At 62.6% G+C, this 49863-nt stretch carries 51 protein-coding genes; 28 read left to right on the forward strand and 23 right to left on the reverse strand.

Features of this window, described 5'->3' with window-relative positions; translation table 11 throughout:
- From JHD07_RS01145 to JHD07_RS01165, 5 genes are all read right to left on the reverse strand, one after another.
- Positions 1-864: NRAMP family divalent metal transporter (locus tag JHD07_RS01145; RefSeq protein ID WP_291618231.1), on the reverse strand; the 864-nt coding region annotated here is incomplete at its 3' end.
- 191 nt (positions 865-1055) lie between these two features.
- Complete coding sequence (locus JHD07_RS01150; RefSeq protein WP_291618117.1) at positions 1056-1241, reverse strand: hypothetical protein; 186 nt, start codon at positions 1239-1241, stop codon at positions 1056-1058.
- Positions 1242-1470: 229 nt separating this feature from the next.
- Entirely contained in the window at positions 1471-2097 is a 627-nt protein-coding gene (locus JHD07_RS01155) for a general stress protein (RefSeq protein WP_291618119.1), read from the reverse strand.
- Between the two features lie 36 nt (positions 2098-2133).
- Positions 2134-2454, reverse strand: coding sequence for a hypothetical protein (locus JHD07_RS01160; protein ID WP_291618121.1), 321 nt, complete (start codon positions 2452-2454; stop codon positions 2134-2136).
- 174 nt (positions 2455-2628) lie between these two features.
- Complete coding sequence (locus tag JHD07_RS01165) at positions 2629-2979, reverse strand: hypothetical protein (RefSeq protein WP_291618123.1); 351 nt, start codon at positions 2977-2979, stop codon at positions 2629-2631.
- On the opposite strand from JHD07_RS01165, the gene JHD07_RS01170 reads away from it, so the two are divergent.
- Complete coding sequence (locus JHD07_RS01170) at positions 2960-3187, forward strand: hypothetical protein (protein ID WP_291618125.1); 228 nt, start codon at positions 2960-2962, stop codon at positions 3185-3187. The genes JHD07_RS01165 and JHD07_RS01170 overlap by 20 nt on opposite strands.
- Before the next feature lie 380 nt (positions 3188-3567).
- On the opposite strand, the gene JHD07_RS01175 is transcribed toward JHD07_RS01170, so the two are convergent.
- A complete protein-coding gene (locus JHD07_RS01175; protein WP_291618127.1) occupies positions 3568-4338 on the reverse strand; it encodes an EAL domain-containing protein in 771 nt (256 codons plus the stop codon).
- Between the two features lie 338 nt (positions 4339-4676).
- Between JHD07_RS01175 and JHD07_RS01180 the strand changes: the two genes are divergently transcribed.
- The gene (locus tag JHD07_RS01180) at positions 4677-4925 is read left to right on the forward strand and encodes a hypothetical protein (protein ID WP_291618129.1); all 249 of its coding nucleotides are present in this window, start codon (positions 4677-4679) and stop codon (positions 4923-4925) included.
- Between the two features lie 264 nt (positions 4926-5189).
- Here the strand turns inward: JHD07_RS01180 and JHD07_RS01185 are convergent, their stop codons facing one another.
- Together JHD07_RS01185 and JHD07_RS01190 are read right to left on the reverse strand one after the other, a co-directional pair.
- Positions 5190-5417, reverse strand: coding sequence for a hypothetical protein (locus JHD07_RS01185; RefSeq protein WP_291618131.1), 228 nt, complete (start codon positions 5415-5417; stop codon positions 5190-5192).
- Complete coding sequence (locus JHD07_RS01190) at positions 5414-5614, reverse strand: hypothetical protein (RefSeq protein WP_291618133.1); 201 nt, start codon at positions 5612-5614, stop codon at positions 5414-5416. The genes JHD07_RS01185 and JHD07_RS01190 overlap by 4 nt, the downstream gene beginning before the upstream one ends.
- A gap of 331 nt (positions 5615-5945) precedes the next feature.
- On the opposite strand from JHD07_RS01190, the gene JHD07_RS01195 reads away from it, so the two are divergent.
- Together JHD07_RS01195 and JHD07_RS01200 are read left to right on the forward strand one after the other, a co-directional pair.
- A complete protein-coding gene (locus JHD07_RS01195) occupies positions 5946-6104 on the forward strand; it encodes a hypothetical protein (RefSeq protein WP_291618135.1) in 159 nt (52 codons plus the stop codon).
- A 324-nt stretch (positions 6105-6428) separates the two neighbouring features.
- Positions 6429-7178 (forward strand): DUF4261 domain-containing protein, encoded by a 750-nt coding sequence (locus JHD07_RS01200; RefSeq protein ID WP_291618137.1) that lies wholly within the window; start codon positions 6429-6431, stop codon positions 7176-7178.
- 157 nt (positions 7179-7335) lie between these two features.
- On the opposite strand, the gene JHD07_RS01205 is transcribed toward JHD07_RS01200, so the two are convergent.
- Positions 7336-8859, reverse strand: coding sequence for an FAD-dependent monooxygenase (locus tag JHD07_RS01205; protein WP_291618139.1), 1524 nt, complete (start codon positions 8857-8859; stop codon positions 7336-7338).
- Between the two features lie 185 nt (positions 8860-9044).
- Complete coding sequence (locus JHD07_RS01210; protein WP_291618141.1) at positions 9045-9260, reverse strand: hypothetical protein; 216 nt, start codon at positions 9258-9260, stop codon at positions 9045-9047.
- A 563-nt stretch (positions 9261-9823) separates the two neighbouring features.
- Here JHD07_RS01210 and JHD07_RS01215 point away from each other — a divergent pair.
- From JHD07_RS01215 to JHD07_RS01230, 4 genes are all read left to right on the forward strand, one after another.
- Entirely contained in the window at positions 9824-10225 is a 402-nt protein-coding gene (locus JHD07_RS01215) for a hypothetical protein (RefSeq protein ID WP_291618143.1), read from the forward strand.
- 355 nt (positions 10226-10580) lie between these two features.
- Positions 10581-10733: a hypothetical protein gene (locus JHD07_RS01220; protein ID WP_291618145.1), complete on the forward strand. Its 153-nt coding sequence runs from the start codon at positions 10581-10583 to the stop codon at positions 10731-10733.
- Positions 10734-11144: 411 nt separating this feature from the next.
- Positions 11145-11525 (forward strand): hypothetical protein, encoded by a 381-nt coding sequence (locus JHD07_RS01225; RefSeq protein WP_291618147.1) that lies wholly within the window; start codon positions 11145-11147, stop codon positions 11523-11525.
- A 145-nt stretch (positions 11526-11670) separates the two neighbouring features.
- Positions 11671-12552 carry a hypothetical protein gene (locus JHD07_RS01230; protein ID WP_291618149.1) on the forward strand — a complete coding sequence of 294 codons (882 nt, stop codon included), beginning with the start codon at positions 11671-11673 and terminating at the stop codon, positions 12550-12552.
- A 562-nt stretch (positions 12553-13114) separates the two neighbouring features.
- On the opposite strand, the gene JHD07_RS01235 is transcribed toward JHD07_RS01230, so the two are convergent.
- A complete protein-coding gene (locus JHD07_RS01235) occupies positions 13115-13990 on the reverse strand; it encodes a hypothetical protein (RefSeq protein WP_291618151.1) in 876 nt (291 codons plus the stop codon).
- 277 nt (positions 13991-14267) lie between these two features.
- On the opposite strand from JHD07_RS01235, the gene JHD07_RS01240 reads away from it, so the two are divergent.
- The gene (locus JHD07_RS01240) at positions 14268-15089 is read left to right on the forward strand and encodes a M23 family metallopeptidase (RefSeq protein ID WP_291618153.1); all 822 of its coding nucleotides are present in this window, start codon (positions 14268-14270) and stop codon (positions 15087-15089) included.
- A gap of 257 nt (positions 15090-15346) precedes the next feature.
- On the opposite strand, the gene JHD07_RS01245 is transcribed toward JHD07_RS01240, so the two are convergent.
- Positions 15347-16207 (reverse strand): hypothetical protein, encoded by an 861-nt coding sequence (locus JHD07_RS01245; protein WP_291618155.1) that lies wholly within the window; start codon positions 16205-16207, stop codon positions 15347-15349.
- A 285-nt stretch (positions 16208-16492) separates the two neighbouring features.
- On the opposite strand from JHD07_RS01245, the gene JHD07_RS39645 reads away from it, so the two are divergent.
- From JHD07_RS39645 to JHD07_RS01270, 5 genes are all read left to right on the forward strand, one after another.
- Entirely contained in the window at positions 16493-17317 is an 825-nt protein-coding gene (locus tag JHD07_RS39645; RefSeq protein WP_366863930.1) for a peptidoglycan DD-metalloendopeptidase family protein, read from the forward strand.
- Positions 17318-17345: 28 nt separating this feature from the next.
- A complete protein-coding gene (locus tag JHD07_RS01255; protein ID WP_291618233.1) occupies positions 17346-17951 on the forward strand; it encodes a phage terminase large subunit in 606 nt (201 codons plus the stop codon).
- 228 nt (positions 17952-18179) lie between these two features.
- Complete coding sequence (locus tag JHD07_RS01260) at positions 18180-19448, forward strand: CoA transferase (protein ID WP_291618159.1); 1269 nt, start codon at positions 18180-18182, stop codon at positions 19446-19448.
- Positions 19449-19536: 88 nt separating this feature from the next.
- Positions 19537-20742 (forward strand): acyl-CoA dehydrogenase family protein, encoded by a 1206-nt coding sequence (locus JHD07_RS01265; RefSeq protein WP_291618161.1) that lies wholly within the window; start codon positions 19537-19539, stop codon positions 20740-20742.
- A gap of 10 nt (positions 20743-20752) precedes the next feature.
- Positions 20753-21316, forward strand: coding sequence for a flavin reductase family protein (locus tag JHD07_RS01270; RefSeq protein WP_291618163.1), 564 nt, complete (start codon positions 20753-20755; stop codon positions 21314-21316).
- Between the two features lie 6 nt (positions 21317-21322).
- Here the strand turns inward: JHD07_RS01270 and JHD07_RS01275 are convergent, their stop codons facing one another.
- Positions 21323-22246, reverse strand: coding sequence for an NAD(P)-dependent oxidoreductase (locus JHD07_RS01275; RefSeq protein WP_291618165.1), 924 nt, complete (start codon positions 22244-22246; stop codon positions 21323-21325).
- A gap of 165 nt (positions 22247-22411) precedes the next feature.
- Between JHD07_RS01275 and JHD07_RS01280 the strand changes: the two genes are divergently transcribed.
- From JHD07_RS01280 to JHD07_RS01305, 6 genes are all read left to right on the forward strand, one after another.
- The gene (locus JHD07_RS01280; protein WP_291618167.1) at positions 22412-23395 is read left to right on the forward strand and encodes an ABC transporter substrate-binding protein; all 984 of its coding nucleotides are present in this window, start codon (positions 22412-22414) and stop codon (positions 23393-23395) included.
- A 74-nt stretch (positions 23396-23469) separates the two neighbouring features.
- Positions 23470-25164 carry a dihydroxy-acid dehydratase gene (ilvD, locus tag JHD07_RS01285; RefSeq protein WP_291618169.1) on the forward strand — a complete coding sequence of 565 codons (1695 nt, stop codon included), beginning with the start codon at positions 23470-23472 and terminating at the stop codon, positions 25162-25164.
- Positions 25165-25258: 94 nt separating this feature from the next.
- A complete protein-coding gene (locus JHD07_RS01290; protein ID WP_291618172.1) occupies positions 25259-26104 on the forward strand; it encodes an ABC transporter ATP-binding protein in 846 nt (281 codons plus the stop codon).
- Positions 26101-26886 carry an ABC transporter permease gene (locus JHD07_RS01295; protein WP_291618174.1) on the forward strand — a complete coding sequence of 262 codons (786 nt, stop codon included), beginning with the start codon at positions 26101-26103 and terminating at the stop codon, positions 26884-26886. Before JHD07_RS01290 ends, JHD07_RS01295 begins: the two co-directional genes overlap by 4 nt.
- Positions 26883-27650 (forward strand): ABC transporter permease subunit, encoded by a 768-nt coding sequence (locus JHD07_RS01300; RefSeq protein ID WP_291618175.1) that lies wholly within the window; start codon positions 26883-26885, stop codon positions 27648-27650. The genes JHD07_RS01295 and JHD07_RS01300 overlap by 4 nt, the downstream gene beginning before the upstream one ends.
- Before the next feature lie 36 nt (positions 27651-27686).
- Positions 27687-28733: a peptidase M29 gene (locus tag JHD07_RS01305; RefSeq protein WP_291618177.1), complete on the forward strand. Its 1047-nt coding sequence runs from the start codon at positions 27687-27689 to the stop codon at positions 28731-28733.
- Here JHD07_RS01305 and JHD07_RS01310 read toward each other — a convergent pair.
- Genes JHD07_RS01310 through JHD07_RS01330 form a run of 5 tightly spaced genes read right to left on the reverse strand, consistent with a single transcriptional unit; the run spans position 28730 to position 34447 of the window.
- Positions 28730-29722, reverse strand: a complete 993-nt coding sequence (locus tag JHD07_RS01310; RefSeq protein WP_291618179.1) for a 3-hydroxybutyryl-CoA dehydrogenase — start codon at positions 29720-29722, stop codon at positions 28730-28732. The genes JHD07_RS01305 and JHD07_RS01310 overlap by 4 nt on opposite strands.
- Positions 29719-30813 (reverse strand): NAD/NADP-dependent octopine/nopaline dehydrogenase family protein, encoded by a 1095-nt coding sequence (locus JHD07_RS01315; protein ID WP_291618181.1) that lies wholly within the window; start codon positions 30811-30813, stop codon positions 29719-29721. Before JHD07_RS01315 ends, JHD07_RS01310 begins: the two co-directional genes overlap by 4 nt.
- Positions 30810-32345: a class I adenylate-forming enzyme family protein gene (locus JHD07_RS01320; RefSeq protein ID WP_291618184.1), complete on the reverse strand. Its 1536-nt coding sequence runs from the start codon at positions 32343-32345 to the stop codon at positions 30810-30812. Before JHD07_RS01320 ends, JHD07_RS01315 begins: the two co-directional genes overlap by 4 nt.
- Positions 32346-32347: 2 nt before the next feature.
- Entirely contained in the window at positions 32348-33637 is a 1290-nt protein-coding gene (locus tag JHD07_RS01325) for an acyl-CoA dehydrogenase family protein (RefSeq protein WP_291618186.1), read from the reverse strand.
- 12 nt (positions 33638-33649) lie between these two features.
- Positions 33650-34447, reverse strand: coding sequence for an alpha/beta hydrolase (locus JHD07_RS01330; protein WP_291618188.1), 798 nt, complete (start codon positions 34445-34447; stop codon positions 33650-33652).
- Positions 34448-34649: 202 nt separating this feature from the next.
- Between JHD07_RS01330 and JHD07_RS01335 the strand changes: the two genes are divergently transcribed.
- The 4 genes from JHD07_RS01335 to JHD07_RS01350 all read left to right on the forward strand — a co-directional run bounded on the left by JHD07_RS01335 (position 34650) and on the right by JHD07_RS01350 (position 40043).
- Positions 34650-35411, forward strand: coding sequence for an SDR family oxidoreductase (locus tag JHD07_RS01335; protein WP_291618190.1), 762 nt, complete (start codon positions 34650-34652; stop codon positions 35409-35411).
- A 42-nt stretch (positions 35412-35453) separates the two neighbouring features.
- Positions 35454-36290, forward strand: a complete 837-nt coding sequence (locus tag JHD07_RS01340; RefSeq protein WP_291618192.1) for an enoyl-CoA hydratase family protein — start codon at positions 35454-35456, stop codon at positions 36288-36290.
- Positions 36291-36389: 99 nt separating this feature from the next.
- On the forward strand, positions 36390-38741 hold the full coding sequence (locus tag JHD07_RS01345; protein WP_291618194.1) for a bifunctional salicylyl-CoA 5-hydroxylase/oxidoreductase: 2352 nt from the start codon (positions 36390-36392) through the stop codon (positions 38739-38741).
- Positions 38742-38792: 51 nt separating this feature from the next.
- Complete coding sequence (locus tag JHD07_RS01350; RefSeq protein ID WP_291618196.1) at positions 38793-40043, forward strand: flavin-dependent oxidoreductase; 1251 nt, start codon at positions 38793-38795, stop codon at positions 40041-40043.
- A gap of 9 nt (positions 40044-40052) precedes the next feature.
- On the opposite strand, the gene JHD07_RS01355 is transcribed toward JHD07_RS01350, so the two are convergent.
- Positions 40053-40511 (reverse strand): cupin domain-containing protein, encoded by a 459-nt coding sequence (locus JHD07_RS01355; protein ID WP_291618198.1) that lies wholly within the window; start codon positions 40509-40511, stop codon positions 40053-40055.
- Positions 40512-40540: 29 nt separating this feature from the next.
- A complete protein-coding gene (locus tag JHD07_RS01360) occupies positions 40541-41716 on the reverse strand; it encodes an ABC transporter substrate-binding protein (RefSeq protein ID WP_291618200.1) in 1176 nt (391 codons plus the stop codon).
- 278 nt (positions 41717-41994) lie between these two features.
- On the opposite strand from JHD07_RS01360, the gene JHD07_RS01365 reads away from it, so the two are divergent.
- The 3 genes from JHD07_RS01365 (at position 41995) to JHD07_RS01375 (ending at position 44797) form a co-directional block, all read left to right on the forward strand.
- Positions 41995-42486, forward strand: coding sequence for a MarR family transcriptional regulator (locus JHD07_RS01365; protein ID WP_100232950.1), 492 nt, complete (start codon positions 41995-41997; stop codon positions 42484-42486).
- 139 nt (positions 42487-42625) lie between these two features.
- The gene (locus JHD07_RS01370) at positions 42626-44317 is read left to right on the forward strand and encodes a benzoate-CoA ligase family protein (protein WP_291618205.1); all 1692 of its coding nucleotides are present in this window, start codon (positions 42626-42628) and stop codon (positions 44315-44317) included.
- Between the two features lie 21 nt (positions 44318-44338).
- Entirely contained in the window at positions 44339-44797 is a 459-nt protein-coding gene (locus JHD07_RS01375) for a RidA family protein (RefSeq protein ID WP_291618207.1), read from the forward strand.
- 40 nt (positions 44798-44837) lie between these two features.
- Here the strand turns inward: JHD07_RS01375 and JHD07_RS01380 are convergent, their stop codons facing one another.
- Positions 44838-45566, reverse strand: coding sequence for a CBS domain-containing protein (locus JHD07_RS01380; protein WP_291618210.1), 729 nt, complete (start codon positions 45564-45566; stop codon positions 44838-44840).
- 204 nt (positions 45567-45770) lie between these two features.
- On the opposite strand from JHD07_RS01380, the gene JHD07_RS01385 reads away from it, so the two are divergent.
- Positions 45771-47621, forward strand: coding sequence for an alpha/beta fold hydrolase (locus JHD07_RS01385; RefSeq protein ID WP_291618212.1), 1851 nt, complete (start codon positions 45771-45773; stop codon positions 47619-47621).
- Here the strand turns inward: JHD07_RS01385 and JHD07_RS01390 are convergent.
- Entirely contained in the window at positions 47618-48586 is a 969-nt protein-coding gene (locus tag JHD07_RS01390; RefSeq protein WP_291618214.1) for a CHAD domain-containing protein, read from the reverse strand. The two genes, JHD07_RS01385 and JHD07_RS01390, sit on opposite strands and share 4 nt — an antisense overlap.
- A gap of 35 nt (positions 48587-48621) precedes the next feature.
- On the reverse strand, positions 48622-49863 hold a 1242-nt coding region (locus JHD07_RS01395; protein ID WP_291618216.1), incomplete at its 5' end, for a bifunctional aminoglycoside phosphotransferase/ATP-binding protein.

Below are 49863 nucleotides of genomic sequence, written 5' to 3' on the forward strand. Positions count from 1 at the left end.
CGGCCGTAGCGCTTCGGCCGCTTCCGTCGCCGAATTGATCTTGGTGACGCCGTTGGCGTGCAGGACCGTGGCGGTGGTCAGGATGATGAAGAAGGCGATACCGTTGGAGAGCAGCATGCCGGAGATGGTGTCAGTCTTGATGCGGCCGAGCTCGTGCTGGCCGCCGCGCTTGAGGTCGCGGAGCGGCTTGTCGCGTTTGCCCTGGTTCATCTCCTCGACCTCCTGCGAGGCCTGCCAGAAGAACAGGTAGGGGCTGATCGTGGTGCCGAGCACGGCGACCACCATCAGGAGATAGTCGCCGCTGACGTTCGGCGTCGGCCACACCGCGGCGAGCAGCGCCGTGCTCCAGGGAATCTGCACCGTGAAGGCGGTCGCGACATAGGCGAACAGCGCGAGTGTGAGGAATTTCAGCAACGGAGAATAGCGGCGATAAGGCAGGAACACCTGGAGCAGGGCCGAGCCGGCCGCGAAGATCAGGGCGTGCTCGTGGTTGAGACCGCCAATGACGAGCGAGAGCGCCTCGGCCATCGCGGCGATGTCGGCGGCGATGTTGAAGGTGTTCGCGGCAACCAGCATCGCGACCAGCGCCAGCACCGCCCATCGCGGCGCGATCTGCATGACGTTGGCGGCGATGCCCTTGCCGGTGACCCGCCCGATCTGCGCGCTGACGAGCTGGATCGCGATCATGAAAGGCGTGGTCAAAAACACGGTCCACAGCAGGCCGAACCCGAATTGCGCGCCGGCCTGCGAATAGGTGGCGATCCCCGACGGATCGTCGTCGGCAGCTCCAGTGACGAGGCCTGGCCCCAACCGTTGCAGCAGCGTCGGCGCGGACTTCGTCTCGGTAAGGGCGCCTTCGCGCATGAAGCGGGCCTCGAATGAGGTGAGCATTTTAGCAAATACGAGTCGGGGAACATAAGTTCCACTGCCGGCACCCCACCGGCAAGTTCGATGCTCAACCGCCTCAAAGCGGCCAAAGCAGGAAGATCGCTATCATCCCGTGGTTGATATGGTCACCTCGCCGCGAGGCCTGCAGGTGCGCGGGACGAAAGCGGCTACTTGATGCTGACGAACATACCCCAGGCGGCGGCCAGCGCCGCGCCGGTGAAGAGGACCACCGGGTTGTCGCAGAACGTGCCGCCATAGCTGCACACGCTCGCTCCGAATTGGCCGAGCTCATGACGGCTCGCGGAATAGAACAGTCCCGACAGCACCAGCAATGCAGCGGCGACGTAGTACATGGGAGGTCTCTCCGGCTTGCCCCCGTCCAGGCGACATGTCTCAGCATGGTGCGAACAGTTTTCGTTTCGCCGAATCCACTCTGCGGCATTTAAGGTAAAGTTGACCCGCCCGGTAAAACACCTGCAGGATGACGCCCTTGACCAGGTCGGGATCGCGATGATGATGGCGTTCGACATCAAAAAGGCCCCGCATCGCGGGGCCTTTGTCGTGTTCATTCGCTCTTGGTGCCTATCGCCGCGAGCCTGTGCCGTACAGCTCGCGCTCGCGGCCGATATCCTCGGGCGATAAGGGCGGGCTTGCGGCGTCGAAGTCGGTCCAGCCGGACTTCTGCCACGCGGCGCTGCGCTCTTGCAGGTTGACCGATCGCTCATGCAGGAGTGCATCGAGGCGCGCGCGGTCCTGGTCCGGCACCCTCGCGGTCACCAGCGTGCCGCCGCGGCGGACGCCTTCGGCATAACGCGATGCGTCTTCCTTCGAGACACCGGTCTCGGTCAGGGCGCCGATGATTCCGCCCGTGGCCGCGCCGGCCGCCGCGCCTGCCGCGGTCGCTGCGAGCCATCCGGCCGCGACCACCGGGCCGAGGCCGGGAATGGCCAGCAGGCCCAGGCCTGCCAGCAGGCCGGCAGCGCCGCCGAGCCCGGCGCCGATACCTGCACCCGTGCCCGCCCCTTCGGCGCGGTCATCGGTGCCGTCGCGGTCACGGTCGACCTTACCGGACGACGAGCCGTACCAATTGTCCGAATTGTTGGCGACGATGCTGATCTCGGAGTGCGGTACGCCGGCGCTTTCAAGCCGCGTGACGGCCTGCTGCGCATCGGAATAATTGTCGTACAGGCGAGAGATGGTGGTGGTCATTTAGATCTCCTTGCTTCTCGGAATGACTTGCGCCGATTACTTGGTGGGGTTCACGTTGCCCTGGAAGTCGACGCTGACGTCGGCTTTGGTGCCGGCCTTGTCGGCCTTGCCGCGCCAGACGCCCTCGTTGTCCTTCTGCAGGCCGGAAACGTTGGAATAACCCGCGTCCTCGATCCGCGATTTCGCCTGTCCTTCAGTGAAGCTGTTGCGGCCAGCGACCGGCGCGTTGGAGTTGTTTTGGTCGGAGCTGTTGACGGCGTTGTTGCCCGGACCGCTTTGCGCCGGCTGCGATTGAGCGCCCGCGGATACCGAACCGAGCGTCAGCAAAGCTGCGGCCAGCACAGTTAGTCGTGACATGTTGTTGTCTCCCTTGAAGTGATTGTGCGGGCGACAACAAGCAAGTTTCGGATTGGTTGCTATTTGTTTCGAGGAGTTTGCTGCGGCTCATTGGTCGCGACTGTTTGCCTGCGACCATCTCGCACGTGCTGCACCCGTCCCGCAGCCGCCGCAATTGCGTGTGTCCGTCGCCTGCTACTTCGAAGATTGCGCGGACTCGGCCTGACCCTTCGTAGGCTCCCAAGGCGCGGGAAGGATCACGCGGATGGGGCGGACTTCGGGGGCGCCTTGAAGGCCGGGTGCAGGCTGATCCTTGACGGGCTCAGCCAGCGCCACGCTCATCAGCGCCGCCATCATCGCCAGAGAAGTCGTCACGAGCCGCATGTCGAGCATCGAAGCCTCCTGTTTGCTGTTGCGCACCAACGCGGTCCACGCCGGTTGGTTCGGCTCAGAACCGGGAACAAGTGGCAATTTGTGACGTTTGCAGGAGACAAGCCCGCTAACCGGGCCATTGGAGGAGGAAACCATGAATATCAAAGCGATCATTGCTGCCGCCGTGCTGACGTCAGTTGCGGCTCCCGCCTTTGCGCAATCGTTCTACGTTGTGCAGGACGTCAAGACCAAGAAGTGCACCATCACCGAGTCGAAGCCGACGACCACGGAGACGACCGTCGTCAGCGGCGATACGATCTACAAGACGAGAGCGGAAGCCGAAACCGGCATGAAGACCGTCAAGGTCTGCACGTCGAACTAAGGAAGATACGATACCCATATCGCTGCTGTGGCCGCCCGGCCGTGATCGTTATCGGTGGCGGCATCTAGCTGATCGGCCACATGCAGTGAGTCGTGGGGAGGTTGAAGGCCTCGTCGCGATGGCGCCAAAGCAGCCCGCGCGGAGCGATCCGTCGCGGGCTGAGATTTCGAGGACGCCGTCATTGTCGGCAAACGAACATGAGAAGCTGAAAGTCATGGCCGACGCGGGGCGCCGACCCGATGAGTCGCAGCCGAACTCGACCGGGGCGAAGCGGCCGTGCGGGTGCCGGGCTGGCAGCACGGCATCGTGCTGCGCACCGTCCCGCCAAGCGCGGCAAACAGCCCTGCGCTGGTTCGAGGGACGCAGCTTGTCCGTGATCCTCAACCGGCGAGCGACACCTCGAGCGGCTCAAGTCCGCGCACCGCCGGAAGCGACATGAAGCCGGGCTTGGCGAAATAATAGCCTTGGAACAGCCTGATGCCCGCGGCGCGCAGGGTGATGAGTTCGGCTTCGCTCTCGACGCCCTCGGCGAGGAGGGTGATGTCCAGCTCGCGCGCGATCGCGGCCAGTGCGGACACGATTACCTGCTTCGGATGGCTGGCATCGATGCCGCGGAGCAGCTCCATGTCGATCTTGATCAGGTTCGGCTGCAGCCGGGCAAGCAAGGTGAGGCCGGCATAGCCGGCGCCGAAATCATCAAGCGCGGTCCAGAACCCCAACGCCTTGTATGCTCGCACGATGTTCTCGACATGCGCCGGATCGCTCATCCGCTCGTTTTCGGTGAATTCGAACATCAGGTTCTCTGCCGGAAAGTTCGCGCGCCGCGCCGCCGCGAGCGATTGCTGAATGCACGCGCGCGGCTCGTACACGGCATTCGGCATGAAATTGATGGACAGACGCGCCTGCGGATCGTCGAACAGCTTGCCGGCCGTCTCAATTGCCATGACGCGGGCGGCCTGGTCGAAGCGGTAGAGCTGATCGTCGGTGAGCTGGCCCAGCACGCTGTGCGCACCTTCGCCGTTGGGGCCGCGCACCAGGGCCTCATAGCCCCAGACGCGGTGCTCCATGACGTCGACGATCGGCTGGAACGCCATCTTGAATTCGAACGGCAGCTCCGCACCGTCCCTGCATCCCGCGCACGTCACCGCCATCACGCAACCCCCTGCCTTGCGGCCGCAACCGTAGAGGACGCGGGGTTAAGGAAGAGAGAAGTGGGCCGCGATCGATGAACGCAGAGCGTTCAGTTGTGCACACAACCGGCCCGTCCGGCGAATGCAGCCGGGCGACGAAACGAACTTGAAACCGTACTGAAACCATATCGTCCTGAACTCGGCGGGGCTGGTGCCCGACCAACGGATCGAACAGGAGAGACAATCATGATCCAGATCGGTTCGAAGGAAGAAGTCGCGTTGCTGCTGGCGCTGTTCGGCACCCATACCCAGCCCGTCAGGCGGCCGAAGCCGAAGTCGCAGCAGAGGTGAGCGACGCCATGCCCGGTTTGGCCGAATGCCAGAGCCTGCTCAGGCTCCTGATTGCCAAGGGCGATCCCAAGGCCATCCCGCTTGCCAAGGGTGCCATCGACCAGTTCCTGAACACGGTGCCGGCGAGCGCCCGCGGGCGGGGCCTGCGCGTGCTCCAGCGCGACGCACTCGACCAGCAGGATGTCGCGGTCGGCGTGCAGCGCTCGTTCGCCGAGACGGTGGACGCCTATATCGAGGGCAAGCTTACGGAGGAGTAGGCCGGCCCAGTCCGGCCTGCCGCGGGTCCGAGGTGTTCCAGGAGCGCATGGATTTCCGAAACTCGTTTTCGGCCCCGGCGAAACGTCTGTTCACTCCCCGGCCTATAAGGCCCAAAGGTCGCCGACATGGTGCGCGATGCGGTGCTCTCCGCGCCGCTGACCGGCAAGAGATGGTGATAGACGTTCGCGACGCTGGCGGTCCGTGATGCAGGTGAGGTTCTGCTTCGAGATCGAAGATCTCAGGTCGCGATCCGCATCCCGCGATCACTGACGCGTCAGCGTCGGCCGGGATGGCACGGGCGGTGGCGGCAGAGACTGCTCGGAATCAAGCACGGCGACCTTGCGGTCGAGCTGCCAGACCTCGACCTTGCCCCGCCGCGTGAACTGCCGGGCAAAGGTGAGGGCGGAGGAATCGGACGGGGCTTCGAAAGCTTCGGTGGAGCGGAAGACGCCGTTCTCACCGACGAGATAAGCGCGATATGGCTGCGTCATGTCGGCGCCCTCAGCCCGGGCGAGCGCAGCCAGGCCTCGATCTGCATGGCGGTCTCGTCGCGCCGCGCCTCGCGCAGCAGCATGTCGCGGCGGTGCCCCGGCGCCAGCTGGCGCGCTTCGTCACGGCAGCGCGCGGCCTCGTCCGCCAGTCTTTCGGTCAGGGTCTTGATCTGTTTGATACGACGCCGCTTCGGCATGGCGTGCTCCCTCATACGAGTAAGGCGGGAGCGCAATCGGCGTTCTCATCACCGATCTCTGCCACGGGCCTTGCGGTGATGGATTAAGTCTACGCCCCCTGGCAGTGGAGAGTCACATCAATTGATAACGGGCGCGGGGATTATTTTCGTGGCGAAGCGTGAGCATCTTGAGCCACTTACTCACCTCGCGCGGCTAGATCCCAAAGTTCACTATTGAACAAAAGCGACTTCAGATCGTTTGCAAGGCATCACCGGCCGAGGCTTTGCCCGTAGGCGTCGGTGGCTGAGAGACCGAGCGTGCTCCCGCCTATAGAGCGAAGGGAGCCGCACCATGCCGGTGTTTCGGCCGTTGCCTGTCGACCATGAGCAGGCCGAGTACATGCGTCAAATCGTGCGCCAATGCCGCGAACTGCTGAAGCAGCCGCCGCCCGATACGTTTCTGGGGCGGAAGACGCAGGACGCGCCTCCGAAGGCGGAGGATCACTGGTAAGGGCATGCGTGTGACATCCTCGCGTTGCGCTGGGATCAAAGCACGACGTCGAGCGAACCGTCCAAAAGGCTACGCATCATCACTGTCGCTGACGCCGAAACGCCGTGTTGCTCGGCCGGCCCTGCTTCGCTCTGCCACGATGGGCACGACTCCAACTCGGCCGGCAGCAGTTAGGAAGCAGGCGCGGGTTGACATTGTTCCTGTTTTGTTCTAGCGTGCGACCTCAACCTTAAGACGAAAAGCCGGAGCAATTGGCTCGTTTGCGTTCGCTCTTATTTTTTTGCAAGGTGGTCGATGAGTACCTCGCCTCTCGCATTTGTCTTGTTGAACAAGTGGTCGACGCCGGACACGTCGGCGATCGCCAGGGTCCTTCAGGAGCGGCATCCCGAGTTGGCAACGGAGCCGGTGGACAGTGGAGAAGAGCAACCTTCTCACGCGAATTCGCCGCTCATCCGCTGCGGCAACGAGTTGGTTGCGGTCATGTCGATGCCGGCACCGATTCCGCAAGACCCGGGACTGTGGGCGCGCGCTGCGCGAACCTGGCCGGAAAGCGAGGCCGTGGCAACGGGCCATCAAGGTCACATCATCGTCTCGCTGCTTGGAAAAGCTGAGCAGCCGTTGGTCGCCGCCCGCCTTACGACTGCAGTGATCGGTGCGTTGATTGCCACCGTGCCGGAATGTTGCGGCGTGGTGTGGGCTGGCCGAGTGGCGCGGCCGGCTGACTTATGGCTGGAGGAGTCTCGCTGGTCGCTCGCACCATATCCGGACTATCCTTTCAGGTTATGGGTCGACATCCTTCCATTTCGGTCAGGCGCAATGGTCGGGGTTATCACGATGGGATTGGCGGCCTTCGTTGGCCGTGAGATCGAGTTCGTGACCGCTAAGCTCGCGCTTCCGGCGTTGTTCGAGAAGGTAGCAGGGCTTTCCGTATATCTGATCGAGCACGGAAGCGTGGTGAAGGACGGCGATACAATGGGAGCAAGTGCGAGCGAGCGGATTGCAGTGCGCTACAAGAACTCTGATATTTTTGAAGGGCCGCCGGTGTTTCATTGTACGGATGAACTCGCGCACTAATTTCTCGAGGGCGCATCGACTGTTAGTTGCACCAATGGAAGATCGCTTTGACACGTCGGGCAAAACACTGGCAGAATGGCATCATCGAAGAACTCGAAACAGGGCTGCGGATCTGCCGCAGTCTTGTTTGTTTTGGCGGCGCAGAGATGTCCGTGCGTTACGCGCCACCCGGCCCGAACCACCGTTTCAACGCATCAGCAAGTCCGCGCTGGCTCCCGTCTCCTACCCAGGCCACATGTCCATCCGGCCGCACCAGCACGGCGCTCGGCGCAGGGACCGCTCCGATGGCCGGAAGCTGCAAGTCGCCGTCGTAATCGGCGTCGACTCTTTGCAGGCGGTCCGCCCAGGGCGTGATGTCGATGCCGCCGCGTTTGCCGAAATGGAGCAGCACGCCGCGCGCGCCGTGCAGAAGCGTGAACAGACGCAGCTTCTGTCCGTCGACCACGAGATCGAGATCGGGCATGCGGCGTCCTAGCAACGCGTGGCCTTCGCCGAGGTCGTAGCGAATGTCGAGCCCGCTCATCATTGCGCCAAAGCGCTGTCGCGGCTCGTCCATGGCGAGCAGCTCGGAGATCACCTCGCGCGCGGCCTTGCGGCCATCGTCGCCGCGGCGGAGCAGGGCGATCTGCGCCATCGTGTCTTTCAGCACGCGCGCGGCCACGGGATGGCGCTCGGCATGATAGCTGTCGAGCAGGCTGTCCGGCGAGATGCCCTTCACGACCTGTGCCAGCTTCCAGCCGAGATTGACCGCGTCCTGCACACCGAGGTTGAGGCCCTGGCCGCCGACGGAGTGATGGATGTGCGCGGCATCGCCGGCGAGCAGCACGCGGCGCTTGCGATAGGAGACGGCCTGCCGCGCCGCGTCGGTGAAGCGGGAGATCCAGGCGGGATTGTGCACGCCGAAATCGGTGCCGTACACGGTGACGATGGCCTCGCAGAGATCGCGCAAACTGGGCTCGCCGCTGCGCGAGAGCGTGGCTTCCGTCACGACGACCAGCACGCGTCCGCTCTCGGTCTTGCTGAGGCCGTGGAAGCCGAGAGCGTCATGACGTAGGCCGAAAATCGGTTCCTGCCGCATCTCGACCTCGGCCATGAGGTTGCTGAGCGTCGGATCTGAGCCGGCAAGGTCGATGCCGGCGGCTTTGCGCACCGCGCTACGGCCGCCGTCGCAGCCGACGAGATAGTCCGCGCGCAAGCGCGCGCCGTCCGACAGGATGATTTCGACGCCGGTCTCGTCCTGCGCGAAGTCGATCACCTCGCGGTTCCGATAGATCGGCACCTCGAGCTCAGAGGCCCATTCAGCGAGGAGGCGCTCGATGTGGTTCTGCCGCAGCGCGAGCCCGTAAGGATGGCGGGTGGGGAGATCGCTGATGTCTAGCCTGGTCCAGGCGAAGCCGGCGAGCTGCGTGACCTGGCCTTCGCGCAGAAAGCGCTCGGCAACGCCGCGCTGATCGAGGATTTCGATGGTGCGCGCGTGCAGTCCGCCGGCGCGGGTTTCGACGATCGCCTGATCGCGACGCCGTTCGACGATGGCGACGTCGACATGCGCGAGCGCAAGCTCGGCGGCAAGCATCAGCCCGGTCGGGCCGCCGCCGGCAATGATGACCTCATGGCCGGTGGCTGCTGCGCGTTCTGAACGCGTTCGGCCGTGCGACCGGGACGTTGGAAACGATACAGGCATGTCGTGACCCTGGAGTGGTTGCTCGGGCCGAGGGGTCTTACGCGATCGCCTGGGGCTTGAAGCAAGTCCCTTGCGCACCACATATGAAGATGGGAGATGAGGCTTTGCCGTGTTCGGCGCGTTGACACGTCGGGCAAAACACTGGCAGAACGGCATCATCGAGATGCGCCCCGCTTTTGCTGCGCTTAGTCGTCCTTCGCCAAATCGCCGGGTTGTGTGGGCAGATCGATGCTGCCGCCCTCGCCATGCGCGAGATCGCGACCATCGTCCGCCGTCTCGTCGCCGTCTTCGACGATCGCTTGCTGCGTGGGGCGCTCCTCGTCGATGCTCGGCTTTGAGCCCGCAAGATTTCGCGCCGCCTCGTCTTGCGATTTTCCGAGTGAGGTCGTCTTCATCGTCATGGCAGTCTCTCCTGATTGTCCAACGCGGCTTGCACGAAATCGTTCGTTTGACACGTCGGGCAAAACACTGGCAGAATGGCATCATCGAAACGAGTTTCAGTGAGCCCGCGCGGAGCAATCTGCGGCGGGCCTTTTCTTGTCCGCTTCGCGCGAGACGTATCGCTCACAGCACGAGGTTTGACACGTCGGGCAAAACACCGGCAGAATGACATCATCGAGACGAGTTTGGTTGACCCGCGCGGAACTATCCGCCGCGGGTTTTTTCGTTCTCGATCTCGCAATCGGACGGCGGCGGCGCATTGCGGCCACGCACTCGTCAAACCTGGAGCGCCGATCGGCGCGCCGTCGTCCGAACCATTGCTGGCCGTGCACGCGCGAACGTGCCGGCCCGCGGCGCCGGGCGTGCGCCCGCGCCGCTGCGGTCTCCGGGACACGGAGATAGGGTTCGCGCCCGAAACGATGGCGCCTCATGGCGCGATCTGCCGCGCATTTTATCGACAAGGAGAGATGATGACCGCCTACCTGATATCGCTGGCCGTCGCGGGCCTCGTTGCCATCGTGCTATGGGAGACGTTCTCGTGAGCGACGACATCATCGAGGGTGAGCTTGAGCCTGCACCGGTCCGGTTGCCCGCGCGCGGGAGGACGGCGCGCGCGCGTAACCTGACGGAGATCCGCTCGCTCGCGCGCAGCCACACCAGGACGGCCATCAGGGTGCTGGTCGGCGTCATGCGCAGCGAGGAAGCAACGCCCGCGGCACGTGTCTCGGCCGCCAATGCCATCCTCGATCGCGGTTGGGGCAAGGCCGCACAGCCCGTCGAGAACGGCCAGGACGGCGTGCTGGAATTGATCCACCGGATCGAGCGCATCATCGTGCATCCGTCGAGCTCGAGTGGCGGTGATGCCGTCACGACGCTCGAGATGTCGGAGATCCCGATCTGCGATCGCGCCTCGATTGAGCGTTGACCCGTCGGGCAAAACACGGGCAGAATGGCATCATCGACAGAAGTTGGTGTTGCCCGCGCGGAAGCAATCCGGCGCGGGTTTTTGTTTGATGCGGTCGGCAGTTCCTGGTCTGATTATCGCCCGGCCTAGGCACAGCACGTGGCCGCTGCAAGTACGAGGTATTTCATGAAATTCTGCACATACGCGACCTTGAATCGTCGAAATGATTTCTGATTCAGTGAGGCCGTCCGACTTTTCAGGAGGGGGCAATGTCGACGAGGAGAACCGGGGCCACAGCGATCGTAGCTGCATGCGTTGTCGCGACGATTAGACAGACGAGGAACGGGCGCCGGGGAAGAGGCCGATTGTGCCGACCATGGACGCCGGCAACAAGCGCACGATCGACATGCGCGAGGTGATCAACGGCCTGATGGATGTGCCGAGCGCCGGCAGGATGATAATCTACCCCCGCCCGGATAGCATCTGCGCTTCTCACAATCAGCCCACGGGGCGCAATCATGGACACTGAGCAACTCGTGGATGCGATCCCTGCGATCAATAATTTCTCGACGGTCGCATCTATCGCATGCGTGCTTCCAACATACTTTCTTCGTCTTCAGCCTGCGACTTATAGGCTCGTCCTGACATTGGGGATTGTCTTCGGTCTTTCGACGTGGGTGGTCGGAATGGCAACGGTCCTTTGGCCGCTTCCGCATCAGTTTGCCCGATGGATTGTGCTCTTTCAGCTCGTTATCTTTTCGCCGTTCGTTATTGTTCTCATTACGATACTTGCATGCATTAGGCGCGTAACCCGTGTCGGCTTATGGAGCACGGTAGTTCTGGCTTGCGTTATTTTCGACTGGCTTGGAATTTCCGGACTCATCCTGGCTCTTTCGTAGTGCCCCCCCATCCGAATTGAAACGCATATCGGAGATGAGTCATGGACGTCGATCAATTCTTAGAAGCGATCCCTGTGACTAATAACGTCTCGACTATCGCTTCTATCCTATGCGTGCTTCCAACATACTTTCTTCGTCTTCAGCCTGCGACCTATAGGGTTGTTCTGTCATTGGGGATTGTTTTCGGTCTTTCGATATTTGCGATTGCAATGACAGTGGTTCTTTGGCCGTTTTCGCACGAATATCATCGATTGTTTGTATTCCATATATTTGCTTATTCTTCGCCGCTTGTCGTCGTCCTCATCGCAATACTTGCATGCATCAAGCACGTAACCCATGTCGGCTTATGGAGCACCGTGGTCCTGGTTAGCGTCGTCCTCGACTGGGCTGGAATCTCAATGCTCATCCTTGCCCTTTCGTAGAGCCCCGCGACCGTTAAAGCGCCGTACCTGACAAGAAGAGTGAGAGACCGTCATGGCGAGTAAGCTTCCATCCTATACGCAAGGTAATCTGGCTCTGGTCCGAGGGATGACGTCTCAGATCGCCGCTGCGGCGGCGAGATACGGAGTGCCTGCCGAAGCGATCGCCGGCGCGTTGGTTCAAGAGCGGTTTGACCAGACGGACTCTTTGACGAATTACGCGAGGATGGTCGGCTCTTCCCTCGTTGCACGTGAATTCCTTGACAGGAGGTTCATTGACGGAAGAGAACGAAACCGATTGCATCCCACGCAAGGAGCCTCCGATATTATTCTGGATAAGTACAACGCCGATCCAAATGCGATGACGGTTGGAAGGGACATCAGGAAGAAAATCAAAAATCCTCTGCTCGTCGATTATGGCCCTGCTGGAATGAAGTTCCAGAACGCCATTCGGGCAATTCTCAATAACCCAGATGATCCCGCCTTCGCGCAATATGTTAAGGATCTATATTCGGCCGACGTCGCTTTGCATAAAGGCAGCGATCAGGCTCTCATGGCATCAACCATCGGCGCATATTTGCGTGAAGGTGCTCGAAACTATCAGTCCAACATGAGCGTCAATGGCGATCTGACGACCGGGATCGACGCTTGGACACGTCTGGATCCGTCGACTCGAAATGCATTGCTTGTCCAATTCTACAAGCAAGGTCCGACACCGAAGCTCGCGCTGAAAAATTCGATGATCGCGGCGCAGAACGGTGTCCCCTATGTTCCCCGGATAGGTGTTGACGGCGCCGGAGCAACGTATCTCGCAAACGAACCTGCGATCATTCGAGCGTTGGCTGATGGGCCAGCTAGCTTCTCCGACCGCTGGAATGCGATCAACGACCGCGCGGGACGTGACTACCAGCGGTCTGTCAGGAATCCCGCAGATAGGTTCACGAATCCCGCGTCTCGTGCTGACGTGCAGCCATCAGTCGATCTCAACCCGGGCCGCCCGCATACATTCCGGAGTATCTACGGTATCTGAAAGATGCGGATCGCGTGCCTCGAACCCGTCCCGAAGACCTGCGGGTTCTGAGGAGAATGCCCGCCGGAAAGTCGGATCGATCCGTCTTCAATTCGAGCGACGGCGCGCCGGTGCCTTTTGTCTCTCCCGACGAGTCGTTTCCGCTCTCGCCACAAAGCGACTTCGAGAGGCGGTTCGGCTCGTGGCCGGCACCTGCCGGCGGCGTCCTTGCTGGTGTCTATCAAGCTCCGCAAAGCCCATCCGACTCACTGAACAACGAAGACTGGTCCGCGATGTGGCGCAGGCGCACTGGCCTGCCTTAGGGCGAGCGAGCGTATCCATTGTCCATCTTCAAGAGCCCGACGGCCGAGATCATCGAGCCGCTGCTGATGCCCGCGCGGACAAGGCGTTTACGGCGTGCGCGGCGCTGCGCGCGATACTTGATCTACCAGGCATCTCGATTTGAGATTCGGATTGATCGGTTGACCCGTCGGGCAAAACACTGGCAGAATGGCGTCATCGACAGAAGTTGGTGTTGCCCGCGCGGTGCAATCCGGCGCGGGCTTTTAATTTGATGCCTCGGCTAATTCCTGGTCTGCTTGCTGGTCCGGCGCTGCCCGGCATAGGCGCGTTGCACCTGGTCGCTGCAATAGGACAGCTTTCGGCCGCCGCCGGTGAAATGTCCATCCTTGATGATCCAGAGGATGACGGTCCTGTCATCGATCTTCTTGAACATCAGGTTCTCGCGGTCCTGAATGGTGTTCGGGTCCTGCACGCTGACGGCTTCAGGGTCTGAAGGAGCTCGCAATGTGCAGGCGGCGTCGACCCTGACGGTGTCGGGAAGCTGAACACGCGTGCGGCGGATATCGCACTTGTTAGAGGCAGTAACGATCGACTTCCTGGCGAACGCAACGACCGTGTCGCTGAATCTCGTGCAACGGTCCTCGAAATCGGCACCCACCGCGGCGTAGACGCCATCTTGCGGATGAGCGCTCTTGAGAGTGAGTTCCTCTTCGGCCTTCCGCTTGGCTTCTTCGGCCTTCTGCTTGGCCTCTGCCTTGGCTCTCAGCGTGGCCTCAGCAAGCGCGCGCTGTGTCTTCAGAGGGCAGTAGGCCGCGCGCCAGGGAGAATCCTTGAGCTTCCCATTCAGGCTCTTCTGGACGGAGATCGCCGCCGCATCGAGCCGTTTGATGAAAATGACCTCGTTGAATTTTCTGTTCGCCCAGTTGGGATCGCGAGGGTTGAGGTTCTGTGCTAGATTGTAATCGTCACAGACCATGTCAACCTTCAGCGAGCCCGGGCCGAGGTCGGTGATCTTCTTGACGTCGCAGATCCATTCGTAACCGCTGACCGATTTCCCGCCGAGATCGATTATCAGGCCGCCGCTTTCATCGCAGTTCGACTGGAAATTCTTGCCAGGTTCGGCGTAGACACCGGGCTTGGGACGCCATTTGTCCAATGTCGGAGCGAGCGGCTCCTGTGCGAGGGCAGGAAGTGCTAGAGCGACCAGCGTAGCCGCAGAGATAGCCTGACCGAGAATTCGGCGACGAATGACTCTGTTCACGCAAGTCCCCTCATTCCTCGACGCATGCCGCATGTCTTTCATGAAACCACCGCGCGCGAAATAGTTAATGGATTAACAAGAGTTGAGCAAGCTGTCGCCCGCTGGCGAAACGGCGAGGACGGCTGCTTGTCAATTCGCGTGAAGCCCTCTCGCTTTCAGAAGGATTCTCAGCATGTGGGATGACATGATGCGACGTATTCTTCAGCCCGCCAGGGACATCTCGCCTCATGTTACGAGTCCATACGGCGCGGTGACAGGTAGGCCGCGTGGATCAAGCAACCCGCACCGGGGCATCGATTTCAATTATGTTGGTGGTCAAAGCGCTCGGCTGAACACGAACCACCCGGAGTTGCGGTCTCCCGTGAATGGCGTCGTTGAGAGCGCCGGTGATGATCAATGGGGAACAATCTCAATCAGAGACAATAACGGCTTGCGGCATCAGATCCTGCATACCAACTCTCGGCACGTTAAGGTCGGCGATGTGGTTGCGGCGGGCCAAGTGATTGGCACGATGGGTAATACCGGTCTTTTTGATATGAAGGGCAATCCAGGGCACCACCACGTCCATTATCAAATCAAGGATCGCGCAGGTAATGTTCTTGACCCCGGTGCGTTTGCGGATGCACTGGGACCGTTCGATCCAATTCCCGCGCCGGCCTACGTTCCGGAGTATCAGCGGTATCTGCAAAACGCGGATATGGTGCCGCGGATCCGTCCCGAAGATGTGCGGATCCTGAGGAGGATGCCTGCCGGAAAATCGGATCAATCCGCTTTCAACTCGAATGATCCCGTACCGGTGGTGCCCGCTATTCCGCCCGATGCTTCGTTTCCATCTTCGCCACAATCCGACTTCGAAAGACGGTACGGAAATTGGCCTTCGCCTTCCGCAGGCGGTGTCTTTGCTGGCTTCAATCAAGTGCCGCAGCGACAATCCGATACTCCGGACAGCGAGGACTGGTCCGCGATGTGGCGCAGGCGCACCGGCCTGCCTTAGGGCGAGCAATCGCATCTAGCGTCCATCCTGAAAATCCCGACGGTCGAGATCTTTAAGCCGTTACTGATACCCGCGCGCTACAAGGCGTTTCCGGCTGACGCGGCGCTGCGCTCGATACTCGATCCATCGGGCATCTCGAATTGAGATGGATTGATCGGTTGACCCGTCGGGCAAAACACTGGCAGAATGGCATCATCGACAGAAGTTGGTGTTGCCCGCGCGGATGCAATCCGGTGCGGGTTTTCTTTTGATGCCTTCTAATTCCTGGTCTGCTTATCGGCCGGACGCCGCCCGCCATAAGCGCGCTGCACCTGGTCGCTGCAATAGGACAGCTTTCGGCCGTCGCCGGTGAAGCGCCCGTTGTCGATGATCCAGAGGATGACGGTCTTGTCGTCGATCTTCTTGAACATCAGGTTCTCGCGGTCCGGAGTCGTGTCCACATTTTGTACGGTGACGGCGTCTCTGTCTGGAGCCGGCTGCAATTTACAATCGGCGCCCACTCTGACGGTATCGGGAAGCTGAACCCGCGTCCTTTCGATCTTGCAAATGTTCGAGGCAGTCGTGATCGACTTTCCGGAGAACGCAACGACGGTGTCGTTGAACTTGGTGCAGCGCTCCTCGAAATCGGCGCCGGCCGCCGCGTAGACGCCGTCCCGCGGATGGGCTTCCTTGAGGGTCCGCTCCTGGTCGGCCTTCCGCTTTGCTTCCAACTTGGCTCTCAGCGTGGCTTCGGCAATCGCGCGCTGTGTCTCCAGAGGGCAGTAGGCGGCACGCCAGGGAGGATCTTTGACCTTCCCGTTCAAACTTTTCTGAACGGAGATCGTCGTATCATTGATCCGCTTGACGAACATGACTTCGTTGAATTGCCTGTTCTCCCAATTGGGATCGCGAGGATTGAGGTTCTGCGCCAGATTGTAGTCGTCGCAGACCATTCCGACCTTCAGCGAGCCTGGCGCGAGATCGATGACCTGTGTGACTTTGCAGCCCCATTCGTAACCGTTGATCGATTTCTCGCCAAGATCAATGGTAAGATCGCCGCTTTCATTGCAGGACGATTGGAAATTCTTGCCGAGCTCCGCATAGACGCCGGACTTCGGGCGCCATTTGTCGGCGGTCATCGGAGATGCTTCTTGAGCAACAGCCGACAGATCGGTTGTCGACGTCAGAAGAACGATGATCGCCATCAACGACGCGCCACGTCTTCTCTCATCAGGGCCCACGAATAGCTCCCGCGTTTGGATGTCGAGCCGTTCGCCGACATGTTGCAGCTTTGCGTTCAGAATAGTGGAACAGCCACAAGTTGAGCAAGAGGGTTCGCTCGTGCGGGGTATCGCGCGCGGGTCTCAAGACTATGCTTCGAAGCATTGGAGAGTGGAATGTCTTGGCATGATGCCTTGCGGCGAATGTTACCCCCACTTGCGGGTTTCGAGCCTCACACAACGAGCCCATATAATGCGATACGGGACCGTGGCACTTCACCCCATCAGGGCGTAGACGGAAATTACAACGTCGGCCCGAATGGGCAGCGGGGAATCAATCTGAAGCACCCTGTGTTGCGCTCCCCAGTCGACGGCATCGTGACAAACGCGGGCGAAGGTACGGCCGGTAGAATCGCGATCAGAGACGCAAATGGCATATCGCACGAGCTTCTGCACACGCACCGCAGATTTGTCAACGTAGGCGATCCGGTCGTTGCTGGGCAACTGGTCGGCACGATGGGTAATACAGGCGTGATCCAACCGTATATCGAAAGCGGCGATCATCATCTTCATTATCAGTTGAAGGACCCCGCCGGTCGTGGACTCAATCCTCAGGCGTACTGGGAGCAGCAAGGACCAATAGATCCAAATCCGGCGGCTCCTGCCTATGTTGACGAGTATCGCCACTATATGCGCGATGCAGGCGCCATTCCTGCAACGTCTCGAAAAGATGTGAGAGTTCTGAGGAGAATACCCGACCGCGCAATGGAGCGGTCGTCATTCAATTCGAAGCCCGTTGAGGTGCCCTACAGCGGCTCCAATTCTTCCCGTCCATCCGCTATTGAAAACCATTTCAGGAGGCTTCTTGGACTTTGGCCGCCTTTCTCGGAGCACGACGCCTCTTCCGACTTGACCCGAACCCAACAAGGCCAATCCGAGACCTTCGACAACGAAGACTGGTCCGCGATGTGGCGCAGGGCGCACTGGCCTGCCCTAGGGCGAGCGAGCGCAGCCATTGTCCATCCTTAGAATTCCAACGGCGAAGATCTTCGAGCCATTGCTGCAACCGGTCCGCTACAAGGGCGTTTATGGCGGACGCGGCTCGGGCAAATCGCATTTCTTCGGCGAGCTCCTGGTCGAGACCTGCCAGGCCGAGCGCGGCACGCTCGCGGTCTGTATTCGCGAGGCGCAGCGCACGCTGGCGCAATCGTCCAAGCGTCTGATAGAAGGCAAGATTGCAAGCCTTCGCCTCGGGCATGGCTTCAAGCTGTTCAGCGACAAGATCGAGACGCCCGGCGACGGGCTCATCATTTTCCGCGGACTTCAGGATCACACGGCCGACTCGATCAAATCCCTGGAGGGATTTCGCATTGCCTGGATCGACGAGGCGCAATCCTTGAGCGCGCGCAGCCTCGCGCTGCTGCGGCCGACGATCCGTGCCAAGGACTCCGAGCTGTGGGCGAGCTGGAACGGCCTTCAGCGCAGATTGATGCGTGTCGTCGAGGCAAGGGGACGGCGGTTCGGCTGGGACAGCATCGTTTCCGACACAACGGACAACGCAGTATCCGCCAACAACTTCATCCAGGCAGGCTATCGGCTCTTCGAGCCCGAGACGCCATGGGCGTGGGCGCATACGCTCTATTGGAGAAAGCGGCTTCGCTGAGCGGGGTTTCCGCCGCACGGAACGTGTCGCATGGAATGGGCAGTACGCGATGTAGCGCGACCTCGCATAGTTGGAACGTCCGAGGACCCGGCAGCCTGGCGGCTGCGGGGTCCCTTTTGCGTACTGAAGCGATGTGGGCGGGGGACTTGCGAAGACGGAGGCGCCGGGCTTTAAGTTTGCTCTTGCGGGAAATTCGGCGGCCATAAGCCGATGTAAGGAGCGCTATCGATGCCCACCAAACCTCAATTGCCGGAACGTTCAATGAGAGGGACAGGCGAGCCGGCTGCGCTCGATGGTCTATTGGTCGTCGATTTTACGCGGGTGGTCGCCGGACCGGCCTGTACCCAGACGCTTGCCGATTTCGGCGCGCACGTCATCAAGATCGAGAATCCCGACGGCGGCGACGACACGCGCGCCTACGAGCAGGCCGAAATCGGCGGCGAAAGCGCCGCCTTTCTCAGCCTGAACCGCAACAAGCGTGGCATTGCGCTCGATCTTGCCGTGCCGGAGGCCCGCCAGATCGCGATCGACCTGATCCGCAAGGCGGATGTGGTCGTCGAGAATTTCTCGAGCGGGGTCATGAAGAAGTTCGGGCTCGACTATGAGTCGGTCGCGCCGCTCAATCCACGGCTAGTGTATTGCTCGATCTCCGCCTACGGACGCACTGGACCGTTCGCCTCGCGGCCTGGCTTCGATCCCATCACGCAGGCGGAAAGCGGCTTCATGTCGCTCAACGGATTTGCCGACGGCCCGGCGGTGCGCACCGGCCCGCCCATCGTGGACATGGCGACCGGGATGTCCGCCTGCAACGCCATTCTGCTTGCGCTGCTGGCACGCGACCGGCTCGGCCGCGGGCAGCATGTCGAGGTCGCCCTGTTCGACGTCGCGATCGGAATGACCGGTTTCTATGGGATGGCCTACCTCATCAACGGCGAAAACCCCGGTCGCTTCGGGAATTCGCCGAGCGGGTCACCCACGGTCGGGGTCTATGAGGCCTCTGACGGACCGCTCTACATGGCCTGCGCCAACGACCGGCTCTACCGACGGCTCGTGGTCGAGGTGCTGAACCGGCCCGATCTCATTACCGATCCGCAGTTTGCGACGCGCAAGGCCCGTTCGGAGAACAAGGAGCTCCTGCGGGCTGCCATTGCGGATGTTTTCGCGAGCGATACCCTCGAGAACTGGATGGCAAAGATGAAGCTGGCCAATATTCCGGTGGGCTATCTCCGGACAGTCGAAGAGGGCTTCAATGCGCCCGAGGCTCGTGAGCGCCATCGCCTGAGCCGGATTCCGCACCCCACGGCTGAATGGGTGCCGAACATCGAGCCGCCGATCTTGATGAGCCTGACCGGCGCGATCGATCCCGTTGCGGCCCCGCTGTTGGGCGAGCACACGAAGCAAGTCCTGCAGGATACGCTCGGCTACGACGAACGTCGGATCGCGGAGTTCGCCGAGAAAGGCGCCTTTGGCGCGGTCAAGCCCCCGACTTCGGCTTGAGAGATCCCTCGGCTTGATTTGGCAAAGGTCCCGCCGCATAAATGTGTGAGAGCGAGGGACCCGAATGGCGCCTGGCCAGGAGCCAAGCATGATCCAGACCGCCGGCCGACAAGCCGGCGGAGAAGTCTATGCGGCCATGATTGCCAAGGCTGGGGCGCTCCTGCCGCGACTGAGAGAGCGCGCGGCGCGGACGGAAGAGCTGCGGCACCTTCCGCCGGAAACCGAAAGAGATCTCCACGACACCGGCCTGTTCCGAATGCTCCAGCCGGCCCGGGTCGGCGGCGCCGAGCTCGACTACGTCGCCCTCGTCGATTGCGCAGAGTTGCTCGGAAAGGCGGATGCGTCGGTCGCCTGGAATTTCGCCAACCTGGCGAGCCATCACTGGATGCTCGGCATGTTCGAGCAGAAGGCGCAGGATCTGGTCTGGGGCGGTGATCCGGACACGCTGATCGCATCCTCGTTCATTTTTCCGGCTGGACGGGCCACGCGGGTCGAGGGCGGATACCGGCTGCATGGCAGCTGGCCGTTCTCGTCCGGCGTTGTCTCCTGCGAATGGAACATGCTTGCGAGCGTGGTCTATTCCGACGATGAGGCTGATGGCATCGAATATCGAATCTTCCTGCTGCCGAAAAGCGATTACAAGGTGCTGGACACCTGGAATGTCGCCGGATTGCGCGGGACGGGGTCCTGCGACGTGGAGGTCAGGGAGACCTTCGTGGCCAGCCACATGACGGTCGCGGTCGGTGATCTCTCTGGTGGGCCGACACCGGGAAGCAAGGTCAATCCGAATCCGCTCTATGCGCTGCCGGTGTTCTCACTCTTCCCATACGTCCTTTCCGGTGTCGCGCTCGGGAATGCTCAAGCGTGTCTCGACGACTATACCGAGGTCGCCCGTCATCGCATTTCGACCTACAACCGTGCCAAGCTGAGCGATTTCCAGAGCACGCAGATCAAGATTGCGGAGGCCTCGGCCAAGATCGACGCCGCACGCCTGATCATGCGGTCGGCTTGCCTCGAAGCCATGGCAGGCGCGCGGCGGGGTCATATCCCCGACATGGCGACCAAAACCCGGTATCGGCGCGATGGATCCTTCTCGGTGAATTTGTGCACGGACGCGGTCTCGATGCTGTTTGCCGCGAGCGGCGCGCGGGGTCTGTTCACGAGCGGCGTCTTGCAGCGGCAATTCCGCGACGCGCACGCCATCAATTCGCATCTGGCGTTCAACTTCGACGCGGCAGGAACCAATTATGGACGTGTAGCCCTGGGCCTGCCGTCCGAGAATCTCACGCTGTGAGGCCCGGTCGATGAATGATCAGCCGAGGCAGCCCGGCGCTCCCGATCCCGCGAACGAGCTCGCGAGCGACAGTTCGCAGATCGATCCCCGCGACTTTCGCAATGCGCTCGGCACTTACGCGACGGGCGTGACGATCATCACGGCCGCCGCGCTTGACGGCAAGCCCTACGGATTGACTTGCAATTCGTTCGCCTCGGTCTCGCTGAATCCGCCGCTGGTTTTGTGGAGCCTCGTCGTCTATTCCTCCAGCCTGACCATCTTCCAGAACGCCAGTCATTTTACCGTCAATGTTCTTGGCGCTTCGCAACAAACGCTTGCGAACAAGTTCGCGAAATCATCGGATGACAAGTTCACCGGCGTCGACTGGGCGCCTGGCCTCGGCGGAGCGCCCGTGCTCGCCGAGAGCGTCGCCAGTTTCCAATGCCGCTCAGCGAATCGCTACTATGGCGGCGACCACGTCATCTTTCTCGGTGCGGTCGAGGCCTACACCTACACTGCGAAAGAGCCGCTGCTTTTCGCGCGAGGGAAGTTCGGTCGCTTCATAGCCGACGATGAGCGGAAAAAGTCGCCATGAGGCGCCTCAGCTCGCCCCAGACCGGTGCTCTGTCGCTGAAAGCTTGTAGATCTCCAACGCGTCCGCTTCTGCGCCGCGCGCGGCCTTCGCCAGCCTGAACAGTTGTCCGGCAAGCGAGGCCATCGGGACCGGAGTCGAGGTCGCCTGCGCGACATCGGCGACCGTATCGAGGTCCTTGAGCATCGTTGCGATGTGGCCGAGCGGGGGGCTGTGAATGCCCTGCGCCATCCTCGGCACGAACAGCTGGAGTGGAATGGAATCCGCAAAGCCTCCGGCGAGCGCTTCGGGCAACCGGTTGGCGTCGATACCCGCGTTCACGGCCAAGCGCGTTGCTTCCGCGAGAACCGCCATCGCGCAACCGACGATCACCTGATTGCACAACTTCGTGGTCTGGCCGGCGCCGGTTGGGCCCATGTGGGTGAATCGGCGGGCCATGGACAGCACATAGGGCCGCACCCTCTCGATGTCGCCGGCTTCTCCGCCGGCCATGATCGCCAGCGTGCCTTCTTCCGCACCTTTCGTGCCCCCGGACACCGGCGCGTCGATCCAGCCCGCCCCATTCGCCTCTTTCAGTCGCGCTGCGAGATCGCGAGCAGCGTCCGGATGTATGGACGAGAAGTCGACGACGAGCTTGCCTGCGCCGGGCGCCGCCGCCAGGCCTTCGGGCCCGAAAATCACCTCTTCGACGGCGATAGCGTCCGTCACGCACATGAAGACAATGTCCGAATTCACCAGGACGTCGCGAGGTGTCATCACACGCTTGGCACCGGCGGCGACGAGGGGAGCCACCTTGCCCTCCGACCGGTTCCAGATAGCGACCTGATAACCTGCCTTGAGCAGGCGTCGGGTCATCGGAGTGCCCATGAGTCCCAGGCCGAGATATCCAAGCCTCTCGGTGCCTTGCGGGTTTGCCTTGCTCTCATCAGCCACAGGTTGTCTCCTTCGGTCGCATTCCGACGCCGCATTACTTTACATGGCGCATCGCGCGGCGAAACCGCCCGGCCTGCATGGCTTGCCTGATTGTTTGAACCATGAAACATTTGACGCGGTCGGGTTGGGGGCGCCTGTCGGGCGCCGGAGCAGCGGAGTGGCACGATGCGAACCGTTTCGAAGTGGATCCTGGCTTTGGGGGCAGCAGCCGCCGTGAGCGCGGGCGCAAGCCCATCATGGGGGCAGCAGACGATCCGCGTCGGCTGGACGATTCCGGCGGAGGAATCCAAGTACTGGATGATGCGCAGGCCAGCTGAATTTCCCAATCTAGGCAAGACCTACAATATCGAATGGACCCAATTTCAGGGCACCGCGCCGATGACGCAGGCATTGGCGGCCGGTGCGTTGGACTGTGCGACCCAGGCGCCGCTGTCGCTCTCCAACGGAGTCGTCGGCGGCAATCTCAAGGCCTATATCGTCGCGCAGCACGTTTTCGAGAAGCCTGGCGGCTTCTCGGTCTACTGGGCCGTCAAGGATGACTCGCCGATCAAGACAATTGCCGATCTCAAGGGCAAGACGGTGGGCATCTCGGTGATCGGTGGTGGGACGCAGGGCCCGTTCAACCTGCTCCTGAAGCAGAATGGCGTCGATCCAGCCAAGGACATCAAGCTGGTAGAGGTCGGTTTCGCCGTCTCCGAGGACGCGCTGCGCCAAGGCCGCGTCGATGCGGTCAACATGAACCAGCCGTTTGCCGCGCGCGCAGAGGCAAAGGGCGGCACAAGGAAGCTGTTTTCGCTGTCCGAGGCCATGCCGAACATCGTGCACATCCTGGAAGCCTGCCGTGCCGATTTCGTCGACAAGAACCCGGAACTGGTCAAAGCCTATGTCCGCGACATCACGTCAGGCATGAAGAAAGCGCTGGCCAACCGAGAGGAGACCTTGAAAGTGGTGTCCGAAGTGCTGAAGGCGCCCGTTCCGGTGCTCGAGACCTATTTGCTCAAGGACAACGATTTCGGCCGCGATCCGGGCGCCGCGCCGAACTTCCCCGCGATCCAGAAGATGCTGGATATCTATGCAGAGACGGGAATGCTGCCTAAGCTGGATGTCGCACAGTTCAAGCATCCGTCGATCGTCGCGCCGCTGCAATAGAAGCAGGATGGGTGATCGAACGACAATCGTGGCGTTCCGGGTCCTCCGGGACGCTGCATGAAGAAGATGCACATATGAAGAAGCTGCGATCACGGGTTACGACAGATGGGCTCGACCGGGCCCCGCATCGTGCATTCATGCGTGCCATGGGGCTCGATGACGCTGCGATTGCCAAGCCGATGGTGGGCATCGTCAGCATGAAGGGCGAGCAGACGCCCTGCAACATGACCCATGACTTTCAGGTGGCTGCAGCCAAAACCGGACTCGAGGAGGCCGGCGGCACGCCGCGGGAGTTTTCGACCATCTCGGTGTCCGACGGCATCAGCATGAATCATGAGGGGATGAAGTTCTCGCTGTTCTCGCGGGAGTTGATCGCCGACTCGATCGAGGCTGTCGTTCACGGCCTGGCCTATGATGCGTTGATCGGATACGGCGGATGCGACAAGACCCTTCCCGGCGTGATGATGGGCATGGTTCGCTGCAATGTACCGTCCATTTTCATCTATGGCGGCAGCTCGCTTCCGGGTCACGTGGACGGGCGGACGCTCACGGTGCTCGACTCCTACGAGGCTGTCGGCAGCTTCATGACCGGTGAGATCGACGGCGCGACCCTCGAGCGGATCGAGCGTGCCTGCCTGCCGACGATTGGCGCATGCGCTGGCCAGTTCACCGCGAACACCATGGGAATGGTTTCGGAGGCGATGGGGCTGACCATTCCCAACGTCTCGATGGTGCCCGGTGTTTATTCCGAGCGCGCCCAGATCTCGCGACGCGCCGGACGTCTCATCATGGAGATGCTGAAGCGTGGCGGGCCGTTGCCGCGCGACATCGTGACGCGGAAATCCCTGGAGAACGGCGCAGCAATCGTCGCCGCAACGGGCGGCTCGACCAACGCCGCGCTGCACCTGCCGGCGATAGCGAACGAAGCCGGGATTGCATTCACCATCGATGATGTGGGCGAAGTCTTTGCCAGGACGCCGCTGATCGGAAATCTACGGCCGGGAGGCAAATACACGGCCAAGGATGTCTACGACATCGGCGGTGCTGCGGTCATCATTCGCGAGCTGATCCAGAGCGGTCATATCGATGGCCGCTGCATCACGATCACAGGCCACACGCTTGCTGAAGAATATGGCGCTGCTAACGGGCCCGACGGAGAGATCGTGTACGCGGCTGGTGCGCCGATCATGCCTGACGGCGGCGTCGCGGTGTTGAAGGGAAATCTCTGTCCCGATGGTGCGGTGATCAAGGTAGCTGGCCTGAAGAGCCAGTTTTTCGAAGGTGTCGCGCGAGTTTTCGAGGATGAAGAGGCCTGCGTCGCCGCGGTTCGCGACCGCAGCTACAAGGCGGGTGAGGTCCTCGTGATCCGCAATGAAGGGCCTGTCGGCGGTCCCGGGATGCGCGAGATGCTCGGCGTCACAGCGCTCATCTACGGTCAGGGCATGGGCGAAAAAGTGGCGCTGATCACCGATGGCCGGTTCTCCGGCGCAACCCGCGGCATGTGCATCGGCTACGTGTCGCCCGAGGCTTTTGTGGGCGGTCCCTTGGCGCTCGTTCGCGACGGTGACAGGATCCGGATTGATGCCGCAAACCGCCGGATGGATGTCCTGCTCGACGAGCAGGAACTCGCCGCTCGGCAACTTAACTGGACGCAACGTCCGCCCCGGCACCGCGCAGGTGCGCTCGCCAAATATGCGCGACTGGTCGGGCAGGCTCCGGGCGGCGCCGTGACGCATGAAGGCCCGGCGGAATGGCCCTGGTTCGAATGACGCGCCGCACTTGTGCGAAAATAACGGCCTGTCTGGCAGGCTTCTTGCTAAGCTCATTGCGCTGAATGTTGGTCCGAGCGAGGCGGAAGGCGGGATGATGGCAGTGCCTGCGAGATCGAGCGAATGGGTGAGACCGGTGGCGCGACAAGAGCCGGCTTCTGCGATCATCGAGATCGACCGCGTCTCTCAGGTCTTCCAGACCTCGGCGCGCAAAGATCATGTGGCGCTTTCGGACATCTCCCTGACGATCGAGGAGGGCGCCTTCGTTTCCATCCTTGGCCCGTCCGGTTGCGGCAAGTCGACATTGCTCTACATTGTCGGCGGCTTCGTCAGCCCGACCAGCGGCGCGGCGAAGATGAAGGGGCGGGCGATCACGGGACCGGGGCCGGATCGCGGACCGGTGTTCCAGGAGTTTGCCCTGTTTCCCTGGAAGACCGTGCTGGGCAATGTGATGTATGGCCCACGCCAGCAGGGGATACGCACCGCCGAGGCCGAGGCGCAGAGCAGGGCCTTGATCGAGATGGTTGGTCTCAAGGGCTATGAGAATTTCTACCCCAAGGAGTTGTCGGGCGGCATGAAGCAACGCGTGGCGCTGGCGCGGACGCTTGCTTATCATCCTGAAGTGCTGCTGATGGACGAGCCGTTCGGCGCGCTCGATGCGCATACAAGGACGCGCCTGCAGAACGATCTGCTGAACATCTGGGAGCGTGACCGCAAGACCGTGCTGTTCGTTACCCATTCGGTCGACGAAGCTGTCTTCCTCTCCGACAAGGTCGTCATGATGTCGAAATCGCCTGGTCGAATCCGGCAGGTCATCGACATTGATCTGCCGCGACCGCGCCGCCGCAACGAGCTGTTGCTCGACCCCCGCTATCAGAAGTACGTGGTCGATATCGAGCGAATGTTCGACGAGAGCGACGAAGCCGGGCCCGACCTATGATGTCATCGGCTGCCATGGCCAAGCGCGCCGCACCGGTGTTGGCCTGCATCGGATTGCTGGCGGTGTGGCAGGTTGCGTCGCTGGCGCTGAAGAACGACAGCTTTCCGACGGCGATCGAGGCGATCAGGGCGGTCCCGAGCATTCTCGGGGACAAAGAATCCCTGATTAACATTTTGGCCTCGCTCCGGCGCATGGCGATGGGATTTGGTGCGGCCGTGCTTTTCTCGATTCCTCTCGGACTCTTGATGGGACGTAACGCTGCGGTGGCGGCCTTTTTCAATCCGCTCCTGATGGTGATCTACCCGGTGCCCAAGGCGGCGTTGATGCCGATCATCATGCTGTGGCTGGGGGTCGGCGATCTCACGAAGACATTGGTGATCTTCCTCGGTGTCAGCCTGCCCGTGATCTACCACAGCTTCCAAGGCGCCAAGGCGGTCCAGGAGAAGATGCTGTGGTCGGGCGCTGCGATGGGGCTTTCGCCGCTGCAACGCCTGGTGCGCATCGTGCTGCCGGCGGCGCTCCCGGAGATTCTCACAGGGTGCCGTACTGGATTGGTGCTGGCATTGATCACAATGATCACCAGCGAGATGATTGCGCGCCAGTCCGGCGCCGGGAACATCCTGTTCAACGCGCTCGACATGGGCCAATACGACACGGTCTTTGCGATGATCATCATCGTGGGCGCGATGGGAATCTGCCTTGATGCGATTTTCGAGCGTGTGCGGGCAAAACTGGTGCGCTGGTCCGAACCTCAGTTCGACATACCGCTGAGTTTCTCATGATGGCACGGTTTCTCTCCCTCAATGTCGCTCTTGGGATCGCCCCGATCGCACTGGTGATCGCGCTGTGGCAAGGCTTGGTGTCTTTCGGCTTCGCGCCGGCCGTTCTGCTGCCGCCGCCAGGCTTTGTCTTCGGCCGGCTGCTCCAGCAGCTTGTGACTTCAACATTCCAGCATGAGATCGCGGCGACCCTGATCCGGTTGTTTGCCGGCTTCGCGATTGCAGTCGTGGTCGGTGTCAGTGTCGGCATCGCCGCTGCCGCCAGTCCAGCGATCAATGCCGTTGTCCGGCCGATCGTGCGGGTCCTGGCGCCTTTGCCCAAGGTCGCGCTCTATCCGGCGTTGCTGCTGCTGCTCGGATTTGGCCACGGGTCGAAGATCACCCTGGTGACCGCGGACGCGCTTTTTCCCATTCTGCTCTCGACCTACTATGGTGCATCGACCGTCGAGCAGAAGCTGATCTGGTCGGCTATGGCGGCGGGAACGCCACGCCGTGAAATCCTCTTCAAAGTGGTGCTGCCGGCGGCGATGCCGTCAATCTTGACCGGGTGCCGGATTGGCCTTGTCATTTCCTGCATCGTGGTGTTTCTGGCCGAGATGATCACGTCGACGGACGGACTGGGGCACGTGCTCGTGACGGCGGCCAGAACCTTCCAGGCCGTGGATATGTTCGTGCCGCTAATCACGATCTCGCTGTTGGGGTTGATCCTGAACGCCCTGCTGAGTGTCCTGCGGTCGTACCTCTTGCGCGGTTTTCCAGAAGCGTGATCTGAACGAAGAAGAAACAAGACCGGGAGTGACCCCATGCTGGCAGATCGCATCGAGGCAAAATGGATCGACGCATTTTGCGAGATCTTCGAACGTTGCGCTGTCAAGGCCGGGGATACCGCCGCGATCCTCTCTGAAACCCAGTCGCGGGCGTTAAACGTGCATCTTGCAGAGCTGGCCCTGCTGCGCATGGGGGCGCGTCCGTTTCACGTGGTGATGCCGACACCCCGAAACCGGAATATCGTTCCAGTTCGCTCCACCGGGGCGAGCGAGGCAATCCAGAAGCTCGGCCCGGTCATCACCGCCCTGCAGCAGGCAGGTTTTGTGGTGGATTGCACCATTGAGGGCCTGATGCATGCGGTCGAGACACCGGAAATCCTGAAAGCCGGAGCACGGATCCTGGTGATCTCGAACGAGCATCCCGAGGCCCTGGAGCGGATGGTACCGGATCCCGCGCTGGAGAAGCGTGTTCGTGCCGCGGCCAAGATGCTGCGCGGGACGAAGCGCATGCGGGTGACCTCCAAAGCCGGCACGGCGCTCGACGTCGACATGGTCGGGGCTTCCACTGTCGGTGTGTGGGGCTGGACCGACAAGCCCGGGACGCTGGCGCATTGGCCGGGTGGCATCGTCGTCAGCTTTCCCAAGAGCGGAACCATCAACGGCACGCTGGTGATGGCGCCCGGCGACATCAACCTGACCTTCAAGCGCTATTTGACCTCGCCGGTGAAGATGACCTTGAAGGACGACTATGTCGTCGAGCTGGAAGGCGACGGCACGGACGCCGCGATGATGCGCGCCTATCTCGCCGCATGGGGCGATCGCGAGGCTTATGCGGTCTCGCATGTCGGCTTCGGCATGAACCCTGGGGCGCGCTATGAGGCGCTCTCGATGTACGACCAGCGCGATACCAACGGCACCGAAATTCGCGCCGTCCCCGGCAATTTCCTGTTCTCGACCGGCGCGAACGAGTTCGCAGGACGCTACACGGCGGGACATTTCGACCTGCCGATGATGGGAACGACCATTGAGCTCGACGGCGTTGCCGTCGTCCGTGATGGCGTGCTGCAGGATATCTTCGGCTAGTTGCGGTCGAGCACCGGGGGGCGCGCCAGATCGAAGTGCCGGAGCAGGTCGACCATGGCCTGAAGCCGCTTCAGGCGATACGCATCGACGTCCATCCCGGCGTAGTCCAGGAAGCCTGCGCCCGTGCGCAGGCCGATCCGGCCTTTATGCATGTTGCGTGAAATGACGTCTGGCGCACGGTAGCGGTCGCTGCCAAGCGCGCCTTCCAGATACCTGCTCGCGTAGTAGAGGATGTCGCCGCCGCCCCAATCGATGAATTCGAGCAGCCCGAGCACGGCATAGCGGAAACCGAATCCGTAGCGGATCGCCTTGTCGATCTCTTCCGCGCTGGCCACGCCTTCCTCGACCATGCGTGCGGCTTCGTTCATTGCCAGCGCCTGGATGCGTGGAACGATAAAGCCGGGCGTCGCGGCGCAGACCACCGGCACCTTCCCGATGCCTTCGAGCAGCGTCTTGACGTCGTCGATGACGGTCGGGTCGGTCGCCTTGCCGGGCGAGATTTCGACCAGCGGAATCAAATAGGCCGGGTTGAGCCAATGCACGTTGAGGAAGCGGCGAGGATTGACGATCGCGCCGGAGAGATCGTCGACGAGGATCGTCGATGTCGTCGATGCAATGACCGTATCCGGGCTGACTTGCCTTGACGCTGCCGCCAATACCTCGCGCTTGAGCTCTACCACCTCGGGTACGCCCTCGAAGACCAAGCCGGCCTCGGCCAGTACCGCATCGTGTCCGGAGGCTGCGACGACCGAGACGCGCGCGATAAGCGGATCGACATCCGCTTCGGCCAAGAGCCCCAGCCTCGACAAGCTGGCAAAAGTCTTCCTGACCTCGCCGAGCGCGTCCGCTTCCAGCCTGGTGAAATCTTCCGTGGAACGCGTCTTGATATCGATCATTGTGACCCTGTGGCCTGCATAGGCGAACGCGACGGCGATGCCGCGCCCCATGCGACCGGCGCCGAGACAGGCGATATTGGCGCGATTGGTCATCGATCAAATCCATTGCGAAGCAGCTTCTGCAATTCGGCCTTGCTGAGCTCGCTGAGCCCGAGCGTCTCGAGCGTCCGGCCACCTCGCGCAAAGTCCTCGCCGCAGATCGCGCCGCCGATCGACAGGAACGCTTTGGCCAGCGGCGTGGCCACGCCGGCGAGGCTCGCGACCGACACCAGCAGCGACAGTCCGAGCCGCAGATCCTCGCGCAGGTAGCGGTGCTCGGCCAGGACGATCCGCTCGCGCCAGTCACCCGAATCGGTCAGCCGATCGTGCGAGCCGCGGCCATACATCCAGATCTCGCCTTCCTTCGCGTAGTGATGAGCGAGCGGGAAATGCGGTGCGCCGTAACCGAGTGCCTCGCGCACCGCGATGCGCTCGGCGTCGAGCGCGTCTGTGACCCGCCGGATCGCAGCTTGCGTGCCTTCCTTGTGAATGTCCCAGCGCTCGAAATGTTCGATCGGCCCTGCGTTCATCACGATCAGCGGCGGATGGATGATCGGGCCTGCATTCATCAGCGCGCCGGACAGGGCGTCTCCGCAGGGCTCGATGACGCCCGGGAAGGCGCGTCCGATGACGTCGAGTGCATGCGGCGCCTGATCATGTGGAAACACACCGACCGGCAAGCGCTTGGCGCGGATGGTAATCGCGACCTCGAACGGTCCGTGCTTGCGGGTCAGCCAGGGCAGCGTGCCGGTCTCGGCAAAGCTGGCCTTGGCGTGGTTGCCGGCATTCCGGACCGCCTGGGCGAAGATCATCGAGCCGAATGTCGCCGGCGGCAGAAACACGACCTGGCCGTCTCGCAGGTGCGGGGCGAGCAGGCGGGCGATATCCGCTTGTGCGAAGGCGGGAGCGGGACACAAGATCAGCTCCGTGCCGTCGACCGCTTCGGCGATGTCCGTCGTGACCAGCGCGAGCCTCACGTCGTGACGGCCGTTGTGATCCTTGACCAGGATGCGCGAGCCGGCGGCGCGCTGAGCCGCAACTTGATCGGCATCGCGGCGCCAGAGCCGCACCTCATGCCCCGACAGGGCAAAATCGCCCGCGGCCGCGAAAGAGCCGTTTCCCCCACCCAGAATCGCAATCTTCAAGATGCTTCTCCTTGCGGGCGCGACTGCGCATCAAGCTGCTTCAGCAGGAAATGCTGGACCTTGCCCAGCGCGGTCCGCGGCAGGTCGGCGACGAAGACGATCTCGCGCGGAACCTTGTAGCGCGCGAGTTGCGCCTGAAGATGCGCCCTTAGTTCTTCCGCTTCCAGCCGGCAGCCTGATTTCGCAATGACATAGGCGATCGGCACCTCGTCCCAGCGCGGGTCCGGCCGGCCGATCACGGCGCATTCGCTGACGTCAGGGTGCTCGAGCAGGACGCGCTCGACCTCGGCCGGATAGACGTTCTCGCCGCCGGAAATGATCATGTTCTTCTTGCGGTCGCGGACCCAGAAATAGCCGTCCGCGTCGTAAAGGCCGATATCGCCGGTGCGATACCAGCCGTCGTGCAACGCCTCGCGCGTTGCGCCCTCGTTACCCCAATATTCGAAGAACACGTTTGGGCCGCGCACCGCGATCTCGCCCGGCGTGCCCGCAGGCAGTTCGTTGCCGGCCCGGTCGATCACTTTCGCCTCGCAGCACAGGCCGGCAAGGCCGGTCGATCCCGTGCGCGAAAGATCGCCGCCGAGGCGGGTGTAGACCGCGATGGGGCAGGTTTCTGTCGAGCCGTAGACCTGAAGCACAGGAACGCCACGCGCGACGAAGCGCTCGATCAGGTGCGGCGCCACGATCGTCGAGCCGGTGGCGACGGCCTTGAGTGAAGAGAGATCGGCGGCCGCCCAGGCGGGATGCTCGCTTACCGCCTGGATGACCGCAGGCACCATGACTGTGAGCGTCGGCCGGTCCTGCTCGATAGTGGCAAGCGCAGTATCCGGCGTGAAGCGTGCGTGCACTGTCACAGTGGCACCCAGTTGGAGCGCCGGCGTGGTCTGGATGTTGAGGCCGCCGACGTGGAAGAACGGCAGCACCGTCAGCACGTGATCATCGGACGTCATGTTGTGCATGTGCTGGCTCATGACGCCGTTCCAGAACAGCGCGTTCTGCCGCAGCACGGCGCCTTTAGGCCGTCCGGTCGTTCCCGATGTATAGACGATGAGCAGCGGGCAGGAAAGATCGGTGTGCGGATTGCGGCTGGTGCCGCTGCTCCTAGCCAGCAGAGCTTCGAACGACGTGCCGGCCGGCGGCGTGAAGTCGAGGCCTACGACGGATGGTCCCGGAGCGGTCTGCCCAAGCTCGGCCAGCATTCCGGAAAACGCCTCCTCGAGCATGAGAACCTTGGCTCCGGCATCGCTCAGGATGAATAGCTGCTCGGCGACCGCCAGCCGCCAGTTCAGCGGTACCAGAATCGCCCCGAGGCGCGCGCATGCATAGAGCAGAACCAGGTAATCCGGCCTGTTCAGGCTGAGGATTGCGACACGGTCGCCGCGGCCGACGCCGAGCTCGCCCTTCAAGGCTGTCGCGGTTCGTTCGATGCGCGCGGCGAACTCGGCATAGCTCAGCCGCTTCCCCTCGAAGGCAATGGCGGTCTTGTCCGGCGCAAACGCCGCGTTCCGCTCGATCAGACTGCAGAGGTCCACCGTCAGTCGTCCGTCTCACCCGCCTCGTAGAGCGCCTCGCGCCCGATCCGGTCGAGGCAGAGCTCGGCGGTCCAGGGCAGCATCAGCGAGCCGCAGCGGCTGTCGCGATAGATCCGTTCCAGCGGCAGCGACCGCAGCATGGCCTGACCGCCGCAGGTGCGGATCGCGAGCGCGGCGAGTTCATTGGCGCCTTCCATCACCGAATATTGCGCGGCATAGGCGCGCAGAACCTGCTCCTTGCTCGGATTGGCGCAGGCTTCGGTGACAGCCTGGAACCAGATCGCCTTGATCTGTTCCAGCTTGATCTGCATCTGCGCGACCGCGATCTGCTTGGTCGGGTACATCCGGCGCTTGACCGAGGGCATGCCCGGCACCTCACCGCGCAAATAGCTTACGGTGAAATCATAGGCGGCTTGCGCCAGGCCCATATAGGTCGGCGACAGCGTCAGGAACATGTGCGGCCAGCGTTGAGCTGCCTGGAAATAGACGCCGCGCGGCATCAGCGCGGAATCCTCCGGCACGAACACGTCCTTGAACAGCAGCGTCCGCGAGACTGTGCCGCGCATGCCAAGCGGATCCCAGTCGCCCACCACCGAGACGCCGTCTGATTTCGCTGATATCGCCAAGTAAAGCGTGTTGCGGCGCGAGGCCTTCTCGCCCTCCTCGATCTCGGTGCAAAGCACGCCATAGTAATCGGCATGGCCGGAGAGCGAAGCAAAGATCTTCTTGCCGTTGACGATCCAGCCGCCGGCGACCGGCCTTGCTTCGGTGCCGAAAGCGACGCCGCCCGCAGCGGCAGCGCCGCCCTCGGAGAACGGCTGCGAGTAGATCGCCCCGTCGTCGACGATGCGTTTGTAGTGGACCGCACGGCGCCGCTCGTGTTCGGCGCGCGTTTCTGCATCCATGTCGAGATCGTCGGCAAGGGGGCCCGACCACAGAGTCGAGCAGACATGCATGTTCCAGGTGAGCGCGGTCGCGCCGCAATAGCGGCCGATCTCGGCCGCCGCCAAGGCATAGGTCTGGTAGTTCGCGCCGAGTCCGCCATGCTTCTTGGGGACGGCGATGCCGAGCAGCCCGACGCGATGCAGGTCGCGATAGTTTTCGGTCGGGAAGATCGCCTCGCGATCGTAAGTAGCGGCGCGACCTGCAAATACGGTCTGGCCGATCTCCCTTGCCCGGGCGATGATGCCGGCCTGTTCGTCGCTCAAGCGAAATGCAATGGGATCGAAGATCGGTGCATCCAGCGCGACCTTCTCAGTCGTACCGATCGTCTTGCTGACTTGCATGGTCATCGCGCAGTTACCTCAAGCTGTGGTCGCGAGTGCGTTCAGAAACCGGCCGAGAGCTTCGTTGAAGGCGCCGGGCCGTTCGAGATTGGCGAGATGACCAACCCCGGCGAGCTCGACATACTCTGCCCCTGGAATGAAGGTGGCCGTCTTCGCCATCATCGGTGCGGGGGCGTTGTTGTCCTTGGAGCCGGACAACAGCAGCGCCGGGACGGAGATATCCCCAAGCGTGCTGCGCTGATCGAAGCCGATCAGCGCGAGCATCATGGCGCGATAGCTTGCCTCGGGCACGCTTCCCATGCATTCGCGCGCCAGCTCCATCCCGTCCGGATCGGGATCGTCGCCGACAAGTTCCTTCACCAGGGAGGGGGCCAATGACTTCATCGTCTCCCCGCGATCCAGCGGTCCGAGCCGCGCCGCGATGAATGATTTTTGCCAATCGCCATCAGCCTTCCCGAAGGCCGGGCTGGTCTGCGCCAGCACGACCGCGCGTGCCAGTTTGGGGGACTGCACCAGCCACTTCTGAACGATCATGCCGCCGATCGAATGGCCAACCACGATGGGTCTGGTTGCGCCGAGCTGGTCGATGAACTGCTGGAGCGCTTCCGCCAGGGCAGCGATGCTGACGCTTGCAAGCGGCGCCGAACCACCGTAGCCCGGCATGTCCCATGCGATCGCGCGAAAGCGGTTGTTCAATGCAGCAAGCTGTCGACGCCAGGCCCGCGCCGCGCCGCCGATGCCGTGCAGGAAGATCAACGGTGTAGCGTTCGGGTCGCCCGCGGCTTCGTAGGCGAAGCGTCCGTCCTTTGTTATCATTGGCACAGGCTGCGACACGCGACATCCTTTTGCTTGGCCCTGTGATGCTAACAGGCCCGTAGGCGATGGGAAGCGATAATTTTATGCTTAAAGCAATTTCCGGGCCGCATTCGTCGCAGCGTCCGGGCGCCTCTCTCGTTGCAAAAATTTGAAGGTTAAAATATATCCGGAGAACGCAACGAGATCCGAGGGAGCCCAGCGCATGTCCGGATTGCCGCATTCGCCGCACGCCCTGGTGACCGGTGGCGGTCGCGGCATTGGCCGCGCGATCGCCGCGTCTCTCGTTGGCGCCGGCGCGACCGTCACCGTGCTTGGCCGGAACGCGGCTAGCCTCGACGAAGCGGTCCATGCAGGCGCCGCGCACTTTGCGGCTGTCGCCGATGTCTCGAATGAATCATCTCTGAAAGCTGCCATTGCCGGCGCGAGTGCCCGTCAGCCGATCGACATCCTGATCGCCAACGCGGGCAGCGCTGAATCGGCGCCATTTTTGAAGTCGGACTCCGCCCTTTTCGCGCGCATGATGGATGTCAATTTCATGGGCGTGGTTCACGCCGTCCGTGCCGTGCTGCCGGGCATGAAAGATCGTCCTTACGGCCGCATCGTCGCAGTCGCCTCGACGGCTGGGCTCAAGGGCTACGCCTATGTCAGCGCTTATGCTGCGGCGAAGCACGCCGTCATCGGGCTAGTGCGTTCGCTCGCGCTCGAGATGGCTGCAAGCAATGTGACCGTGAATGCCGTGTGTCCCGGCTTCACCGACACGGACCTGGTCGCCGGCAGCATCGAAAACATCATGAGGAAGACAGGCAGAACGCGCGAGCAGGCGATCGCCGAACTGGCGAAACACAATCCGCAAGGGCGCCTAATCACGCCGCAGGAGGTGGCCGACGCGGTGCTCTGGCTGTGCGGCGAGGGCGCCGGCGCCATCACCGGACAGGCGATCGCAATTGCGGGCGGTGAAATCTAGCGCGTGTGTGCAGACGCGGAACAGGGAATCCTAGGAGATCGCATGAGCAGACCAGCCAATCCCGTCACCCTCCCGCTTGCAGATTATTCGCCGCAGCATTTCCTGCTGGCGGTGGTCGACGGTGTTGCGACGGTGACGCTCAATCGGCCCGAGCGGAAGAATCCGCTGACGTTCGAAAGCTACCGGGAACTGACCGATTTCTTCCGCGCCTGCGCCTTCGACGATGCGGTCAAATCCATCGTCGTCACCGGCGCCGGAGGCAATTTTTCGTCGGGCGGGGACGTGTTCGAGATCATCGGCCCACTCGTGAAGATGGACACCAAGGGGTTGACCGCCTTCACGCGGATGACCGGCGACCTCGTCAAGGCGATGCGGGCCTGCCCGCAGCCGATCGTGGCCGCGGTTGAAGGTATCTGCGCCGGGGCAGGGGCGATCATCGCCATGGCATCGGACATGCGTCTCGCCGCAAGCGGGGCCAAGGTGGCGTTTCTGTTCAACAAGGTCGGCCTTGCCGGCTGCGACATGGGCGCCTGCGCCATCCTGCCCCGGATCATCGGGCAATCCCGCGCCTCGGAACTGCTCTACACGGGCCGGTTCATGACCGCGGAGGAGGGGGAGCGCTGGGGCTTCTTCAGCCGAATCGTCACGCCGGAGCAGGTGCTGCCCCAAGCGCAAGTTCTTGCGAAGCAGATTGCGGAAGGGCCGACCTTCGCCAACACCATGACCAAGCGGATGCTGGCGATGGAATGGGCGATGTCGGTGGAGGAGGCGATCGAGGCGGAGGCCGTTGCCCAAGCCCTGTGCATGACCACGGCGGATTTCGAGCGTGCCTTCGAGGCTTTCGCCAGTAAGGTCAAGCCGGTGTTCAGGGGCGATTAGGCGCTCCACTTTGCGGCGGCCAACCCGCAGCGGGGACTTGCGCGGAATTATTTTAGGCTTAAAATAGTTTTCATGGCCGGGTGAATTGGCGAGGCTCCCATGAAAGTCGCGATCATCGGTGGCGGACCTGCGGGTCTCTACGCTGCAATCCTGCTCAAGAAGCAGCGCCCAAACGCCGACATCACGGTCTATGAGCGCAACCGGGCCGACGACACTTTCGGCTTCGGCGTGGTGTTCTCGGACGCGACGCTGGACAATTTCGAGAAGCACGATCTTCCGAGCTACCGGCGCATCACGCAGGAGTTCGCCTACTGGGACGACATCGCCGTGCATTTCCGCGGCACGGTGCATCGCGTCGGTGGCAACGGCTTTTGCGGCTGTTCGCGGCAGAAGTTGCTCCTGATCCTCCAGGAGCGTGCACGCGAGCTCGGCGTCGCGTTGCATTTCGAGGTGGATATCGACGACGAGTCCCGCTTCGCCGATGCCGATCTCGTGCTGCTCGCCGACGGCATCAACAGCCGCTTCCGCGAGAAGTACGCCGATCATTACCAGCCGGAGGTCGACGTCCGCGCCAACAAGTTCGCCTGGATGGGCTCGACCAGGCCGCTTGATGCCTTCACCTTCATCTTCCAGGAGACGGAGTGGGGGCCGTTCATCGCCCATGCCTATCAGTATGAGGCCGGGCACTCCACCTGGATCTTCGAGACCGACCCAGAAACATTCGAGCGCGCGGGGCTGACGGGGCTGGACGAGACGCAGTCCGCCGCGCGGATGGCGGACATCTTCGACTGGTTTCTGGATGGACACAAGCTGCTCACCAACCGCTCGATGTGGCGCAATTTTCCGATGATCCGCAGCAAGCGCTGGGTCAAGGACAACATGGTCCTGCTCGGCGATGCCAAGGCCAGCGCCCATTTCTCGATCGGCTCCGGCACTAAGCTCGCGATGGAAGATGCCATTGCGCTCGCCGAGGCGATGGAGAAGGCGCCTGGCGTCAAGGCGGCGCTGGATCTCTACGAGCACGGCCGCCGTGAGGAGGTCGAGAAGACGCAGCATGCCGCCGACGTCTCGCTGGTCTGGTTCGAGCATGTCGACCGTTTCTGGGATTTCGACGCGGTGCAGTTCGCCTTCGGCGTCATGACGCGCTCGAAGGCGATCACCTATGACAATCTGAAGCTCCGTGCGCCGGATTTCGTGGCCGAAGTCGAAACGTCATTTGCCAAACGGGTTCGCGACAGCGGCTTCGACGTCGATACGGAGGAGCCGGCGGTGCCGCTGTTCCAGCCGTTTCGCCTGCGCGAGATGGAGATCGCCAATCGCGCGGTGATGTCGCCGATGTGCATGTACTCGGCGAAGGAAGGCGTCCCGACCGATTTCCACCTCGTGCATTACGGCTCGCGTGCAATCGGTGGCGCAGGCCTGATCTTCACGGAGATGACCTGCGTCGGCCCGGAGGCCCGGATCACCCCTGGCTGCGCCGGCCTCTGGAACGACGAGCAGGAAGCCACATGGCGGCGCATCGTCGACTTCGTCCACGGTAACTCGGCTGCAAAGATCTGCCTGCAGCTGGGGCACGCCGGCCGCAAGGGCGCGACCAAGCTGATGTGGGATGGCATGGACCGGCCGCTGGAGCAGGGCGGCTGGGATATCGTTTCGGCATCGCCCTTGCCCTATTTCCCCGACAGTCAGGTCCCGCGCGAACTCGATCGCGCCGGCATGATTGCAGTGAGGGACGCCTTCGTTGCGGCCGCCGAGCGCGGCGAGCGCTGCGGCTTCGACATGCTCGAATTGCACTGCGCCCATGGTTATCTGCTCGCGAGCTTCATCTCGCCTCTGACCAATACCCGTACGGACGAATATGGCGGCTCGCTCGAAAACCGTCTGCGGTTCCCGCTCGAGGTTTTCGAAGCGCTGCGCGCGGTGTGGCCGTCGCGCAAGCCGATGTCGGTGCGCATCTCCGCGACCGATTGGGCTGACGGCGGCATCACCGGCGATGATGCCGTCGCCATCTCACGCGCCTTTGCCGAGGCAGGTGTCGATCTCGTCGACGTCTCGACCGGCCAGACCGTACGCGATGCACAGCCGATCTACGGGCGCATGTTCCAGACACCCTTCTCCGACCAGGTTCGCAACGAGGCGCGCGTTGCTACGATGTGCGTCGGCAACATCACAACGGCTGACCAGGCCAACACCATCCTGGCAGCCGGCCGGGCCGATCTCGTCGCCCTCGGCCGTCCCCATCTTGTCGACCCCTCCTTCACCATGAGGGCGGCGGCGTGGTACGGGGCGAACGACACGTTCTGTCCCCCGCAATATCTGCCCGGGAAAGACCAGATTTTCCGCAACAGCGTGCGCGACCGGCAGGATCTGGAGGAGCTGCGAATTAAGGCTAAGCCCAAGACCCGGGCCGAGCTGAAGGCGGAGGCGACAAAGCCGCTTGCGGCGGAGTGACCGCCCGTGCGACGTTAACCCATTGCCTGTGTTTCGAGTGGAGTTAGGGCGATGAAGGCGATTATCATCGGTGGCGGTATCGGTGGTCTCACCACGGCATTGATGTTCCGTTCGCGCGGCCTGGATTGCGAGATCTTCGAGCAGGCCGATACCATTCGCGAGCTCGGCGTCGGCATCAACACGCTGCCGCATGCCATGCGCGAGCTGGCAGGGCTCGGCCTGTTGCAGAAGCTCGACGACGTCGCGATCCGCACCGACCAGCTCTACTATCTCAATCGCCACGGTCAGGAGGTCTGGCGCGAAGCCCGTGGCATCGACGCCGGCCACGACGTGCCGCAATTCTCGATCCATCGCGGCCGGCTTCAGGGCGTCATCCATCGCGCCGTCGAGGAGCGGCTGGGTCGCGAGGCGATCCACACCGGATGCCGGCTCGGTGCTTTCACACAGGACGAGGGCGGCGTCACCGCCTACTTCTTCGATCGCGCCGGCGCGCATGTCCACACCGCGCGCGGCGATATCCTGATCGGTGCTGACGGCATCCACTCACGCGTCCGTGAAACGCTGTTCCCCGACGAGGGGCCGCCGTGCTGGAACGGCTTGATGTTGTGGCGCGGCGCCCGCGATTGGCCGCTGTTCCTCACCGGCAAGTCCATGATCGTGGCCGGCGGCCTCAATGCCAAGGTGGTGATCTATCCGATCGCGGAAGGATCGAGCCCGGCGAGCCGCCTCACCAATTGGGCGGTGCTGGTCAAAGTGGGGGAAGGCAATGCGCCCCCGCCACGGAAAGAAGACTGGTCGCGGCCAGGACGGCGCGATGAGCTGATGCCGCATGTCGCACGCTTCTCGGTGCCTTTTGTCGACGTGAAGAGCCTGATATCGGCAACGCCCGAATTTTACGAGTATCCGACCTGTGACCGTGATCCCTTGCCCTATTGGTCATCAGGGAGAGTCACGCTGCTCGGCGATGCCGCGCACCCCATGTATCCGGTCGGCTCCAACGGCGCCTCGCAGGCGATCCTCGATGCGCGCTGCATTGCGGACGCGCTGATGCGGGCCGAACATCCGCGTCAGGCGCTGCTCGAATACGAAAAGAAGCGTCTGCCGATGACGGCCGAGATCGTCCGCTCCAATCGGCGCGGCGGCCCTGAAGGTGTCATCGACGCGGTCGAGCAGCTCGCGCCCGACGGTTTCGACAATGTCGACAACGTCCTCAGCTATTCCCAGCGCGAAGCCATCGTGCGCGGCTATGCCACCAAGGCCGGCTTCGCCGCAGTGCCGGGACTTGCGGCGGTGCGCGCTTGAGATCGGAAGCTAGCCGGCGCCGGGCGGTGGCGGCAGGAAGTGGATGTTGAACTCGGCGGCCAGCGCCACCACGTCCTCGGGCTTCTGCTCCTTCATGTTGTGAAGGCCCCAGAACAGGTCGAACAGCCTGCGGCTCGGCGAGACCCAGAACAGCACCTTTGCGGTCTGCTCCGATTTGTTGAAGATGCCGTGCGGCACGCCCATGCCGAGCCGGATCAGGTCGCCCGCGGTCGCTTGGGACTCCGAATTGCCGAGCATGAAATCGAGCTTGCCCTCCAGCATGTAGAGATACTCGTCCTGGTCGGGATGAATGTGCGGCGGCACGAACGTGCCCGGCGGCAGCGTCGCGTGCCAGGAGAAGCTGTGCTCGGCGTAGCTCTTCGGCACGTAGGTCTGGCCGAGGATGTTCCAGGAGATTCCCTGGATGCCCTCATTGGCCCGGGTGATGCCGGTGATTTCACTCTTCATTTCAGTCCTCCCTTGACGCAGTACGCCGCCTAATTCTTCGCCTTGCAGTCCTTGGCATAGCGGTCGCCATAGTTCTCGAAGACCTTCTGCACGATCTCGGTCTGGAACTTGCCATCCGGACGCTTGGCCACCTTGGTCAGGTAGAAATCCTGGATCGGGTAGCCGTTGGTATTGAACTTGAAGGCACCGCGCAGCGAGGTGAAATCGGCCTTCCTCAAAGCGGCGGAGACAGCGTCCTTGTTGGAGAGGTCACCCTTGACGGCTTTGACGGCGCTGTCGATCAGCATCGCCGCATCATAGGCCTGAAAGGCGTAGGTGCCGGGCACGACGTTGTAGGCTGCCTCATAGGCGGCGACGAACTTCTTGTTCTGGGGATTGTCGAGATTGGGCGCCCAGTTCGCGCCGCCGAACATGCCGACCGCCGCGTCCTGCTGCGCCGGCAGGGTCGATTCATCCACCGTGAAGGCCGAGAGCACCGGAATCGTGTCGGCAAGGCCTGCCTGACGGTATTGCTTGACGAGATTGACGCCGAGACCGCCCGGCATGAACGTGAAGAGAGCGTCGGGCTTCTGCGAGGCGATCTTGGAAAGCTCCGGCTGGAAATCCAGCGTGTTCAACGGCATGTAGGTTTCCTCGACGATCTCGCCCTTGTAGTCGAGCTTGAAGCCCGCAACCGAATCCTTGCCGGCCTGATAGTTCGGCACCATCAGGTACATGCGCTTGTAGCCGCGATCCTGCGCGACCTTGCCGAGGATCTCGTGAACCTGATCGTTCTGGTACGAGGTCACATAGAAGAACGGGTTGCAGTCCTTGCCGGCGAAGGTCGACGGACCCGCATTCGGGCTGATCAGGAAGGTCTTCGATTCCGTGATGGGGCGGTGGATCGCCTGCAGAATGTTCGAGAAGATCGGACCGATCACGAAATCGACCTTCTCACGCTCGAGAAGTCCCTTGACCTTGGTGACCGCCGCGTCCGGCTTCAGTTCGTCGTCGACCACGACGACCTCGACCTCGCGGCCGCCCATCTTGCTGCCGAGATCCTTCACCGCGAGCGCGAAGCCGTCGCGAACCTGTTGCCCCAACGCTGCGGCCGGTCCCGACAGGGTCACGATCACGCCCAGCTTGATTTTGTCCTGGGCGAGCGCAGGGGTCACCACGGTACCCAGCAGCATTGCGGCTGCAGCCAAGGTCATTTGCGTCTTCATGATCTGTCCCTCGTGACGATTGGCTCGCGCTGCAAGCCACGTATTTCAGTTCGAGCTTATGCCGATGATGGCCGCCGCGGCAAGCCGAGCGCCAGGCGCAACATCCCGCAGGCAGCTCTGCATGCAAGCGGCGCGCCAATTATTTGAAGCCTAAAGGAATGGGACATGCGGTCGATTGTTGCAGCTTTGGACTTGCAGCCGGCCCCGATTTATTTGAAGCTCAAAACGTTGGGGGAATCCGCGCCGGCGCCAATGCCTGCCGTCCATGATTGCATCAGATGCTCGATTCCGAGACCAAGGCCGTCGAAACCCCGGAGGATCACGCCGAAGAGCTTCGGCTGTGGCTGCGGCTCTTGACCTGCACGACACTCATCGAAGGCGAGGTTCGCGGCCGGCTGCGGCAGCGCTTCGACGTCACGCTGCCCCGTTTCGATCTGATGGCGCAGCTCGACAAGGCGCCCGACGGCATGACGCTGTCCGATGTCTCCAAGCGCATGATGGTGTCGAACGGCAATGTGACCGGGCTTGTCGAGCGCCTTGTAGACTCGGGTCATCTCGATCGGCGGACCTCGGAGACGGACCGTCGCGTCCAGGTGATCCGCCTCACCAAGCTCGGGCGCGCCGAGTTCCGCAGGATGGCTGCCGAACATGAGACCTGGATCGCCGATCTCTTCGCCGACCTCTCGCCGAAGGACGTGCGTGAGCTGATGCGCCTCTTGGCCAAGACCAAGGCCTCGGCGCAGAAATCGGCCGCGCGGCGCCGGCCGTAAGCGCAAGACCGGCGCAATCCCTTTTGCCGCAGGAAAAAGCACGGGCTGCCCAAAATCCGCTATTGCGCTAAATTGCTTTAAGCCTAAAATGTTTCCATATCGTGCTGCCGGGTGCAATCCATGCTGAAAGGAGCGTGCGATGGCCAACGCCGCCAAGATTGAAGTGACGGGCTCGGATGACGGCAACGCCGAGACGGCTCATGTCGACACATTCGCGCGGCAACATCTGCCGCCGCGCGAGCTTTGGCCCGAGTTCATGTTCACGCGACCCGAATTGCGATATCCGCCGCGACTGAACTGCGTCAGCTACTTCCTCGACCGCTGGGTGGAGCAGGGCCATGGCGACGCCGCTTGCGCCATCAGCCCCGCCGCCAGCTACACCTATCGCGAGCTGCAGGCGCTGGTGAACCGTATCGCCAATGTGCTGGTCGGCAAGCTGGGCCTCGTCACCGGCGGGCGCGTGCTGCTGCGCTCGGCCAACAATCCGATGATGGTTGCGACCTATCTCGCGGTGATCAAGGCTGGCGGAATTTGCGTGGCGACGATGCCGCTGCTGCGCGCCAAGGAGCTGTCCTATCCGATCCAGAAGGCCGAGATCTCGCTGGCGCTGTGCGACGGAAAGCTTTCCGACGAGATGGAGAAGGCGAGAGCTGCGGCGCCCGGCCTCAGACGGGTGGTCTATTGGGGCAACGGCGCGGCAGACTCGCTCGAGGCGCTGATCGCGGATGCAAACCCCGACTTCGAGGCCGTCGATACCGCCGCCGAGGATATCTGCCTGATCGCATTCACGTCCGGCACGACCGGCGATCCCAAGGGGACCATGCATTTCCACCGCGACATGCTCGCGGTGTGCGATGGCTACGCGCGCAACATCCTGCGGGCGGAGCAGACCGATCGCTTCATCGGCTCGGCCCCGCTCGCTTTCACCTTCGGCTTTGGCGGCGTGCTGTTTCCGATGCATATCGGTGCTTCCTTCGTCGTGCTGGAGAAGACGACGCCGGACGACATTCTGAATGCGATCGAGCAGTACAAGACCACGGTCTGCTTCACCGCTCCGACCGCATACCGCGCCATGATCGGCAAGCTTCCGGGCCGCGACATCTCCTCGCTTCGCAAATGCGTCTCCGCGGGCGAAACACTGCCCAAGCCGACATTCGATGCGTGGCTGAAGGCGACCGGCATCAAGCTGATGGATGGCATCGGTTCGACCGAGATGCTGCACATCTTCATCAGTGCGACCGAGGACGAGATCCGCCCCGGCGCCACCGGCAAGCCGGTGCCGGGCTATGAGGCCAAGATTGTCGACGACGAGGGGCGCGACGTGCCTCCCGGAACGATGGGTCGTCTCGCCGTGCGCGGGCCGACCGGCTGCCGCTACCTCGCCGACGAGCGGCAGCGGAAATACGTCCAGAACGGCTGGAACATCACCGGCGACACCTACCTGATGGATAGCGACGGCTACTTCTGGTATCAGTCACGCTCCGACGATATGATCGTGTCGGCCGGTTACAACATCGCAGGGACAGACGTCGAGGCGGCGCTGCTCACGCATCCGGCGGTCGCCGAGTGCGGTGTAGTCGGCGCCCCCGACGAGGCGCGCGGCATGATCGTGAAGGCCTATGTCATCGCCGCGCCCGGCGTGACGGCGGACGCCCAGCTCGCGGCCGAGTTGCAGGAGCATGTCAAACGCGAGATCGCGCCGTACAAATATCCGCGCGCAATCGAGTTCGTGACGCAGTTGCCGAAGACCGAGACCGGGAAGCTGAAACGCTTTGCCCTGCGGCAGTTGGCGGAAGCCGCGGCGACGTCATCCGGCGTCGCGGCGGAATGAGGGAAGGATAGAGATTTGTCCGTGACCACGCCGAAAGGCCCGCAACTCGCGGTGCTGCCGACAGCAGCCGAGGACGGGATGCGTATCAAGGCGCAGACCCTCCAGCCGTCAGGATGGCCGGTGCCGAAGGGCTATGCCAACGGCATGGCTGCCGAGGGACGCATCGTCGTCACCGGCGGGGTGATTGGCTGGGACGCTGAAGAGCGGCTTGCGGACGGCTTCGTCGCGCAGGTGCGTCAGACCCTTGAGAACATCGCCGCAATCCTGGCCGAGGCGGGCGCCCGGCCCGAGCACCTCGTGCGGCTGACCTGGTATGTCGTCGACATGGACGAGTATCTGGCCAATCTGAAAGAGCTGGGCAGGGTCTATCGTGACGTCTTCGGCGCGCACTATCCCGCCATGGCCCTGGTTCAGGTCGTCCGCCTTGTGGAGAAGGCGGCGCGCGTCGAGATCGAAGCCACCGCCGTCATTGCTCGCTGAGTTCCGCCGCGAGCGGCTCGCCTTGGTCAGCTTGCGCTGATTAGCTCGCTTTGGCGAGTTCATCGTCCTCAGGGGAGTTGAGATAGACGCCGGACATAGTGTCGACCCAGCAGAGATGGTCGTGCACCTTCTTGACGCCTTCGACGTTCTCCGCTGCGACGACCGCGGCCTGCCGTGCGCGGTCTTCGGTGATGACGCCGCTGAGATGGACGATCCCGTCGCACACGATGACGTTCAGCCCGAACGGGCACCAGTCGGTCTTCTCCATGGTATCGATGATGCGATTGCGAATGTGGTCGTCATCGGCGGTCGGATCCGCCACGTCGCGGGCTAGCCCCGCCACCGCCTGCAACAGATTGGCGCGGGATACGATTCCGACGACCTTGTCGCCGCGCACCACCGGCAGCCGCTTCACGTTGTTTCGCTCCATGAGCTCGACGATCTCCGCGAGCGCGGTGTCCTCCGTGATGGTTACGGGCGAGTCGGTCATCACTTCCGAGACTTTGCGGCCGTGCTCGTGAACGAAGTCGCTGGCGGATTTGCCGGGACCGAGGATAAACCGCAGCCAGCGCCCGCGCTTGCGCCCGGTGCCGATCTCGCTGCGCCGGATGAAATCCCCTTCCGAAACGACGCCGATCAGCTTGCCGGTATCGTCGACCACGGTGAGCCCGCTGACGTGCCGCTTCAGCATGATATTGGCCGCTTCGACGATGCTGGTATCGGGGGTGACCGAGATGACCGACCGGGTCATGATCTGGTGGGCGCGCATGGACGACTCCGCTGGCTTTTTGGAATTTCGATGCTCGAAACCTAGCCCGGGTACCAAGGTGCGGTTTGACTCAGGTCAATCGGTGAACATGTTCGTTCCGATTGAGCGTTTGTGACGGCTGCGCATTTGATGCAGCTCAAGACGAATTGGGAGGCTCGCCATATCCTGTTGCCGACGTAGATCGAGCCCGCAGGAATATGAGTCATGAGCGTCGTGCAAATTTTTCCGCGAGCCGAAGAGCCGGCGGTGCAGGTCCTCCCTGCAAGTTCCGCCGCAGGTCCCCAGGTGCTGGTGAGCACCGAAAAAGGTGCAGGTGCGCCTTCTGGCAGCGACCCTTCGCCGGCACCAGAGCCATATCCCCTCGACCGCGCCCTTCACGCGATGCTGGCGCGGTTCACGGGCGGGATTTCGCCGCTGGCTTTGTCGCTCGCCTGGCTCGATTGGAGTTCGCATCTCGCCGCTGCGCCGCAGCGCCAGGTGGAGATTTGCCGTAACGTCGTTCGCGACACCGGCCGGCTCGTTGAAGCTGCTGCGCACGCATTCTCGCCGGTGCAAAGGCCGTGGTCTGTGATTGCGCCGCAGCAGCGGGACCGCCGCTTCAGCGGACCGCAATGGGAAACCCCATCCTTCAATCTGCTCGCGCAGGCATTTCTGCTCGTCGAGCACTGGTGGCGCGATGCTGCGACAGGAGTGCGCGGCGCGTCCCCCGCAAACGAGGCGATCGTCGAATTCTCGATGCGCCAGGTATTGGACATGCTGGCGCCGTCGAATTTTGCGGTGACCAACCCGAAGGTGCTGGAGAAGGCATTCCAGAGCGGCGGGGAGAATTTCGTTTTCGGCTGGCAGAACTGGTGCAGCGATCTTTTGCGCCTGCTCTCCAACTCGAAGCTGACGGACGACGGGCAGTTCGTGGTCGGCAAGACGGTGGCCATTTCACCCGGCAAGGTCGTCTATCGCAATGAGCTGATCGAGCTGATCCAGTATCATCCGACCACCGCGCAGGTGCGGCCCGAGCCGATCCTGATCGTGCCGGCCTGGATCATGAAGTATTACATCCTCGATCTGTCCCCGCATAACTCGCTGGTCAAATATTTGACCGGCCAAGGCTTCACCGTGTTCGCGATTTCCTGGCGCAACCCGGATGCGAGGGATCGGGACCTCGCCTTCGACGACTACCGCAAGCTCGGCGTCATGGCGGCGCTGGATTTGATCGGCCTGGTCATGCCGGGCCGCAAGACCCATGCGCTCGGCTATTGTCTCGGCGGCACATTGCTGTCGATCGCCGCCGCCGCGATGGAGCGCGACGGCGACAACCGTCTCGGCACTGTCACGCTGCTGGCGGCCCAGACCGACTTCACCGAAGCCGGAGAGCTGACGCTCTTCATCAACGAGAGCCAGGTGAGCTTTCTCGAAGACATGATGTGGCAGCGCGGCTATCTCGATACGACGCAGATGGCCGGCGCCTTCCAGCTGCTGCGCTCCAACGAACTGATCTGGTCTCGGCTGTCGCATGACTATCTGATGGGCGAGAGCGCGCCGCCGAGCGACCTGATGGCCTGGAACGCCGACGCCACGCGGCTGCCCTATCGGATGCACTCGGAATATCTGCGAAAGCTGTTTCTCGACGACGATCTGGCCGAAGGCCGCTATCGCGTCGATGGCAAGAGCGTCTCACTTTCCGACATTCACACGCCGATGTTCGTGGTCGGCACGCTCGCCGATCATGTTGCGCCATGGCGATCCGTCTACAAGATCCACTATCAGGTCGATGCCGATGTGACGTTCCTGTTGACCAGCGGCGGCCACAATGCCGGCGTGGTCGCGCCTCCAGGGGAGCCCGGGCACTTCTATCAGGTGCTGACCAAGACCGCCGATGCGCCCTATGTCGGTGCGGACGATTGGCTCAAGCTGGCGCCGCGCGTTGAAGGCTCCTGGTGGCCGGAATGGACCAATTGGCTGGCGGCGCGCTCGGGCACCCCGTGTGAACCGCCGCCGATCGGAATTGGAAACACCCTTGGCCTGCCGGATGCGCCGGGTGACTACGTCCACACCTAGACCTCCGGCTCGGACCGCGGCGCGAGGTCTGACGAGCGGAAAGGCTTGGCCTTGTCCAGCTTCTGGTAGGCCCTTGCAGCGGTCCGCAACAGCTTCTTCTCCCGCTTGCGGTCGAGGAAGCGGCGGCCGGCATCGAGGCCGGCGCCGTCCAACGACGCTGCCAGCGCCTGTCCTCGTGCATCGTCGTTCAATTGCCCGAGGGATCGCTGCGCCTTGCGCAAGTGTTTGAGGACGGACTTCTGCTTCGCCGCCGCCCCATCGGCGAACAGGTCCGAAAGTGACTCGATCGAATAGGTCATCCGCTTGTTGAGAAGCCGCAGCTTGTGGCGTTTCTCGACACCGAGCTTCTTCAACTTGCGGGCCTTCTTGAGCAGCGTCGTCTCCCACTCGGCCAGCCGCTCCGTTGCGTGGTCGGCAAGCGTGCGACGGCGCAATCGGATGGTTTCCTTGCTGCGCCGGGTCGACCAGGGGCCGCTTTCGATCCATGTCGAGGTCTGTTCGACCAGACGGCGGTATCGTGCAGATCGCAGCGCACGCGCCAGCAGCCGGTGGCTCTCGGCCCGTTTCTCGTTCCAGTGCTGGAGCTCGGCGACCACGGCGAGTTCCTCGCCACTCTCGGCGACGACCCGCTCGATGGCGACGTCGAGATCGCGCACCATGCCGAGCTGACCGTTCAACCATTTCAGTTCGGCCCAGACATTCGGCCGCTCTGTATCGTCGACCATCGGCGAGAAGAAGCGGATGGAAGTCCGTAGATGCGTCAGTGCGATTCGGATCTGATGCAGGGCATCAGGATCGCCGCGGCAGGTGCCGTCGTGCTGAGCGATCACGGCGTCCAGGTGCCGGCGCGCGATGATCCGGAACGCCGTGTCGCAAGCCATGCCGGGGCTGAGGCGGGCGGGCAGCGTGTTGCGCCGCGCCGCCGGCTTGGCAGGCGCCGCCCGCTTGACACGCGTGGTCGGCATCGAGCTCGTGCCGGGTCGCGACTTCCTTGCCCGCATCAATCTGATTGCCTTGTTTCCCCCGTCGCGATGGCATTCCGGCAATTCTGGAGCGTCTGCTCTTGTGTTCCGGATGCATCGATGGTCGCCCAGCCGACATGGCCGATATTATAGTGCTCTTGCAGCGCGGCAACCTCCGGCGTGGCGTCCGATGCGTCTCCCCGGCGGCGCCCGATCCGTGACTGTCGGGTCGCGAGGTCCGCCACCAGGAAAAGACCGTTCAATGCCACGTTGCACTCGCGCGCCAGTGCCGCGATCACATCGCGCTCGTCCTCGCGGGCGAATACGCCGTCGACGATCACCGAATGGCCTTGCGCCAGCACCCGCTGGGCGCGTTGCGCCAGCGTGTCGTAGACCCGGGCCGTGACCTCTGGCGTGTAGGCGGAGGGCGGCAGGCGGTGCGTGTCCTCGACGGCGAACATCTGCTTGCGGACGAGATCGCTGCGCAGCACGACGGCGCCCGGCTGCGGCGCGACGTCCGGCGCGAGCCCCTGCGCCATGACAGTCTTTCCAGTGCCGGACAGACCGCCGACGGCGATCAGACGCGGAGCAGGTGGGCGGATCAGCGTCCCCGCGAGCTCGAAATAGCGCCGTGTCTGGTCGAGAATGCCGGGTTTCCCCGAATGCGGCCGTTGCAGCCGTGCCAGCGTCACCTGTGCGCGGATCGCCGCCCGGATCGACATGAACAGCGGCAAGGCCGAGAGCGCATCGAGATTTTCGGTCGGCGTCGCGGCGAGATAGCGATTGAGGACCATGTTCGCTGCGCCCGGCTGATGGTGCTGCAGCAGGTCCATGAGCGCGAATGCGAGATCGTAGAGCACGTCGACCGTTGCCATCTGCGCGTCGAACTCGATCGCATCGAAGAGCACGGGCCGGTCATCGAGCACAACGATGTTAGCGAGATGCAGATCGCCATGACAGCGGCGCACGAAGCCCTGGCGGCCACGCTCCAGGAGCAGGGGACGAATACGCAGATAGGCCGCGTGAGAAGCCTGGCCGAGCTTCTCGATCCCTTGCGCGTCGAAATGTCCGCCGGCCCGCAGGCCGTCAAGGTTGCCGTCGATCAGGGTCGGGATGGAAGAGACCCATGCTTTTCCGTCGGCGCGTGTCGCCGCCGCGTGCGAAGCCGCGATTGCATCGGCGGCAGCCGAGGCGAGTTTCGCGTCAAGGGGGCCGGTCTCGGCCAGATGATCCAGCGTCCTGTTTTCGTCGAAGCGCGACATGTCGACCGCGTACTCGAT

It is taken from the genome of Bradyrhizobium sp. (genome assembly GCF_016462955.1).
Taxonomy (GTDB): Bacteria; Pseudomonadota; Alphaproteobacteria; order Rhizobiales; family Xanthobacteraceae; genus Bradyrhizobium.

Bases quoted from the DNA above. Each gene is read 5' to 3' on its own strand.
- JHD07_RS01150 (WP_291618117.1), bottom strand. From the start codon at position 1,241: ATGTACTACGTCGCCGCTGCATTGCTGGTGCTGTCGGGACTGTTCTAT.
- JHD07_RS01155 (WP_291618119.1), bottom strand. From the start codon at position 2,097: ATGACCACCACCATCTCTCGCCTGTACGACAATTATTCCGATGCGCAG.
- JHD07_RS01160 (WP_291618121.1), bottom strand. From the start codon at position 2,454: ATGTCACGACTAACTGTGCTGGCCGCAGCTTTGCTGACGCTCGGTTCG.
- JHD07_RS01170 (WP_291618125.1), top strand. From the start codon at position 2,960: ATGAATATCAAAGCGATCATTGCTGCCGCCGTGCTGACGTCAGTTGCG.
- JHD07_RS01165 (WP_291618123.1), bottom strand. From the start codon at position 2,979: ATGATCGCTTTGATATTCATGGTTTCCTCCTCCAATGGCCCGGTTAGC.
- JHD07_RS01175 (WP_291618127.1), bottom strand. From the start codon at position 4,338: ATGGCGGTGACGTGCGCGGGATGCAGGGACGGTGCGGAGCTGCCGTTC.
- JHD07_RS01180 (WP_291618129.1), top strand. From the start codon at position 4,677: ATGCCCGGTTTGGCCGAATGCCAGAGCCTGCTCAGGCTCCTGATTGCC.
- JHD07_RS01185 (WP_291618131.1), bottom strand. From the start codon at position 5,417: ATGACGCAGCCATATCGCGCTTATCTCGTCGGTGAGAACGGCGTCTTC.
- JHD07_RS01190 (WP_291618133.1), bottom strand. From the start codon at position 5,614: ATGCCGAAGCGGCGTCGTATCAAACAGATCAAGACCCTGACCGAAAGA.
- JHD07_RS01195 (WP_291618135.1), top strand. From the start codon at position 5,946: ATGCCGGTGTTTCGGCCGTTGCCTGTCGACCATGAGCAGGCCGAGTAC.
- JHD07_RS01205 (WP_291618139.1), bottom strand. From the start codon at position 8,859: ATGCCTGTATCGTTTCCAACGTCCCGGTCGCACGGCCGAACGCGTTCA.
- JHD07_RS01210 (WP_291618141.1), bottom strand. From the start codon at position 9,260: ATGACGATGAAGACGACCTCACTCGGAAAATCGCAAGACGAGGCGGCG.
- JHD07_RS01215 (WP_291618143.1), top strand. From the start codon at position 9,824: ATGGGAGACGTTCTCGTGAGCGACGACATCATCGAGGGTGAGCTTGAG.
- JHD07_RS01220 (WP_291618145.1), top strand. From the start codon at position 10,581: ATGGACGCCGGCAACAAGCGCACGATCGACATGCGCGAGGTGATCAAC.
- JHD07_RS01225 (WP_291618147.1), top strand. From the start codon at position 11,145: ATGGACGTCGATCAATTCTTAGAAGCGATCCCTGTGACTAATAACGTC.
- JHD07_RS01240 (WP_291618153.1), top strand. From the start codon at position 14,268: ATGTGGGATGACATGATGCGACGTATTCTTCAGCCCGCCAGGGACATC.
- JHD07_RS01245 (WP_291618155.1), bottom strand. From the start codon at position 16,207: ATGACCGCCGACAAATGGCGCCCGAAGTCCGGCGTCTATGCGGAGCTC.
- JHD07_RS39645 (WP_366863930.1), top strand. From the start codon at position 16,493: ATGTTACCCCCACTTGCGGGTTTCGAGCCTCACACAACGAGCCCATAT.
- JHD07_RS01260 (WP_291618159.1), top strand. From the start codon at position 18,180: ATGCCCACCAAACCTCAATTGCCGGAACGTTCAATGAGAGGGACAGGC.
- JHD07_RS01265 (WP_291618161.1), top strand. From the start codon at position 19,537: ATGATCCAGACCGCCGGCCGACAAGCCGGCGGAGAAGTCTATGCGGCC.
- JHD07_RS01270 (WP_291618163.1), top strand. From the start codon at position 20,753: ATGAATGATCAGCCGAGGCAGCCCGGCGCTCCCGATCCCGCGAACGAG.
- JHD07_RS01280 (WP_291618167.1), top strand. From the start codon at position 22,412: ATGCGAACCGTTTCGAAGTGGATCCTGGCTTTGGGGGCAGCAGCCGCC.
- ilvD (WP_291618169.1), top strand. From the start codon at position 23,470: ATGAAGAAGCTGCGATCACGGGTTACGACAGATGGGCTCGACCGGGCC.
- JHD07_RS01290 (WP_291618172.1), top strand. From the start codon at position 25,259: ATGATGGCAGTGCCTGCGAGATCGAGCGAATGGGTGAGACCGGTGGCG.
- JHD07_RS01295 (WP_291618174.1), top strand. From the start codon at position 26,101: ATGATGTCATCGGCTGCCATGGCCAAGCGCGCCGCACCGGTGTTGGCC.
- JHD07_RS01300 (WP_291618175.1), top strand. From the start codon at position 26,883: ATGATGGCACGGTTTCTCTCCCTCAATGTCGCTCTTGGGATCGCCCCG.
- JHD07_RS01305 (WP_291618177.1), top strand. From the start codon at position 27,687: ATGCTGGCAGATCGCATCGAGGCAAAATGGATCGACGCATTTTGCGAG.
- JHD07_RS01310 (WP_291618179.1), bottom strand. From the start codon at position 29,722: ATGACCAATCGCGCCAATATCGCCTGTCTCGGCGCCGGTCGCATGGGG.
- JHD07_RS01325 (WP_291618186.1), bottom strand. From the start codon at position 33,637: ATGACCATGCAAGTCAGCAAGACGATCGGTACGACTGAGAAGGTCGCG.
- JHD07_RS01330 (WP_291618188.1), bottom strand. From the start codon at position 34,447: ATGATAACAAAGGACGGACGCTTCGCCTACGAAGCCGCGGGCGACCCG.
- JHD07_RS01335 (WP_291618190.1), top strand. From the start codon at position 34,650: ATGTCCGGATTGCCGCATTCGCCGCACGCCCTGGTGACCGGTGGCGGT.
- JHD07_RS01340 (WP_291618192.1), top strand. From the start codon at position 35,454: ATGAGCAGACCAGCCAATCCCGTCACCCTCCCGCTTGCAGATTATTCG.
- JHD07_RS01345 (WP_291618194.1), top strand. From the start codon at position 36,390: ATGAAAGTCGCGATCATCGGTGGCGGACCTGCGGGTCTCTACGCTGCA.
- JHD07_RS01350 (WP_291618196.1), top strand. From the start codon at position 38,793: ATGAAGGCGATTATCATCGGTGGCGGTATCGGTGGTCTCACCACGGCA.
- JHD07_RS01355 (WP_291618198.1), bottom strand. From the start codon at position 40,511: ATGAAGAGTGAAATCACCGGCATCACCCGGGCCAATGAGGGCATCCAG.
- JHD07_RS01360 (WP_291618200.1), bottom strand. From the start codon at position 41,716: ATGAAGACGCAAATGACCTTGGCTGCAGCCGCAATGCTGCTGGGTACC.
- JHD07_RS01365 (WP_100232950.1), top strand. From the start codon at position 41,995: ATGCTCGATTCCGAGACCAAGGCCGTCGAAACCCCGGAGGATCACGCC.
- JHD07_RS01370 (WP_291618205.1), top strand. From the start codon at position 42,626: ATGGCCAACGCCGCCAAGATTGAAGTGACGGGCTCGGATGACGGCAAC.
- JHD07_RS01380 (WP_291618210.1), bottom strand. From the start codon at position 45,566: ATGCGCGCCCACCAGATCATGACCCGGTCGGTCATCTCGGTCACCCCC.
- JHD07_RS01385 (WP_291618212.1), top strand. From the start codon at position 45,771: ATGAGCGTCGTGCAAATTTTTCCGCGAGCCGAAGAGCCGGCGGTGCAG.
- JHD07_RS01390 (WP_291618214.1), bottom strand. From the start codon at position 48,586: ATGCCGACCACGCGTGTCAAGCGGGCGGCGCCTGCCAAGCCGGCGGCG.